Origin of the sequence: Microbacterium sp. ET2 (assembly GCF_030347395.1) — a bacterium.
Classification (GTDB): Bacteria; Actinomycetota; Actinomycetes; order Actinomycetales; family Microbacteriaceae; genus Microbacterium; species Microbacterium albipurpureum.
Genome location: NZ_CP128170.1, coordinates 1,470,741 through 1,528,411 on the forward strand (window position 1 = coordinate 1,470,741; position 57,671 = coordinate 1,528,411).

Annotated in this window: 47 protein-coding genes and 1 pseudogene (2 of these 48 cut by a window edge); 22 read left to right on the forward strand and 26 right to left on the reverse strand. The window is 66.2% G+C overall.

Annotation, left to right across the window (positions count from 1 at the left end; genetic code table 11):
• The 3 genes from QSU92_RS07175 to QSU92_RS07185 all read left to right on the forward strand — a co-directional run.
• On the forward strand, positions 1-179 hold the 3' portion of the coding sequence (locus QSU92_RS07175) for a TetR/AcrR family transcriptional regulator (protein ID WP_289265487.1). The gene continues 415 nt to the left of window position 1, outside the view; the window shows 179 of its 594 coding nt (coding positions 416-594); its start codon lies off the left edge, out of view; the stop codon is at positions 177-179.
• Positions 180-227: 48 nt separating this feature from the next.
• A complete protein-coding gene (gene pdxH / locus QSU92_RS07180) occupies positions 228-875 on the forward strand; it encodes a pyridoxamine 5'-phosphate oxidase (RefSeq protein ID WP_289265488.1) in 648 nt (215 codons plus the stop codon).
• A gap of 127 nt (positions 876-1,002) precedes the next feature.
• Positions 1,003-2,031, forward strand: a complete 1,029-nt coding sequence (locus QSU92_RS07185; RefSeq protein WP_289265491.1) for an LLM class flavin-dependent oxidoreductase — start codon at positions 1,003-1,005, stop codon at positions 2,029-2,031.
• A gap of 99 nt (positions 2,032-2,130) precedes the next feature.
• Here QSU92_RS07185 and QSU92_RS07190 read toward each other — a convergent pair whose 3' ends face one another.
• Complete coding sequence (locus QSU92_RS07190; protein WP_289265492.1) at positions 2,131-2,967, reverse strand: alpha/beta fold hydrolase; 837 nt, start codon at positions 2,965-2,967, stop codon at positions 2,131-2,133.
• A gap of 141 nt (positions 2,968-3,108) precedes the next feature.
• Here QSU92_RS07190 and QSU92_RS07195 point away from each other — a divergent pair, with 141 nt between their 5' ends.
• Positions 3,109-3,357, forward strand: coding sequence for a hypothetical protein (locus QSU92_RS07195; RefSeq protein WP_289265493.1), 249 nt, complete (start codon positions 3,109-3,111; stop codon positions 3,355-3,357).
• 6 nt (positions 3,358-3,363) lie between these two features.
• Here the strand turns inward: QSU92_RS07195 and QSU92_RS07200 are convergent, their stop codons facing one another.
• Both QSU92_RS07200 and QSU92_RS07205 read right to left on the reverse strand, forming a co-directional pair.
• Entirely contained in the window at positions 3,364-3,636 is a 273-nt protein-coding gene (locus QSU92_RS07200; RefSeq protein WP_289265494.1) for a hypothetical protein, read from the reverse strand.
• Between the two features lie 363 nt (positions 3,637-3,999).
• Positions 4,000-4,800, reverse strand: coding sequence for a CPBP family intramembrane glutamic endopeptidase (locus QSU92_RS07205; RefSeq protein ID WP_289265495.1), 801 nt, complete (start codon positions 4,798-4,800; stop codon positions 4,000-4,002).
• A 312-nt stretch (positions 4,801-5,112) separates the two neighbouring features.
• Between QSU92_RS07205 and QSU92_RS07210 the strand changes: the two are divergent.
• Positions 5,113-5,277: pseudogene (locus QSU92_RS07210) on the forward strand (L-lactate permease); the annotation flags it as partial.
• A 46-nt stretch (positions 5,278-5,323) separates the two neighbouring features.
• The gene (locus tag QSU92_RS07215; protein ID WP_289265980.1) at positions 5,324-5,635 is read left to right on the forward strand and encodes a hypothetical protein; all 312 of its coding nucleotides are present in this window, start codon (positions 5,324-5,326) and stop codon (positions 5,633-5,635) included.
• A 279-nt stretch (positions 5,636-5,914) separates the two neighbouring features.
• Here the strand turns inward: QSU92_RS07215 and QSU92_RS07220 are convergent, their stop codons facing one another.
• Genes QSU92_RS07220 through QSU92_RS07245 form a run of 6 tightly spaced genes read right to left on the reverse strand, consistent with a single transcriptional unit; the run spans position 5,915 to position 15,631 of the window.
• Positions 5,915-8,701: an alpha-L-rhamnosidase gene (locus QSU92_RS07220; RefSeq protein WP_289265496.1), complete on the reverse strand. Its 2,787-nt coding sequence runs from the start codon at positions 8,699-8,701 to the stop codon at positions 5,915-5,917.
• Positions 8,698-10,491: a glycoside hydrolase family 3 protein gene (locus QSU92_RS07225; protein ID WP_289265497.1), complete on the reverse strand. Its 1,794-nt coding sequence runs from the start codon at positions 10,489-10,491 to the stop codon at positions 8,698-8,700. Before QSU92_RS07225 ends, QSU92_RS07220 begins: the two co-directional genes overlap by 4 nt.
• The gene (locus QSU92_RS07230; protein ID WP_289265498.1) at positions 10,488-11,336 is read right to left on the reverse strand and encodes an ABC transporter ATP-binding protein; all 849 of its coding nucleotides are present in this window, start codon (positions 11,334-11,336) and stop codon (positions 10,488-10,490) included. Before QSU92_RS07230 ends, QSU92_RS07225 begins: the two co-directional genes overlap by 4 nt.
• Positions 11,333-13,126 (reverse strand): dipeptide/oligopeptide/nickel ABC transporter permease/ATP-binding protein, encoded by a 1,794-nt coding sequence (locus QSU92_RS07235; protein WP_289265499.1) that lies wholly within the window; start codon positions 13,124-13,126, stop codon positions 11,333-11,335. The genes QSU92_RS07230 and QSU92_RS07235 overlap by 4 nt, the downstream gene beginning before the upstream one ends.
• Positions 13,123-14,064, reverse strand: a complete 942-nt coding sequence (locus tag QSU92_RS07240; protein WP_289265500.1) for an ABC transporter permease — start codon at positions 14,062-14,064, stop codon at positions 13,123-13,125. Before QSU92_RS07240 ends, QSU92_RS07235 begins: the two co-directional genes overlap by 4 nt.
• 49 nt (positions 14,065-14,113) lie before the next feature.
• Positions 14,114-15,631: an ABC transporter substrate-binding protein gene (locus QSU92_RS07245; protein WP_289265501.1), complete on the reverse strand. Its 1,518-nt coding sequence runs from the start codon at positions 15,629-15,631 to the stop codon at positions 14,114-14,116.
• Positions 15,632-15,649: 18 nt separating this feature from the next.
• Between QSU92_RS07245 and QSU92_RS07250 the strand changes: the two genes are divergently transcribed.
• Entirely contained in the window at positions 15,650-16,363 is a 714-nt protein-coding gene (locus QSU92_RS07250) for a TetR/AcrR family transcriptional regulator (RefSeq protein ID WP_289265502.1), read from the forward strand.
• 70 nt (positions 16,364-16,433) lie between these two features.
• Here QSU92_RS07250 and QSU92_RS07255 read toward each other — a convergent pair whose 3' ends face one another.
• The 4 genes from QSU92_RS07255 to rhaI are packed head-to-tail and all read right to left on the reverse strand — an operon-like array spanning position 16,434 to position 22,233.
• Positions 16,434-17,549: an alpha-hydroxy acid oxidase gene (locus QSU92_RS07255; protein ID WP_289265503.1), complete on the reverse strand. Its 1,116-nt coding sequence runs from the start codon at positions 17,547-17,549 to the stop codon at positions 16,434-16,436.
• A 2-nt stretch (positions 17,550-17,551) separates the two neighbouring features.
• A complete protein-coding gene (locus tag QSU92_RS07260; RefSeq protein ID WP_289265506.1) occupies positions 17,552-18,985 on the reverse strand; it encodes a rhamnulokinase in 1,434 nt (477 codons plus the stop codon).
• Positions 18,982-21,018 (reverse strand): bifunctional aldolase/short-chain dehydrogenase, encoded by a 2,037-nt coding sequence (locus tag QSU92_RS07265; protein ID WP_289265508.1) that lies wholly within the window; start codon positions 21,016-21,018, stop codon positions 18,982-18,984. The genes QSU92_RS07260 and QSU92_RS07265 overlap by 4 nt, the downstream gene beginning before the upstream one ends.
• A 45-nt stretch (positions 21,019-21,063) precedes the next feature.
• A complete protein-coding gene (gene rhaI / locus QSU92_RS07270; protein WP_289265842.1) occupies positions 21,064-22,233 on the reverse strand; it encodes an L-rhamnose isomerase in 1,170 nt (389 codons plus the stop codon).
• Positions 22,234-22,316: 83 nt separating this feature from the next.
• On the opposite strand from rhaI, the gene QSU92_RS07275 reads away from it, so the two are divergent.
• Complete coding sequence (locus QSU92_RS07275; RefSeq protein WP_289265510.1) at positions 22,317-23,348, forward strand: LacI family DNA-binding transcriptional regulator; 1,032 nt, start codon at positions 22,317-22,319, stop codon at positions 23,346-23,348.
• A gap of 549 nt (positions 23,349-23,897) precedes the next feature.
• On the opposite strand, the gene QSU92_RS07280 is transcribed toward QSU92_RS07275, so the two are convergent.
• The 5 genes from QSU92_RS07280 to QSU92_RS07300 all read right to left on the reverse strand — a co-directional run bounded on the left by QSU92_RS07280 (position 23,898) and on the right by QSU92_RS07300 (position 28,932).
• Positions 23,898-25,070: an ADP-ribosylglycohydrolase family protein gene (locus tag QSU92_RS07280; RefSeq protein WP_289265511.1), complete on the reverse strand. Its 1,173-nt coding sequence runs from the start codon at positions 25,068-25,070 to the stop codon at positions 23,898-23,900.
• Between the two features lie 5 nt (positions 25,071-25,075).
• Positions 25,076-25,843 carry an HpcH/HpaI aldolase family protein gene (locus QSU92_RS07285; protein WP_289265512.1) on the reverse strand — a complete coding sequence of 256 codons (768 nt, stop codon included), beginning with the start codon at positions 25,841-25,843 and terminating at the stop codon, positions 25,076-25,078.
• 47 nt (positions 25,844-25,890) lie between these two features.
• Entirely contained in the window at positions 25,891-26,979 is a 1,089-nt protein-coding gene (locus QSU92_RS07290; RefSeq protein WP_333783455.1) for an Ldh family oxidoreductase, read from the reverse strand.
• A gap of 42 nt (positions 26,980-27,021) precedes the next feature.
• Positions 27,022-27,669, reverse strand: a complete 648-nt coding sequence (locus QSU92_RS07295; protein ID WP_289265513.1) for a GntR family transcriptional regulator — start codon at positions 27,667-27,669, stop codon at positions 27,022-27,024.
• Between the two features lie 105 nt (positions 27,670-27,774).
• A complete protein-coding gene (locus QSU92_RS07300; RefSeq protein WP_289265514.1) occupies positions 27,775-28,932 on the reverse strand; it encodes an ADP-ribosylglycohydrolase family protein in 1,158 nt (385 codons plus the stop codon).
• 101 nt (positions 28,933-29,033) lie between these two features.
• Here QSU92_RS07300 and QSU92_RS07305 point away from each other — a divergent pair, with 101 nt between their 5' ends.
• The 8 genes from QSU92_RS07305 (at position 29,034) to QSU92_RS07340 (ending at position 37,898) form a co-directional block, all read left to right on the forward strand.
• Positions 29,034-30,227, forward strand: a complete 1,194-nt coding sequence (locus QSU92_RS07305; RefSeq protein ID WP_289265515.1) for an ADP-ribosylglycohydrolase family protein — start codon at positions 29,034-29,036, stop codon at positions 30,225-30,227.
• A 53-nt stretch (positions 30,228-30,280) separates the two neighbouring features.
• Entirely contained in the window at positions 30,281-31,636 is a 1,356-nt protein-coding gene (locus tag QSU92_RS07310; protein WP_289265516.1) for an ABC transporter substrate-binding protein, read from the forward strand.
• Between the two features lie 27 nt (positions 31,637-31,663).
• Positions 31,664-32,593 carry a carbohydrate ABC transporter permease gene (locus tag QSU92_RS07315; RefSeq protein ID WP_289265517.1) on the forward strand — a complete coding sequence of 310 codons (930 nt, stop codon included), beginning with the start codon at positions 31,664-31,666 and terminating at the stop codon, positions 32,591-32,593.
• The gene (locus tag QSU92_RS07320; RefSeq protein ID WP_289265518.1) at positions 32,590-33,441 is read left to right on the forward strand and encodes a carbohydrate ABC transporter permease; all 852 of its coding nucleotides are present in this window, start codon (positions 32,590-32,592) and stop codon (positions 33,439-33,441) included. Before QSU92_RS07315 ends, QSU92_RS07320 begins: the two co-directional genes overlap by 4 nt.
• A 61-nt stretch (positions 33,442-33,502) precedes the next feature.
• Positions 33,503-34,444: an aldo/keto reductase gene (locus QSU92_RS07325; protein WP_289265519.1), complete on the forward strand. Its 942-nt coding sequence runs from the start codon at positions 33,503-33,505 to the stop codon at positions 34,442-34,444.
• 33 nt (positions 34,445-34,477) lie between these two features.
• Positions 34,478-35,692 carry an enolase C-terminal domain-like protein gene (locus tag QSU92_RS07330; RefSeq protein ID WP_289265520.1) on the forward strand — a complete coding sequence of 405 codons (1,215 nt, stop codon included), beginning with the start codon at positions 34,478-34,480 and terminating at the stop codon, positions 35,690-35,692.
• Positions 35,693-35,706: 14 nt separating this feature from the next.
• Positions 35,707-36,660, forward strand: coding sequence for a 2-hydroxyacid dehydrogenase (locus QSU92_RS07335; RefSeq protein WP_289265521.1), 954 nt, complete (start codon positions 35,707-35,709; stop codon positions 36,658-36,660).
• Positions 36,661-36,791: 131 nt separating this feature from the next.
• Positions 36,792-37,898 (forward strand): glycerate kinase, encoded by a 1,107-nt coding sequence (locus QSU92_RS07340; RefSeq protein WP_333783462.1) that lies wholly within the window; start codon positions 36,792-36,794, stop codon positions 37,896-37,898.
• A 1,101-nt stretch (positions 37,899-38,999) separates the two neighbouring features.
• Here the strand turns inward: QSU92_RS07340 and QSU92_RS07345 are convergent.
• Complete coding sequence (locus QSU92_RS07345; protein ID WP_289265523.1) at positions 39,000-40,751, reverse strand: glycoside hydrolase family 35 protein; 1,752 nt, start codon at positions 40,749-40,751, stop codon at positions 39,000-39,002.
• 260 nt (positions 40,752-41,011) lie between these two features.
• Here QSU92_RS07345 and QSU92_RS07350 point away from each other — a divergent pair, with 260 nt between their 5' ends.
• Positions 41,012-41,893: a helix-turn-helix domain-containing protein gene (locus tag QSU92_RS07350; protein ID WP_289265524.1), complete on the forward strand. Its 882-nt coding sequence runs from the start codon at positions 41,012-41,014 to the stop codon at positions 41,891-41,893.
• Here QSU92_RS07350 and QSU92_RS07355 read toward each other — a convergent pair.
• The 5 genes from QSU92_RS07355 to QSU92_RS07375 form a co-directional block, all read right to left on the reverse strand.
• Complete coding sequence (locus tag QSU92_RS07355; RefSeq protein WP_289265525.1) at positions 41,878-45,183, reverse strand: DUF5107 domain-containing protein; 3,306 nt, start codon at positions 45,181-45,183, stop codon at positions 41,878-41,880. The genes QSU92_RS07350 and QSU92_RS07355 overlap by 16 nt on opposite strands.
• Positions 45,183-46,454: a cellulase-like family protein gene (locus tag QSU92_RS07360; protein ID WP_289265526.1), complete on the reverse strand. Its 1,272-nt coding sequence runs from the start codon at positions 46,452-46,454 to the stop codon at positions 45,183-45,185. Before QSU92_RS07360 ends, QSU92_RS07355 begins: the two co-directional genes overlap by 1 nt.
• Before the next feature lie 72 nt (positions 46,455-46,526).
• Positions 46,527-47,447 (reverse strand): carbohydrate ABC transporter permease, encoded by a 921-nt coding sequence (locus QSU92_RS07365; protein ID WP_422880422.1) that lies wholly within the window; start codon positions 47,445-47,447, stop codon positions 46,527-46,529.
• Positions 47,444-48,337: a carbohydrate ABC transporter permease gene (locus tag QSU92_RS07370; protein WP_289265528.1), complete on the reverse strand. Its 894-nt coding sequence runs from the start codon at positions 48,335-48,337 to the stop codon at positions 47,444-47,446. The genes QSU92_RS07365 and QSU92_RS07370 overlap by 4 nt, the downstream gene beginning before the upstream one ends.
• Before the next feature lie 61 nt (positions 48,338-48,398).
• Positions 48,399-49,712 (reverse strand): ABC transporter substrate-binding protein, encoded by a 1,314-nt coding sequence (locus QSU92_RS07375; protein ID WP_289265529.1) that lies wholly within the window; start codon positions 49,710-49,712, stop codon positions 48,399-48,401.
• A gap of 318 nt (positions 49,713-50,030) precedes the next feature.
• Here QSU92_RS07375 and QSU92_RS07380 point away from each other — a divergent pair, with 318 nt between their 5' ends.
• From QSU92_RS07380 to QSU92_RS07390, 3 genes are all read left to right on the forward strand, one after another.
• The gene (locus QSU92_RS07380) at positions 50,031-52,517 is read left to right on the forward strand and encodes a glycoside hydrolase (RefSeq protein WP_289265530.1); all 2,487 of its coding nucleotides are present in this window, start codon (positions 50,031-50,033) and stop codon (positions 52,515-52,517) included.
• A 143-nt stretch (positions 52,518-52,660) separates the two neighbouring features.
• Positions 52,661-53,296, forward strand: a complete 636-nt coding sequence (locus QSU92_RS07385; RefSeq protein WP_289265531.1) for a hypothetical protein — start codon at positions 52,661-52,663, stop codon at positions 53,294-53,296.
• Positions 53,297-53,414: 118 nt separating this feature from the next.
• Positions 53,415-54,632: a hypothetical protein gene (locus QSU92_RS07390; protein WP_289265532.1), complete on the forward strand. Its 1,218-nt coding sequence runs from the start codon at positions 53,415-53,417 to the stop codon at positions 54,630-54,632.
• A 455-nt stretch (positions 54,633-55,087) separates the two neighbouring features.
• On the opposite strand, the gene QSU92_RS07395 is transcribed toward QSU92_RS07390, so the two are convergent.
• Entirely contained in the window at positions 55,088-55,243 is a 156-nt protein-coding gene (locus QSU92_RS07395; RefSeq protein ID WP_289265533.1) for a hypothetical protein, read from the reverse strand.
• A gap of 149 nt (positions 55,244-55,392) precedes the next feature.
• Complete coding sequence (locus QSU92_RS07400) at positions 55,393-56,424, reverse strand: exo-alpha-sialidase (protein WP_289265534.1); 1,032 nt, start codon at positions 56,422-56,424, stop codon at positions 55,393-55,395.
• 43 nt (positions 56,425-56,467) lie between these two features.
• Between QSU92_RS07400 and QSU92_RS07405 the strand changes: the two genes are divergently transcribed.
• Together QSU92_RS07405 and QSU92_RS07410 are read left to right on the forward strand one after the other, a co-directional pair.
• Positions 56,468-57,118, forward strand: a complete 651-nt coding sequence (locus QSU92_RS07405; protein WP_289265535.1) for a GntR family transcriptional regulator — start codon at positions 56,468-56,470, stop codon at positions 57,116-57,118.
• A 31-nt stretch (positions 57,119-57,149) separates the two neighbouring features.
• On the forward strand, positions 57,150-57,671 hold the 5' portion of the coding sequence (locus QSU92_RS07410; RefSeq protein ID WP_289265536.1) for a dihydrodipicolinate synthase family protein. The gene runs 339 nt beyond the window's last position; the window shows 522 of its 861 coding nt (coding positions 1-522); its start codon is at positions 57,150-57,152; its stop codon lies beyond the right edge, outside the window.

The window sequence follows — 57,671 nt, forward strand, 5'->3', positions numbered from 1 at the left end:
TGCGCCGCCCGTCATCGGATGTCGCGGTCCGCGTCACTGCCGGACTGATGCTCGACATCTTCCAGATGGCCGACCGCGAAGACCGCGGGTCGCGCAGCCGGGTCGAGATCGTCACAGCTGTGCTGGATGAGCTTCCCCGTATCGAGCTCATCGTTCCCCGCTCCGATCGGAATCGATGATCGGCGCGAGGCGCCTCACGCCTGGAGCGATCGCCTAGGGTCGGGATTGTGACCGACCCGCTCGCCCGACACACCGATTACGGCAATCGAAGCCTGGACGAATCGGATGTAGCGGACGACCCGATCGCGCAGTTCTCGGCCTGGCTGGAGGATGCCGCGGCACGAGGAGTCTACGAGCCGAACGCGATGGTGCTCAGCACCGTCGATGCCGACGGCACACCGTCCAGCCGGACCGTGCTGCTGCGGGCCGTAGACGCTCACGGTTTCGTGTTCTACACCGATCGATCGTCGAGGAAGGGGCAGGCGCTCGCGGCACATCCCCTCGCCACCCTCCTCTTCCCCTGGTACACGGTTCACCGGCAGGTGAACGTCACCGGCGAGGTGGCGCTCGTCGATGACGCGGAGTCGGACGCCTACTGGGCCTCCCGCCCGCGCGGGTCACGGATCTCGGGGACGGCGAGCGCGCAGTCGCAGCCGATCGGGTCGCGGGCCGAGCTCGACGCGCGCGTCGCCGAGGTCGAGGTAGCCTTCCCCGAGGGACGCGAGGTGCCCCGCCCCGCGCGATGGGGAGGCTACCGGCTGCGACCTCGCCGCATCGAGTTCTGGCAAGGCCGCACGTCGCGACTCCACGACCGGCTGGTGTTCACCCGCGGCGACCGGGGCACGGACTGGAGCGTCGAGCGCCTGCAGCCGTGACACCGGTGATCGCGAGCCAGGAAAGGCGACTTCCGATACCGCACGGTGCGTATGCAGACGTGACCGCCTCAACGCGAGAGGTGGAGGCTCGCTGAGAGGGCGCGCCTGTTTGCGGCAGGATGCGTGCATGGAGTTCTGGTTGCACGGCTTCCCGACGGTGGGTTTCACGAGGGACTGGGCGGTGCGCGCGGAGGCGGCCGGCTTCACGGGAGTCCTCTTGGCAGATAGCGAGACGCTGGTCGCCGACCCGTATGTCGAGCTTGCAGTCGCATCCGTGGCAACCGAGCGGATCGGTCTCGGAGTCGCTGTAACGAATCCTGTGACGAGGCACCCGGCGGTCACGGCCGCGGCGATCGCGAGCGTGCACCTGGAGTCCGGAGGGCGAGGAGTGTTGGGGTTCGCTCGCGGGGACTCCGCGCTGCGGCAGCTGAACCTCAAGCCGGCGACGATGCCCGTGTTCCGTCAGGCCCTCATCGACCTTCAGCGATACCTCGGCGACACACAGCCCGCCATCACCGCGGATGCGAGTGGTGCGCAGCCGTTGTCCTGGTTGCCTGCGGGTGTTCCGAAGGTGCCCGTCGACGTCGCCGCGACGGGACCGGAAGCCATCGCGGTGGGTGCGGTCCACGGCGACCGGTTGACGTTCAACCTCGGCGCGGACCTCGACAGGCTCCGCTGGGCGATCACCCACGCTCGAGACGCCCGCACACAGGCGGGGCTTGATCCCGCAGCGATCTCGCTCGGCGCCTATGTCGACGTCGCCTGCGCACCCACAGAAGATGCGATCACCCAGGTCCGTGGCAGCGCGTCGATCTTCGCCAACTTCCTCGCCGAAGGCATGCGCGCCGGTGTCCCGGTATCCCCTGAGGATGCCGCGGTGCTCAGCCTCGTCGGCGCCTCCTACAGCGAAGCGCAACACGGCCAAACAACCGCACCCCAGGCGCAGCTGCTCCCCGACGATTTCCTCCAACGGTTCGCCCTCTGCGGCCCATCCGACGCGCTCATCGACCGGGTACGTGCCCTGCAACACCTCGGCCTCGACCGCCTCGTCGTCGTCCCCGCGTCCCGAAACGTCGACCCCCACGCGACTGCTGCCAGCGTCGCGGCATTCGCACGCGACGTCATCCCCGCCATCCAGCCCCGATCGAAGAAATAGCGCCGAGACTAACGCCAACGCTCTTACTCAACCCATTGAACGGAAACGAAAATTCTGTGATCAGGGATTCTGGCGGCTGCGCCTACCCACCCAAGGGCGTCAGCGCTGGGCATCCTCCGCCGCGCCGACACCGCTCTCATCGAGCCAGTCCCGCAGGAGCGCACAGACGAGACCGGGCCGTTCGTGCGGGAGGGCATGGCCGGCGTCGCTGACCGTGACGACCGTGGCACGCGGATACTGGTCGCCGAGATGTTGCTGACGTTCCCAGCCGACCCAGTGATCGTGGCGGCCGGCCATGACGAGCACCGGGGCGTCGACGCGCACCATGTCGGGGTCGGCGGCGTGCGGACCTGCGGCGATCGCCTGCTCCAGCGTCTCTTCGTCGACCTCGCCCACGACGGGCACCACCGCGCGATGGAACCGCTCGAGGGTCTCGGCCGTGCGAACGACGAAGTACCCGTCGTACTCGCCTCGCTGGGCAGGATCGAGCTCTGCCGACACCTGGTCGTCCCGAACCACCTGCGGCGTAGGTGTGACCTGCTCACCAGGCATCGCGGGGCAGATCACCGCCACGCCGGCGACACGATCGGGGTGCCTGGCCGCCACCGCCCGCGCAAAGTGGCCGCCGAACGAATGCCCGAGCACGAGGAACTTGCCCGTCGGCGCATCGGAGTCGAAGACCGCGTCGAGAACACGGTCGATCAGGTCCAGCACGTCATCCGGTCGTCGCACCCCTGACGACGGGCGCGACTCGCCATGCCCGGGCAAGTCGATGTACACCCGGCGAACCGGCCGGCCGCCGATCATCGGTTCGAGAAACGCACGCACCTCGCCGCGCGCCGAGTAGGCGCCGTGAAAGGCGAGGAGAGGGGTGCCGGAACCGACGACGTCATATGCCAGCAGTGCCGCATCGGTCGCGCGCACCGTCATCGTCATGTCTTCATGATGGTCGAGGAGACGCGCCCGGTCCAGGGACCGGGATCAAGACACGCTCCGGACAGATGTCGAGGGCGAGCCCCGGGCGGGTGTAGAAACCAAAGGTCGTCCGCAGGAATGAAGTCCAACGAAGGGATCGCCATGGCCGGATCAACCCGAAAGTATTCTCCGCCCCGCTTCTGGGCAGAGGTCGTGGTGTCGATCATCGCGCTCGGCGTCACGCTGCTGACGCTCCTCACCCCGCAGTGGATCGAACGCGTCTTCGGCATCGACCCCGACCGGGGCAGCGGCGCGCTGGAGTGGATCATCGTCGGCGTGCTCATCGCCATCGCCGTGGTGATGCTCGCCCTCGCGTGGGGAGAGAGGCGGGTCCTCAGAACCGCGTCGTGATGAGGCTCACCGACTCTGCGCGTCGCGAGCCAACTGCCGGATCGTTCCGAGGTCGGTTGTGCCGAACTGCTGACGAAGGGTATCCAGCCCGTACAGCGCCGCACCGTTCGTGAAGCCGTTGCAGGTGTCGTTGTCATCGCCCTTGCGTTTGCCGACGGCCCCCGAGAACTTGGTCTCGTCAGGAGCACTCAACCAGTACGACGTCATGAGCCCCTCGCACTGGATGCCGGGAGCGGCATAGCCGAGCATCTGGCCCGGCAGCGACACCCCCTGCTGCATCCCGTTCATGATGAGCTCAGCGCGGTGACGAAGCCGGCGCCCCGGCACCCGGCCGTCACAGCGGCGGCGAGCGCGTATACGGCGGCAATACCAGCCCACGCCACGTGTCCTTCACGCACGTCCGTGCGCTCCATGGTGATCATCCCGGTTCTTCGAACCCCGCGCTCCCAACACCGAACGCGGCCGTTGCTCCGATTCGTCGGCGCCTCCTACAGCGAAGCGCAGCACGGCGAGACCACCTGCCATCCTCTCTCCTTCAGCCCGATGAATGAGGTTGGCCCTGTCGGGCCACGCAGGAGCCGCACGGAAGCCGACTGACAGCGACGAACCCGACGTCGACATCGACGGGCGGCCGGGGCATCTCTACGCCGACACGGGGCGGCGGGTACTCAGGCCGGTGTCAAGGCGTTCGTCTGCGCCGCGGACGACGAAGGGCACGCTGACCAGAGCCACGATGATGGCCAGGATTTCGAGGATGCCACTGAAACCCGCGAAAGATGCGGGAGTGCCCTGGCTGACGGCGAAGGTCGAGAAGTCCCAGAATCCGTGGAGAATCATGGCCCAGATCAGGCTGCCGGTGACCCTGCGGAGGACATAGAAGATCGTGCCGGCTCCGAAGGCGAGGACCACTTGCTGGATGGTCGGGCCGACGGGTTGGCCGGTGAGGACATTGATGAAGTGCATCGCACCGAAAAGGACTGACGTGATCAGCCACACCCAGACTTCAGACAGACGGCTTCGAAGCCCGGTGAGGAGGAGCCCTCGGGTGGTGAGTTCTTCAGTGAATCCCACGAGAAGCAGAACGATCGACGCGGCAAAGAATGCTCCGTCATAGGAGCCCCAGTCGGTGGCGACGAGGTTCATGACGAGGCCGACGACCATGATGGCGGGCGCGATGATGGGCCACTTGTGTCCTGCACGATGACGGTCGAAGAGTGCAGGTCGCCACCAACCAAGCAGCGTCGTTGTGATGGCGAGCAGGATGGCGGAGATGACCAGCGAAAGGCCAGCCCCGAAGAAGAGATTCGCTCCGCTGGCATCCAGCTCTGTGTATGGGATTCCACTGAGCGCTTGGACTGTGAAGACCACGGCGACGTAGCCGAGGAAGATGGCGACGCCGATCCATACCCGTGGCTGAACGCGAAAAGCCTTCTCTGTCTCCACGACAATCACCCCTCACATGCGCTGCCGGTAGCTAACAGAAGCGCATGCGCTGGCACGATGTCAATCATTTTCGACGGTGACTATTCAGCCCCTTAGCCGGCCGACCTGAGACGGCATCTCCCCCGGTGCGGGCCACCATCGGAGAATGGTTTCAGGCCCGCGGCGGGCGGTCGCGTTGCTCGCGTGCTGTCCGCTCTCGTGGCGGCTCGCCGCTCGCTGTTTGCTCTGCCTGGTGGCCTTGAAGCTCGAGGGCATCGTGGCTGCGGCGATTGCCGTGGCAATCGAGATAGTGGTCGCCGCGCTGATGTTGGCATGCCGGCGTCGACGATCGGCGGCTCAGCTCTCATCGGCGTCTTGACCGCGATATGGCCGATCGCTTACATCATCGTGATGGCCGTCTGGCTGTATCGACTCGCTGTAGCAAGGGGTCGCTTCGACGTCATCCGTGATTCGATCTCCCCCATCTCATCCGACCAGCGCATCCAGGTGCTGCTCATGCCGTTGCTGCTCGTCCTCATTCTCGATGGGCGCCGTGGGCTTGAAGAGACATGGCCTACCACCCTCGTGGTGTCCCTCGTCTTCAGGGAGCGCCCCCGTCATAACCGACGGCCGCAAGCACTGGCGCGTCCCTTACGACACCATCGACCTGTCCGGAAAGCTCACCCTCCGCTGCGCCGGCAAACTCCGCCACCTCGGCATCGGCTGCCCCCACGCACGCACCCCTATCGCCCTGCTCTCTGCCGGCGCCGACACGATGATCATCGACCAAAACACCGGCGAGATCCTCGCCGAGCACACCCTCGACCCCGACCGCGATTATTGGCCCCGGAAATGATGAACCCCCTCCGAAGCGGGGTTTCATTCGCCAATGCCCCGACACATCTGTCAACGATGTACCGACACATGACAATGGCGGTGACGGTGGGATTTGAACTCATTTCGTCGGGCATTTCGCGGGTGTGCGAGAAGTCCGGCACCAGTGTCTACGCGGACCTCGAGGTTTCGGCGATGTGCTGAGATGGCCAAGTCGCGACGCGTTCTTTCTCACCGCGATACCCGAGCCGCTGGCGGGTCGACTGCCCGCGGCGGGCTGCTTCTCGTGAGCTGCATCGACTCAGGATGCGGGACTGGACGACTCTTCCGTCAGGGACTCGAGCGCCGCACCGATCTTGCCGACCACTTCCTCGGGGACTCCGAAGAGTGCCGCGCCAAGCGGGGAGGTGAGAGTCCAGTCCGTTCGTCGACGCACCGCGTCGGCAAGGAGCCGATCATGCGCTTCCAGGACTGTCATCACCGCGTCGTACGATCGCGGATCGGCGACGACGTCGGACAGTGGGCCCCACAATGTCGCCGACGTCACGGGAAGCCTCGGCGACGCGGGCGTCGTCCACGTGTATTCACCCGGGCCCACCTCGACGGGTTCACGTCCGCGGATGTCGACCTCGGCGCGCGCGTGCGCCGGAACGACCAGCATCCATCGGACGGTCTCGCCGTCACGCTCCCATCCGCCCTCCACCCGCCCAGCGGGCGTATCCAGCCGCACGTGCGCGTCGTCGAGACCGTCGAGCGCGAGCGGAGCGAAGCGCACGCGGCGATATCCGTCGGCCGCAGGAGCGATCCCGACGACCCGGCGGTAGAGCCAATCGACCACGGCGCCGAGGGCGTAATGGTTGAAGGAGGTCATCTCGCCCGGATTGACAGACCCGTCCGGCAGCAGCGAGTCCCATCTCTCCCACACCGTCGTCGCCCCCATGGTCACCGGGTACAGCCACGACGGCACCCGCGTCTGCAGCAGGAGGCGCTCCGCTTCGCGGTGGTATCCGAAATCGACGAGCGCGTCCAGCACGACGGGCGTCCCGAGAAAACCCGTCGCGATGTGGAACGCGTTACCTCGTGTCACGTGCGCCAGCCGGGCCGCCAGACGTTCACGCATCTGTGGGTCTGTGACGACGTCGAACCGGAGGGCGAGCGCGTAGGCGGTGGCTGCATCAGAGACCATTCGGCCGTCGGGTGTGACGTACGCAGAGATGAACGCGGCCCGCGCGGCATCCGCATCCGAGATGGCCTGAGCCGCCACGTCCGCGCGTCCGGATCTCGACGCAGCCGCAGCGAGCAGATCGAGAGAGCGAATGCGGTAAGCGGTGGCCACGATCCCGGGAGCTGTCTTCGCAGCACCGGCCATATCGGCGGGTGCGGAGGGATCAAGCCAGTCGCCGAATTGCATCGACGACTCCCAGAGCTGGCCGCCGGCGGCTTCTGCCTCGACCTCGCTCCAGCGCGCCATACTGTCGATCGACTTCCGGAGTATGTCGTCGTCTGCATACCGCTCAGAGAGCACGGATGGCACCACCGTCGCGGCGTCCCCCCATCCAGCGGCAGGCCACGCAGCCCCGAACGCGTTGGGAACGATCGTCGGGACTATTCCCCCTGCGGCGTCCTGTTCTCGACGCACGTCCCCGAGCCAGTTCTCGAGGAAACCGTTGCAGTCGTAGAGCGTGGCCGCGGTCGGGGAGAAGACCTGGACGTCTCCGGTCCAGCCGAGTCGCTCATCGCGTTGCGGGCAGTCTGTGGGAAGGGCGAGGAAGTTGCCTCTCATCCCCCACACGACGTTCTCGTGAAGTCGCTGCACGAGGGGGTGAGAGGTGCGGAACCAGCCGGTTCGGCGCATGTCGCTGTGCAGCACGACCGCCTCGATCGCTGCCGGATCCACATCCCCCGGCCATCCGTCGACCTGCGCATAGCGGAAGCCGTGGAAGGTTCCGACAGGTTCGAGAACGTCTTCCCTCTGCCCTGAGAGGACGAACGTGTCGGTGGCCGCCGCACGGCGGAGGGGCCGGAGCGCCAGCTCGCCGTCCTCGAGAACTTCAGCATGCCTCACGACGATGGTCGTCCCAGAGGGGCCGGAGACTCGGATACGCAGCCGTCCGACGAGGTTCTGCCCGAAGTCCAGGACCGTGGCCCCCGACGGCGTCGTCAGAACGGCGGCGACCGGGACCAGTTCCGTGCGACGCACGGGCTCTGCGGTGCGGGCGACCGGGATGGGTTGCTCCTCCGCGACGACGGCCGCACTCCAGCCGGCAGCCATGTCGGGGTGCCAGTGCAGGACGCGCCGAGCATCGATGGTCTCGCCGTCGTAGATCCCCGACGCGACCGTCGGCCCGGCCGCGGCGGCACGCCAGTCGATGTCGGTGCTGACGGACTCCTCGGTGCCATCGGCATATCGCAGGTGAAGCTGCGCGGCGCCGAACGGCTGGTCGCCGTAGACACGCGCCGCACCGTCGGCGAAGCCGTACTGCTCGGTGTACCACGCTCCCGTCACCTCGAGCCCGAGGATGTGCGGCCCCGGCGCCAGCATGGCCGTGACGTCCGTGGTCTCGTGAAGGACTCGCGGGTAGCTCGTCCAGCCTGGCGAGAGAACGGAGTCGTCGACCTCCTGCCCGTCGATGCGAGCGACGACGGCCCCCAGGCCCGACCAGTAGAGGGTGGCAGCGGCGAGGGGACGATCGATGTCGATGCGGCGACATGTGACGAAGGGCTGTGCGGGGTCGGCGGGGTCGGGAAGTCCGACGTAACGCGCCGTCCACTCTCCCTTCGCGAGCGCTCCCTGCCGCAGGCGCAGCGGTGCCGAGGGAGCCGTCCATCCGCCGGAAGAATCGCGCAGCCGCACAGATACTGACACATCTGCCCGTGGTGCCAGATCATCGAAGGGCCAGTCGACGAAGGTGTTCCGGGGTCCTTCGACGACCACCGTTCGTCCGTTGTCGAGTGATATCTCGGCCGCGGCCTGCACCCAGTCCGTGTCGTCTGTCTCAGCTATCCAGCTCAATCGCGGACGGGCCACACCGACCCACGGTGCGTCACGACGATATTCGGCGCGGAGAGCGCCGACGATGGTGGTCACGCCTCCACCCTCCCATCGCGGTCCGATGCGATCGCCACCTGCCATCCCACCGGGAACAGCGGTGCGACAGTGTCGTTAGCGACATCCGGAGCGCTGACGCGCACGGCGTCCATCGAGAACGGCAGTTCGAACGGCAGTCGTCCCTCGGGATTGACGTCGCCCAGCAAAGCACGGAAGACGGCAGCATCGGACGCACCGAAATCCGCCACGATGGTGTGGGCGTGCTCGAGCAATGGGGTGAGCACGGCGGGCCGATTCATCTCGACCACCAGCACCACCGGCACCGCCGCCGCGAGCTCGGCGACCTGGGCAACGTGCTCGTCTGAGAACTCCAGCGACCCCTGATGCATCCCTGCTTCGAGGAAGTATTCGTCGCGGTGCTCGAAAGGCGCCCTGAGCCGGACGATCGCAATGTCCGCCTTCTCCGGGGGGGCGACCCGCCACCCTGGAGGTAACGCGTCGCTCGCAACGTTCACGAGGTGCGCAGCGAGGCTCCGCGCGAGCGGAAGCTCAGCAGGAGAATCATTCGACGCGTTGCGCAGCACCGTCATCGCACGGGATTGCGCCGTCTCGCCGAGCTCGACATGCGCGGGGTCTGGCAGATCGGCCCCGTGGGTGCTGTCGATCGCGGCCCGCTCGGCTCCGGGGACGATGCCGAGATCAAGCATCATACGGACGATGCGCACCGCCGACTCTCGAATGCGCTCGACGCTCAACAGACCGGACTCCAGGGCAGCCGTGATGAGTCGGGGGTTCCGCTCGCCCCCAAGCTGATCGACGCCCGCCTGGAAAAGTCGACCGACACGCTGCGTCTCGTCGAGATGTTCGACGCCCCATGCACGCGCTGGGAAGGGCTTGCCCGCGATCTCGATGTCGGTCACGAGACCGAAGTCGCTGAGCACGACACCGTCGAAGCCCAGCTGCTCGCGAAGCAGCTCCGTGATGATCCTCCGATTGAACGCGAAGCCCACCGGATCGACCGGCTCGCCGTCGAGGACGAGATTCACCGGCATCCCGTAGTACGGCATGATCGCAGCGGCCCCTGCAGCCACCGCTGCCCGGAACGGCGCGAGATGCTCCTCGAATCGTCCCCCCGGGTACACCTGCTCGCGTCCGTAGGGGAAGTGCGGGTCTTCGCCGTCGAGCTGCGGTCCACCGCCCGGAAAGTGCTTGACGGTGGCCGCCACGCCCGAAGGACCGAGAGAGGGACCCTGCAGCCCTTCGAGAAAGGCGAGCAGGAGCGGGATCGTGTGCTCGGAGTCGCTGCCGAAACTCTGTGCTTGTCGCGCCCACCGCGGTTCGGTCGCGAGATCGACCTGCGGGTGCAGCGCCATCCTGATGCCCATGGCGAGGTAGTCCCGACGCACGATGTCCGCGTACCGGCGCACCAGGTCGACGTCACCGAGTGCGCCGAGTCCGATGTTCTCGGGCCATTGCGAGACGCCCTTGGCGGCGTGGGCCGCCCCATCGGTCTGCATGAAGGCGTGTCGGGGGTCTGTGGAGAAGACCAGCGGCAGCGCGGATCCGGATTCTCGAGCAATCTCCTGCAGGTCGCCGATGATCCGCGCGGCTGCGGCGGGCTCAGGCAGGGGGCCAAGGCAGAAGAAGCGGATGCCATGATCGACGATCAGTTCCCGCATGCTGGGACCGCCGAATCCGGACGAGGCGTCGGGATCGGGGTTCAGCACGATCATCGGGTGAAGGAGCAGACCGATCTGCTGCGCGAGCGGCAGCGCATCGACGATGTCCTCTGCCTGGCGGACGGTGTGCGCGGTCTTCAGCGTAGTCACGCGGGGATCTCCTCGGGGGGGCTCGATTCGGCGCGGGACGCCTCGTACTGTTCACGGCGACGGGCCTGTTCAGCCGGATCGGCAACGGGAGCGGCGAGCAGGAGCTGCCGGGTGTAGGCGTTCACCGGTGACGACGTCACACCATCGGCTTCCCCTGTTTCGACGATCCGCCCTTGGCGCATGACAGCAACGCGGTGGCTCATCACACGGACCACCGAGAGATCGTGCGAGATGAAGAGGTAGGCCACGCCCGTCCGCTCCTGCACCTCCAGCAGAAGTTCGAGCACGCGCGCCTGGGTGGTGAGGTCCAGTGCCGATACGGGTTCGTCGCAGACAATCAGGCGCGGCTCGAGCACGAGCGCTCGTGCGATCGCGATGCGCTGGCGTTGACCCCCGGAGAATTCCCGCGGCAGGCGGTGCACCGCATCCGAAGGGAGGTGAACGAGATCGAGCGCTTCGGTGATTCGGGCCGCCGCGACAGCTCGCGACACATCGCGCACGCGCAGGGGCTCGGCTAGCGTCTCCCCGATCGTGAGCGAGGGACTCAGCGATGACAGCGGGTCCTGGAAGATCACCTGGATCTCACTGCCCAGGCTCCGACGCGCGGACCGCGACGCGTGCGAGATGTCACGTCCATCGAAGGTGATGGTCCCGGCGGTCACCGGTGCTAAGCCGAGTACGGCACGCCCGAGAGTGGACTTGCCCGAACCCGACTCGCCGACCAAACCCACGGTCTCCCCCTGACGAACGTCGAGAGAGACCCCGTGCAGGGCGGTGAACGCCGGCTTGCGCCATCCGCGCGCCCGATACGTGACGGTGAGATCGGCGACTGTCAGCAGACTCAACGGGTCGCCTCCTCACGAGGTGCCCACGGCGCCCGCGCCGGGGCGTGGTCAAGGACCGCCCCGAGGAGCGTGCGCGTGTAGGGATGCTGCGGTCTGGCGAAGACGTCGGCGACCGGACCGGATTCGATGACCGCACCCTCGCGCATCACTGACACGTTGTGCGCGAGGTCGGCAACCACTCCGAAGTTGTGGGTGACGATGAGCACAGCGAGGTTCAGCTCCCGCTGCAGCTCGCGGAGAAGCCCGAGGACCTCGGCCTGCACAGTCACGTCGAGCGCGGTGGTCGGTTCATCGGCGATGACCAGAGCCGGATGGCACGAGATCGCGCCGGCGATGAGGATGCGTTGAGCCATGCCTCCCGAGATCTCGTGAGGGTAGGAGCTCATGACGCGTTCCGGATCCGCGATACCGACGCGCATCAGCAGGTCACGCGCCCGCGCGACCGCGTCGACGCGGGACATCCCCAGCACGACCCGCATCGGTTCGATGAGCTGATGACCGATGGTGAATGCCGGATCAAGGTTCGAGAGGGGTTCCTGGGGCACATACGCGATACGTCGTCCTCGGAGACGTTCCAGCTTGCTGCCGCCGAGGTCGACGAGGTTGACGCCGTCGAAGGTGATCGATCCGGCGACGATCCGCCCTCCCTCGGGCAGCAGGCCGAGGGTTGCCCAGGCGGTCTGCGTCTTCCCGGAGCCTGACTCGCCGATGAGCGCATGGACCTCACCGGGTACCAGTTCAAGGTCGACGCCGTCGACCACCGTGGTCCATCCGCCGCCCTTCGGGTAGGCAACCGCGAGCCCCTGAATGCGCAACAGCGGCTCGACAGCCGTCGGCCGACGTGCGTGACGGATCGGGGCTGCGGGACGATCCGCCGGGGGGTCCCACGGCCGCCGCACGCGTCCCGCGCGGTCGCCGGCGAACTCCATCTCGTCTCGCAGAGCCGTGCCCAGCAGCGTCAAGGCGATGCAGGTGATTGCAATCGCCAGGCTCGGCCAGATCATGAGCAAGGGTGCCCGGAAGATGTTGTAGAAGCCTTCGCTGAGCATCCCGCCCCAGGTCGGCAACGACGGGTCGCCCAACCCCAGGAAGTCGAGGATCGCCTGGATGCCGACGCCGACACCGAAGATGCCGGCCACAAGGAGAATCGCAGGAGCCCGGACCGCGGTGAGCACGTGTCGGCCGATCACTCGGGCGTCGCTGAGCCCCGCTACTCTCGCCGCATCGATGTAGAGCTCTTCTCTCACGGCCCTGACGGCACCGGCGACCACGCGATAGAACGATGGGGAGATCAGCACTCCGAAGATCGCCATGACGAGCCAGATCGAGGGTCCGACGACGGCGCGGACGGCGAGCAGCACGACCAGCGCGGGAAGTGCCATGAGCAAGCCGGAGATCCAGGCGGCGACCGAATCGAACCATCCGCCGTAGTAGCCCGCGATGAGGCCGGTGGGGATGCCGATCACAGCCGCCACGGTGACAGTGACCAGGGCGCCGGCGAGGCTGATCGACGTTGCGGCAATCAGCCTCGAGAAGACGTCGCGCCCGGCGCTGTCACCGCCGAGGAGGTGGTCCGAGCTGGGCGGGGAGAGCACATTTCCGATGTCCGCGGCATTCGGGTCGAAAGGAATGAGGAAGGGACCGACGATCGCGATCACGGCCAGCACGGCGAGATACACCAGAGTGATCGCGCCGAGCGGGTTACCCAGAAGTCGACGCCAGAGGTGCTCACGTCGCGCAGGGGCTCCCTGCGGAATGGGAGCGGTGTAGGCCGGGTCGGCAGCGGTCATGTCAAGCGCACCTTGGGGTTAAGCCATCCCTGCAGCAGGTCGATGGCGAGATTGACGATGACGACGAGGATGGCCGTGACGATGACGACTCCCATCACGACGGGAACGTCCCCGCGCGACGTGGCGGCCACTGCCGCCTGCCCGAGACCGGGAAGCGAGAACACCTGCTCGACGATCACGGCTCCGCCGAAGACGACGACGAACTGGAGGCCGAGAACTCCGAGAGCCGGACCCGCGGCGTTGCGCAACGCGTGCACGTACACCACGCGAGTCACCGGGAGACCGCGTGAACGCAGCGTGCGGATGTAGTCCATCCGCAGAACGTCAATCATCGAGCCGCGCACCTGCTGGGCCACTGCCGCCGTTGCACCGATGGCAAGGGCGATGACCGGGAGGGTGATGGTCGAGAGCCAACCGGAAACGGACGTGGCGAGCGGGATGTACCCCGTCGCCGGGAACCAGCGCAGCACGAGGCCGAAGACCGTGGCAAGCGCGAGGGCGAAGAGGAAGCCGGGGACGGCTGCGGCGACAACGGAGGCGACCTGCACGGATCGGTCGGTCCAGCCGCGGCGTCCCGCTGCCAGTGCTCCGAGAACGATCGCCAGGATGCCGGACAGGACGATCGCTCCGATCGTGATCGACAGCGTCACCGGTACACGGGCCAGGAGTGTCTCGGCGACGGGCTCCCCGGTGAACCAGGAACGGCCGAGGTCGCCCGTGACCGCTCGGGAGACCCACTCGCCGAATTGCACCGCGAGCGGACGGTCGATGCCGAGCTCGGCGGCTTTTCGCGCGACGATCTCGTCGGACGCGGTCTGTCCGACGATGTTGCGTGCAGTGTCCTGTGCCCCGAGATAGAGCAGGAAGAAGGCGAGAACGCACAGTGTCGCAACGATGACGACGCCCGCCGCGACGCGTCGCAGGATGAATGGGATCATGGCCGATGGCGGGGGGCACGCTGTCGCCTGCCCCCCGCGCTCCACTTCCTTACTTGGGCTGGATATTCCAGAGGTACGGCGCGATGTTGTCGGACTGCATCACGACCTGCGTGTCGGCGTCGCTGAAGAACGCGCTCTGCACCCGGTAGGAGGGTGAGAACCACGCCTGTTCGACGATCCACTCGTTGACCTCTTGAGCGACAGCCTCGGCTTCAGCGCCCTGAGCGGTCTGCAGCTCGGCGGCGAGCGCCGAGAGCTCGGCATTCTCCACGTGGGAGGTGTTCCACGTCGAGTACGGCAGCATCGAGAGCTGCATGGTCTGCCATGCCGTCGGGTCGGACTGCAACTGGAACGGGAATGCCGCCCAGGTTCCCCCGAGCATCTTCGGGAAAAGGTCTTCGCCGGTCTGCTCCCACTCGACCGTGATTCCCGCTGCGGCGAGTTGCTCTGCATAGATGGCGAACTCGGCATCCGGCACGAACGAGTTACGCGGCATGATCAGCGTGAACCCGTCGGGATAGCCCGCTTCGGCGAGGAGCTCTTTCGCCTTTTCGATGTCGTAGGGATACCGTTCGTCGAGCTCGGGCACGTAGGCGTCACTGTTGACGGAGAAGACTTGCGTGGTCGGCGTGCCGTAGCCCCCGGCGAGCGCCTGTACGAGCGACTCGCGGTCGAGCGAGTGGTTGATCGCCTGACGCACCCTCACATCCCCCATCGCGGGATTGATCGTGCCGTCGCGATCGGTGAGAAGGAATCCCGCCCAGTTGAGTTCGACGAGGTTCGGGCTGTACCCGGCGGCTTCGGCATCCGGAATCTGCGTGGGTGTGTTCGAGGCCGACACGTCGACCTGGCCACCCTTGAGCGCATTGACCAGAGCGGTGGCGTCGTTGTAGACGTTGACCACGATCTCGTCGTAGTGGACGGACTCGGGGTCCCAATAGTCGTCACGCTTCTCGAAGACATACGACGAACCGACGACGGTCTGGGACTGGTCGAGTTCGTAGGGCCCGGATCCGACCGGATCAGTCTGAGCGTCTGCGGAGTCCCACATCGCGGGGCTGCCCTGCAGTCCGGCGTTCTGCGAGAGGTAGACCAGGAAGGCGGGGTCAGGCTGAGTCAGCGTGATGCGCAACGTCGCGTCATCCACTGCTTCGGCTGACTCCATCGCAGTCAGGAACGAGGCGTTGTCGCTGGTGCCGTCGCGGAAGCGGATCAGATTCTCGGCGGCAACCTCGGCGGTGAACGATTCGCCATCGGAGAAGGTCACGTCGTCGCGAAGCGTCATCGTCAGCTCCGTCAACGAGTCATTCCACGACCAGTCGGTAGCCAGGCCGGCCTCGATCTCCCCATCCGGACTCGTGCGAAGCAGGGTGTCGTAGACCGGCTGGAGAAACGCGACATCCCCCGCCCAGCGCGCCTCCCACGGCGCGAAAGACGCAAGCGGAGCAGCAGCGCCGTAGCGAAGGGTCTGAGTTTCTGTGGAACTGCCTTGTCCGCCGGCGCAGCCGGACATGACGAGCAGTCCGGTGACGGCGGCCGCTGTGAGCAGGTGCTTCCTGGTGTGCATCCTTGCACGTTCCTTTCGATGCTGAAGGGACGACCTGGTGTAGGCGTTTCGCCAAGGTATCAGCAAAACCGGATGCTTATCCGGTTTATAACCGGAATCGATACCGGGATGTCGTGCTACTTTCGCTGCGTGCCGGCCACCCCTACCCGTCGCCGCGGCGAATACGCCAAGACGGCCCTTCGACGCGAGCAGATCCTCGACGCTGCCGCCGAGGTCTTCGGGCGCTCAGGATTCACCTCGGCATCACTGGCCGACATCGCCGATGCCGCGGGAATCAGCATCGCCGGGCTCAACCATCACTTCGCAACGAAGACCCAGCTCCTCGAAGCAGTCTTCGATCGCAATCGCGCACGAGCGGCCGCACTCTTCACGAGCGACGATCCCGTCGAGAAGCTGCGCGCCGTCCTCAATCTTGCCGTGGCGAACGAAAACGATCCTCTGACAACCCAACTGTTCACCATGATGTCGGTCGAGGCATCGTCTGCTGACCACCCCGCCCACTCCTGGCTGCTCCGGCACTACGAAGAGACTCTGACGATGGTCACCGACACGTTCGCGGAACTCGAGCAGATCGGCCTGCTGCGAGCCGATATGACTCCGCAAGCCGCGGCTCGCGCGTACATGGCGCTGTCGGATGGTCTCCAGATACAAGCCTTGTACCAGCCCGGCGGGTTCTCGCAGCCAGACCTGATCCGCCGAGTCCTCAGCAGCTTCCTCTCGCAGCCTCTCTGAGAGAGGAAATAGCGTCCTTGGGGCCGCCGGGAGACAGCGTCGACCGCACAGGAATCCCTAGCCGGACGGCTCAGGGAGATGCGGCGGCACCGTCCGACACCGGAATCAGTCGGATGAGCTGGGTGACGTGCCGCGGCTCGAGCTCCGCCAGCGACGACACACCTAGCAGCGCCATCGTCCGCTCGATCTCGCTGCGGAGGATCGCGATGGTGCGGTCGACGCCCTGCCTGCCGCCGGCCATGAGTCCGTAGAGGTAGGCGCGGCCGATGAGGGTGAACTTGGCGCCGAGGGCGATGGATGCGACGATGTCGGCGCCGTTCATGATGCCGGTGTCGACCATGATCGTGGCGTCCTTGCCCACCTCGCGGACCACGTGCGGGAGGAGGTGGAACGGCACCGGGGCGCGGTCGAGCTGACGACCGCCGTGGTTGGACAGGATGATCCCGTCGACCCCCCGGTCGACCAGCCGCGTCGCGTCCGCAACGTTCTGCACGCCCTTCACCACCAGCTTGCCGGGCCACATCGAGCGGATGAGATCCAGGTCGTCGTAGCTGATGGTGGGGTCCATCGCGGCGTTGAGCAATTCCCCGACGGTACCGCCTGTGGTGCTGAGGGACGCGAACTCCAGCTTCGGGGTGGTGAGGAAGTCGATCCACCACCACGGCCGGGGAATGGCGTTGACAATGGTGCCGAGCGTCAGCTGCGGAGGGATGGAGAACCCGTTGCGCTTGTCACGGAGCCGCGCTCCCGCGATCGGGGTGTCCACGGTGAACTGCAGCGTGTCGAAACCGGCCCTCGCGGCACGTTCCACCAGACCGAACGAGATCTCACGCTGCCGCATCACGTACAACTGGAACCAGTTGCGCCCCGCGATCCCGAACGGCAGCGCCGATGGACCTCCGAGGATCTCGCATGACGTGTCGACGCGAGGGGCTGGGCGAAGAACGTCGGGGTGGAACTCGACGTCTTCGAACGCCCGCCGCGCGCGGTCGAGGGAGATCTCGCCCTCTGCGGCGCCGTCGGTGTAATCGAACGCCGCCTTCGGCGTGCGGCGCTTGGCGATCGCCCGCAGATCCGCGATCGTCAACGCCGATTCGAGTCGGCGCTTGCGTCCGTTGAGCTCGGGGCGCTTGAACTGCATGAGCTCCAGCAGCTCGGCGGGGCGGGGAAGCTGACGGGTGACCATGGTCACTCCTCCTCAGAGCGGGGATGGTGATGGCGAAGGTTCTGCGTGCGGGCAACGAGGTCTCGCAGAGCCTCGAGCGACCCGTCGACGAACCCGACGGCCCGGGCCTGGACGAGGATGTTCCCCAGCGCCGTTGCCTCGACAGGGCCGGCGACGACGGGCACACCCGCGCGGTCGGCGGTCCGCTGGCATAGGAGTTCGTTCATCGCCCCACCGCCGACGATGTGGATGACGCGGAGCGGGGTCCCCCGCAGTGCCGCGGCGTGGTGGGCTGTTCGGGCGAAGGCATCGGCGAGCGACTCGATGATGCTTCGGGTGTACTCCGCCTGAGTGCGCGGTGGGGCGACTCCGTGCTCCTCGCACCAGGCGTTGATCCGGGCGGTCATGTCGCCGGGACGGAGGAAGCGGGAGTCGTCTACGTCGAACAGCGGAACCGACGTCACAGGGACCTCCGCCGCCGATCCCAGGAGCTCGGGAAGGTCGATGCGGTCCCCCTCCTGTTCCCACCCGCGGATGGTCTCGGTGAGAATCCACAGGCCCATAACGTTGCGGAGCAGACGGATGCGTCCGTCGACGCCTCCCTCGTTGCTGAACCCTGCTTCGCGGGCCTCCGTCGTGAGGACGGGGGTCTCCGTTTCCACACCGACAAGCCCCCAGGTGCCGCACGAGATGAACGCGGCACCGTCCTGCGTCATCGGCACCGCGACGACCGCGGACGCGGTGTCGTGAGAACCGACCGCCGTCACCGCGACCGAAGGCGACAGTCCGGTGCCGCTCGCAACGCCGTCTGAGAGGGTGCCGACCAGATCACCGGGCGCGACGAGGTCGGGCAGGAGTGAGCGCCGGATCCCCACCCTGTCGAGGAGTTCGGTGTCCCAGCGTCCGGAACGGATATCGATCAGCCCGGTGGTCGATGCGTTCGTGCGCTCGGCCCAGATCGATCCGGTCAACCAGTACCCGAGCAGGTCGGGGATGAGGAGGAGCTTGTCCGCCAGATCGAGGAAGTCCCCCTCCTCCGATTCGAGCTGGTAGACGGTGTTGAAGGGCAGGTGTTGCAGTCCGTTCCGGGCGAAGAGCTCGGGGTGACGGATCCGGTTGTGCACACGAACCACGCCGCGCCATGTTCGCTCGTCGCGGTAGTGGACGGGGTTCCGTAACAGCGTCCCGCGCCGCAGCATCCCGTAGTCCACTGCCCAGGAATCCACGCCGACCGATCGCAGATCGGGTGCGACGCGGCCGGCGGCGCGGAGCCCCGCGAGCGACTCTCCCCACAGGTGGAGAATGTCCCAGTGCAGGGTGTCCCCCACGCGGACAGGGGTGTTCGGGAAGCGTGCGACTGTCTCCGTTTCCAGTGCGTCGGGCCCGACCCGACCGACGATGACGCGGCCGCTGGTTGCTCCGAGGTCGATGGCCGCGACCGCGCCGGTACCTGTCATCGGAGGAACGCGGCCGCGACACCGGAATCGACGGGGATGTGCAGACCCGTCGTGCGGCTGAGCTCGGGGCCGGTCAGGACGTAGACGGCGTCTGCGACGTTCTCGGGCACGACCTCGCGCTTGAGGATGGTGCGCTGGGCGTAGAACGTGCCGAGGTCCTTCTCCTCCACGCCGTAGGTGGCGGCGCGGTTGGCGCCCCAGCCGGAGGCGAAGATGCCCGAGCCGCGCACGACCCCGTCGGGGTTGATGCCGTTCACGCGTACCCCGTGCTCCCCGAGCTCGACCGCGAGCAAGCGGACCTGGTGGGCCTGGTCGGCTTTGGTCGCCGAGTAGGCGATGTTGTTCGGGCCCGCGAAGACGGAGTTCTTCGACGAGATGTAGACGACATCGCCGCCGAGCTGCTGCTCGATGAGGACCTTCGCCGCCGCCTTCGACACCAGGAACGACCCCTTGGCCATCACGTCGTGCTGCAGGTCCCAGTCCTTCTCGGTGGTCTCCAGCAGCGGCTTGGACAGCGACAGCCCGGCATTGTTGACGACGAGGTCGACACCGCCGAAGGCGAGCACCGCGGCATCCATCGCAGCCCGGACCGCGTCGGCGTCGGCGACGTTCGCGGCGACGCCGATGGCCACATCGGTGTCGCCGAGCTCCGCCGCGGCCGCCCGCGCCTTCTCGAGATCGAGATCAGCGACCACCACACATGCGCCTTCTGCGGCGAGGCGGGTCGCGATGGCCTTGCCGATGCCGGATGCTGCGCCGCTGACGAACGCGATGCGGCCCTGGTGGGTCTTGGGCTTCGGCATGCGCTGCAGCTTGGCCTCTTCCAATGCCCAGTACTCGATGCGGAACTTCTCGGCATCGCTGATCGGCGCGTAGGTCGACAGCGCCTCGGCGCCGCGCATGACGTTGATGGCGTTGACGTAGAACTCCCCCGCGACGCGCGCGGTCTGCTTGTTGGCACCGTACGAGAACATGCCCACGCCCGGCACGAGCACGATCAGCGGGTCGGCGCCGCGGATCGCCGGGCTGTCGGCGGTGGCGTGCGCGTCGTAATACGCCTGGTAGTCGGCGCGGTACTCCTCGTGCAGCTCACGCAGGCGGGCGACGGATGCCTCGACCTCCGCGTCGGCCGGCAGGTCGAGGATCAGCGGCTTCACCTTGGTGCGCAGGAAGTGGTCGGGGCAGCTGGTGCCGAGCGCGGCGAGCGCGGGCGCCTTCTCGGAGGCCAGGAAGTCCAGCACGACGTCGGAGTCGGTGAAGTGACCCACCATGGGCTTGTCCGTGGACGCGAGCCCGCGGATCGTGGGTGCGAGCGCGGCAGCCTTCGCCCGGCGCTCTGCCTCGGGGAGTGCATCGAATCCCTGCCGCACGCCGCCGAACGGCTCGTCCTTGCCGTTCTCGGCGATGTACTCGGCGGCAGTCCCTATGATCCACAGGGAGTTCTGCTCGGCTTCGTCCGAGGTGTCGCCCCACGCCGTGATGCCGTGCCCGCCGAGGACGCATCCGATCGCCTGTGGATTGCGCGCCTTCACGTCGGCGATGTCGAGGCCCAGCTGAAACCCGGGGCGGCGCCAGGGCACCCAGACGACCTTGTCTCCGAAGATCGTGCGGGTCAGCTCTTCGCCTTCCGCGGCGGTGGCGATGGCGATGCCCGAATCGGGGTGCAGGTGGTCGACGTGCGCGGCATCCACGAGCCCGTGCATGGCGGTGTCGATCGACGGCACGGCGCCGCCTTTGCCGTGCAGACAGTAGTCGAACGCCGCGACCATCTCGTCCTCCCGTTCGACGCCCGGGTAGACGTTCACGAGAGCACGCATCCGATCGAGTCGGAGCACGGCGAGCCCGGCCTCGGTGAGTGTGCCCAGGTCGCCACCGGAGCCCTTGACCCACAGCAGCTCGACAGGCTCACCCGTGACCGGATCGGTCTCGGCGCCCTTCGCGGAGGTGTTGCCGCCGGCGTAGTTCGTGTTCTTCGGGTCGGCGCCGAGGCGGTTGGAACGCGCGATGAGGTCGGCTGCTGCGGGATTCGTCATGAGGTCCTCGAAATCGTTGCGGTGATGTTGGAGCGACGGCGCGGGCTACGCGCCCCACCCGGCCTGAGCGCCGCCGACGCGGTCGGCCGCGATCCGCTCCTGGTAGCCCGATGCCGCATACGCAGCCATCGGGTCGGCAGGCAGACCGCGCGACTCACGCCATTCGGCGAGCGCCGGACGCACATCGGTGTAGAAAGCGTCCATGAAGACCGCCTGCGCACCGAGCACATCGTTCGCGGACTGGGCGGCGGCAAGGGCATCGCGATCGACGAGCAGCGCGCGGGCCGTCATCTCCTGAACATTCAACACCGACCGGATCTGACCGGGAATCTTGTCCTCGATGTTGTGGCACTGGTCGAGCATGAAGGCCACATCGGGATTGTTCAAGCCGCCACCGCGGACCACTTCGAAGAGGATGCGGAACAGCTGGAACGGATCAGCGGCGCCGACGATGAGGTCGTCGTCCGCGTAGAAGCGGGAGTTGAAGTCGAACGAGCCGAGTTTCCCGAGCCGCAGCAGCTGCATCACGATGAACTCGATGTTCGTCCCGGGCGCGTGATGGCCGGTGTCGAGGCACACCATCGCCCTGTCGCCGAGGGCCGCCACCTGGGCGTACGAGGTACCCCAGTCCGGGACATCCGTGTGGTAGAACGCCGGTTCGAAGAACTTGTACTCCAGCACCAGCCGCTGCTCGTTACCGAGGCGGGCGTAGACCTGCTGCAGCGAGTCGGCGAGGCGGTTCTGGCGGGCGCGCATGTCGTTCTGGCCGGGATAGTTCGATCCTTCGGCGAGCCAGATCTTCAGGTCGCGCGACCCGGTCGCGTGCATGATGTCGATGCACTCGAAGTGGTGGTCGATCGCCTTCTGCCGGATGCGGTCCTCCGCGTGCGTCAGCGCCCCGAACTTGTAGTCCTCGTCCTGGAACGTGTTCGAGTTGATCGTGCCGAGCTTCACGCCCAGGCCTTCCGCGTGGTCCCGGAGGGCGTTGTACGAGTCGACCTTGTCCCACGGAATGTGCAGCGCAACGCTCGGCGCCAGCGCAGTGAACTCGTTCACCTTCGCCGCATCCGCGATCTTCTCGAACGGATCGCGCGGCGTGCCGGGCGTCGTGAAGACGCGGAAGCGGGTGCCGGAGTTGCCGAACGCCCAAGAGGGGAGTTCGATGCCCTGCGCGGAGAGCTGCTGAAGAGCATCCGGCGTCAGTGTCTTGCTCATCATGAGACCTCCGTAATGAATCGTTTCAACGCTAGCGTGCTGTATCGTTTCACGCAACCAGACCGTGAACGAAGAAGGCGAAGATGTCCGTCAGCGTGAAGGACGTCGCGGCCCTGGCTCAGGTGTCGGTGGGCACCGTCTCGAACGTGCTGAACAGACCCGAGAGGGTGTCGGCTGCGACGGTGCAGCGGGTCCAGCGCGCGATCGACGAGCTCGGCTTCGTCCGCAACGATGCCGCTCGACAGCTGCGGGCCGGGCACAGCCGAAGTATCGGCCTCGCTGTGCTGGACGTCCGCAACCCGTTCTTCACCGACCTCGCACGCGGGGCGGAGCAGCAAGCCGCCGAGAAGGATCTCTCGGTTCTCCTCGGTAACAGCGACAACGATGTCTCACGCGAAGCGAGGTACCTCGATCTTTTCGAGGAGCAGCGTGTTCAGGGCGTTCTCATCACACCGGTCGGCGACATCACGGCCCGGCTCGCACGTCTGCGTTCGAGGGGAATTCCCGTCGTCCTCGTCGATCGCCCCAGTGACGGCGGCGAGTTGTCCTCCGTCGCCGTCGACGACGTCGGCGGCGGATGCCTTGCCGCCCGCCACCTGCTCGACACCGGACGGCGACGGATCGCCTTCGTCGGCGGCCCACCGTCCATCCGGCAGGTGAGCGACCGTCACGAGGGGGCCCGCCGTGCGGTGGCCGAAACCGCGGAGGCGACTCTGGAAGTGATCGAGACCGCGGGACTCACGGTCCTCGAGGGGCGCGCCGCGGGCGAGCAGCTGCGAGGCCGCCCGATCGGACAACGCCCTGACGCCGTGTTCGCAGCGAACGACCTGCTCGCCGTAGGCGTGCTGCAGGCACTGATGATCCTGGGATCCATCTCCGTGCCCGATGACGTCGCCATCATCGGCTACGACGACATCGACTTCGCGTCAGCGGCCGTTGTGCCGCTCTCGTCCATCCGTCAGCCGAGTGAAGCGATCGGGCGTCAAGCGGTGGATCTGCTGCTGCAGGAGATCGACGGTCGCGAAGCACCGAAGCAGGTGACGTTTCAACCGGAACTGATCGTGCGACGTTCCACACGAGACTCGAGCACACCCCGGTCAAGCAATACGACCTGATGCAGGAACAGATTGTCCTGGGCCTGCGTCTCATAGCCGGACGGATCACGAATGCACTCGGGGCACCAATGACCAGCGGTGAGAATCAGTCGTGGACTGCCTGCGAAAATGTGTCCCCACGCGCACCTCCATACCAGGGGACGCTTGGTGGCGCTTCGCCATCCGAAGCGACGACGCGTCACCTTGGGCCGCCAGCGCGTACGGTGGGGCAGGATCCCACCGCAGGTACGCGCTCGAATTCTTCCCGACCGGGCCTTTTCTCCGACCGAGCGACGGCGCTCCTGCCTCAGCGAGCAAGAATCGGGCAACTCGACCTTTCCCACGGAATGAGCACGAAGTGGATAACAAAAGGCCCGGTCAAATGAGAAAAGCGCCGCACAGGATGCGCGACGCTCTTGCTCAATCCCATTGAACGGAACCGGAAAACGGCCTCTGATCAGGGGTTTATGGCGGTGACGGTGGGATTTGAACTCACACCGCCTGGCGTTTCGCGGGTGTACAAGCCCGTGTTTCTGCGGATCGCTAGGTTTCGCCGATGTGCCCGGTGGGTCAGGTTGCAACGGATTTTTTCTCGGCGGTTCCAAAAGCAGTTGAAGGCTCGTGAGGGCCGAGGTCCTGAATCCGCTGTCGTGAATCTTGCACACTCGCGATCACTGCTTCATACAAGCCCCGAGCGCTCTCAAGGGGTGTGCGCTTGGAGACGGTGTAGTTGTCGGCTATGACCTGCTCAGTGACCGTGTCGAGCCATCGCGCGGGCACTTCCTCGATTCCTCGAAGACCGGCCGACCATCCGCCTGCGATGTAGGCGCGGCAGTCCGTATCGCGCCCCATATTGACGCTGTTCACGATCGCGGGCTCCACGTGTCCTCCGCACAAGGAGAAGATGGCCATCGCCGACGAGAGGATCTCGACAGCGTTCGACATCCAGTGACCTCGGTACCGCGCTTGGTAGAGGGGGCGCAGCTCCTTCCAGTCCGATGCCTGGCCGGCCCAGGCCAGGCCCTCCGCGACCTCGGCTCGAGGCACGCGCCCGAGATGGCTCAGAGCGACCCCGATGACGTCATCGACCGTGGCGTGTGGGCGCAGAGACTCGGCGGTGCCGGCGGCGATGGCGGCAGCCACGTCAAAGGAGTAGTTATCGCGCGGGCCACGAACGTCCTTGATCCGCGCGAGATCGTGCGCGTCACGCGCAGCCTGATCGGGATCGCACGCGTTGATGACACCGACGGCAATCATCATTTTGGATGTGCCGATCATGCCGGGGAACGTCGCGTACCGGCCGACCTCCCAGGGGAAGACCCCAGCTTTCAGGCTGTAATAGATCACCTGGTCCTGCGGACCGAGAAGGTATCCGAAGTTGTTGGGGTTGACATCGCGAATCCACACGCGCGCAAGATCGTCTACCGTGATGCGCCCCTTCTTCTCGATGATGGCGGTGACCGCAAGGCGGTAGCGCTCGTGGCCATCCTCGCTCTGTCCGGGAGGGCGATCGTGAAGGTGCCAGATGAAGGGGTAGCCCCACTCCTGCTCCATACGGGCATCGCCATTGGGCAGTCGCGTGCCCCACGTGCTGCTCTTCCCGTGCTGCGGAAGGAGCTCCGTCAGGAGGCCGTACTCGGCCTCGATCCGGTCCCAGCTCATCCCCTCAACGACATCACCCATCGAGTTGGCGATGGTCGTGGCCGCCTCGATTCCGTAAATCTTGTCGAAGAGTGTCGGCATGCTGATCAGTCCGCCGTTCCGCAGGCGAGCCGCAACTCGTGCTCGGCGCCCGCCTTGAGCACCGCGAGGTCGTTCATGATCGTCGTCAGCCCGAACCCCTGCGCAAGACGTCGTGCCGCCATGGCGCCGCCAGCGCAGTGCACGCCAGCGACGATGCCGTGCCGCTCGCACGCCAGGCGGATCCGCTCGATCGCCTCGACGTGCTCCGGCTCGGTGCGCTCGTAGGCAGGAGGAAGGCCCAGGCCCAGGGCCAGGTCTGCAGGGCCGACATAGACGGCGTCGAGACCCGGTGTCGCCGCGATCGCATCGACGTTGTCGAGCCCACGCGGAGTCTCGACCATGACGGCGACGAAGATCTGCTCGAGGTCAGGGGTGTCACGCGAGCCGATCGTCGTCGATGCCCGCACGGGCCCGAACGAGCGCACGCCGTGCGGGGGATAAAGTGTGGCGGCGACGGCGGCCGCCGCCTCCTCGGCGGTCTCGACGAGCGGCACGACAATGCCGAGGGCACCGATGTCGAGGATGCGGCCGATGACGGCCGCATCGTTCGAGGGCACGCGGGCCATCGGCACGGTGCCCTGTCCACCGATTGCGGTGAACATCGCGACGGCGTCGGAAAGGTCGGCGGTGCCGTGCTGCATGTCGACGCTGACGTAGTCATATCCGGCCGAGGCGACAGCCTCTGCGGCGACCGCGCTCGGGGAAGCGAGCCAGGCGCCTCGGATCGGCTGGCCGGCGGCGGCCGCCGCACGAAGGGGATTGACGTAACTCATAGATCTCTTGTTCTCGCTCTCAAAGGGCTCGTTTGGGGTTGGCATTCTCAGCGCAGCCGCGTCGGCACCCCGACGTCGGCGGCCAGCGCGTCGAGATCGTCAACGATCTCGTGCGGAAGGGATATACCGTCGCGATAGGCGGCTTCCCACGCGCGCTGCTCGATTTCACCCGGCAGGAGAACGCGGTCGACGTCGGCCGCGGTGGGAAGCGACGACACCCGCGCGGCGAAGGTCTCGACATGATCGGCGAAGGCGTCGCGGCCGACCCAACCCGCCGGGTCGATCGCGATGAACATGTGCGAAACACCCTGGGGCCTTGTCCAGTCCTCGTACATGTCACCGATGTCCGGGCCGCTCACGCCCGACACCAGCGTGCCGGCAAGAAGGTCGATCATCATCGCGATGCCGGAGCCCTTGGGGCCAGCGAAGGGAAGGACGGATCCCGCAAGCGCGGCCGCGGCATCCGTCGTCGGTCGTCCCTCGGCGTCGACAGCCCACCCGGGGGGCACCGCGCGGCCGAGCTTTTCGAGCAGGATGATCTTTCCGCGGGCCGTTGCGCTCGTGGCCATGTCGATCACGATGGGCGGCTCGTGCCGTCGTGGCACTGCGATGCTCAGCGGATTGGTGCCCACGGCGCGGGACCTGCCGCCGTGATAGGTCATCGTCGGGGGCGCCGTTGACATCCCGATCCCCACGAGGCCCGCCCCCGCCAGCTGCCGCGTGAAGAAGGCGAGGGTTCCGCAGTGGTTCGAGCCGGCGACACCGACGACCGACACCATGTCGCGAGGCGCGTCCTGTATGGCGATGTCGATCGCCGCCTGCGCCCCGACCTGGCCGATCGCGTTCGCGGCATCCACGTGTGCGCTGCCCGTCGTTCGACGCAGCACGCGCGGGCGCGCCTGTGCATCGAGCAAACCCGCGCGCAGTCGTTCTGAATAGATCCGGGTCCGTGCGACGCCGTGCGAGGCGATGCCCCGCGCTTCAGCATCGACGAGGGAGTCGGCCACCAGGTGCGCCGAAGCGTCATGTAGGCCCGCCCGCTCAAGGATCGCCTGGCACTGGACGGCCAGCCGCTCCGGTAACACGCGAGCCTCCGCGGCGAGGACGTCCGGAGTGGGTTTCGTCGGGGTACCCACGTCACGCGCTCCCGGTTGCCGGGCAGCCAAGCGAAGGCGGGCTCAGCCGGCGTTGCGCTCCCGCAACTCGCGCAGCATCAGCGCCTCGCCCGTACGGAGATGCTCGATGAGAGCCGTGCGCGCCCTGGCAAAATCGTGCACCGTGAGCGCCTCGACGATCTCCTGGTGTTCGTCGAGGGTCTGCTCCATCCGCTCTTCGTGGGAACCGGAGAGAATGTAGCGTCCGCGATTGATGTGCGCGTTGAGGATCGAGTAGAACTCGATCATGCGCTGGTTGCGGCTGGCCGCGACGATCGCTCGATGGAAGCTGTCGTCGTTCGCGAAGTACGACGCCATCTGCTCCTTCGGGATGGGGTGCGAGAACTCCTCGAAGTGCCCGACGATTCGCGTCAGCTGTTCCTGATCGGCAGTGCTCTGAAGGCTGTCGATGCCGGCCGGCTCTAGCATCATGCGCAGCTGAAACAACTCGTGCACATCCTGCTCGGTGAAGTCGGTCACGACCCAGCCCTGACGCCCCCTCGGCTCTACGAGTCCCTCGGACTGCAGTCGATGAAGCGCTTCGCGGACCGGAGTGCGACTCACGCCGAGCTGTTCGGCAACCTCGCGATCGCGGAGTATTGCCAGGGGTGGCAATGATCCCGAGATGATCGCCGTCCGGATTTCCTCGATCGCGCGCTCGCCGAGGTTCACTGCCGCGATCGGCACGAAGTGGCTCATTACGACACCCCCGGATATCTGGTTTGCTGGATTCAGTATTTATAGTACTGAGAGGTCCGACTCCGGCGCGCATCGTCGTCACCGCTCCTCGGGTGAGCCGAGCTGCGCGTCGATGTCCGCGATGCGCGCTCGTGTCTTGTCGACGGAGGCCATCAGCGCCTCGTACAGTCCCGTGGCCGACTCGAGGGGGGTGCGCCGGGACACCGTGTAGGGATCATCGACGACCTGCTCGGAGACGGTCGTGACCCAGCGCTCCGGGACGCCGTCGATACCCTGCAGCGCCGCTGCGAGCGAGCCTGCGACGTACGCGCGGCAGTCCGTGTCGCGTCCCATGTTGACCGCGTGGATGATTCCCTTCTCGACGTCTCCGCCGCACTGCAGGAAGACGGCGAGGCCACCCGAAAGGATCTCGACGGCGTTGGACATCCAGTGACCCTCGTATCGGTCTTGGAAGAGCGGTCGCAGATCCTTCCAGGATTCGACCTCACGGGCCCAGGTAAGGGCCTGCTCGACCTCCGCGCGGGGCACGCGCGTCAGCTGGGCCAGTGCCACATCGATGATCGAGTCCACTGTGGCGGTGGTCTTGAGCCCTTCCGCCGTCGCGGCGGCGATGGCGGCGGCGACTTCGAGCGAGTAATTGTCTCGCGGTCCGCGCACATCCTTGATGCGTCCGACGTCGTGAGCGTCGAGAGCAGCCTGACGCGGGTCGCCGGCGTTGATGATCCCGATCGCCACCATCATCTTCGAGGTGCCGATCATCCCGGGGAACGTCGCGTAGCGGCCGACATCCCACGGAAAAACGCCCGCCTTGAGCCCATAATAGATGACCTGGTCCTGCGGGCCCAGGAGATAGCCAAAGTTGGCGGGATCGATGTCGCTGATCCAGGTGCGGGCGAGGTCCTCAATACTGATGCGTCCGCGCTTGCGGATGATCGCCGAGACGGCGAGACGGTGACGCTCGTGGCCGTCCTCGCCCTGGCCCGGTGGGCGGTCATGCACGTGCCAGATGAAGGGGTACCCCCATTCCTGCTCCATGATCGCGTAGCCCTGGGAGCCGGCCTCGTATCCCATGACAGGGCGCGCGCCCCACTTTCCGGGCTGGGGGAGGAGCTCGGTGACCAGGCCGTAGGTCTGCTCGATCTCGTCCCAGCGCAGGCCTTCCATGACGTCGCCGAGGGAGTTCGCAACGGTCGCCGCGGCCTCGATGCCGTAAATCTTCTCGAACAGTGTGGGCATTCCCTGCCTCCTTCGCTCTCGGTATTTTGTACTCTAAGTACTGGCACACAATACTTGCAGAAGTCTTGACCGAAATCCAGAATTCGGAATACCATCACCGCATGGACGTGAGAAGTGGATGGGAAAAGGTGCCCACATCGTCGGGTGAGTTCGGAGCGAAGAACGCTGACGAGGAGGTGCGCCCGGAGCACCGCGGGGATGGCGACCTCTTCGACCGGATCCGCGCGGTCGAGGTCGCCGCGACGGTCGGGCATTCGATGGGCGATGTGACCGAGATCATGGACTGGCGCGAGATCGAGGAGACCTACGGACTGGTCACCGAGATGCTTCCCCAGCCCGGCAAGTGGAAGGACAAGGCGCCGAACCTGCCGGTCGTTCGGGGCTACCCGAACGTCTACACGGTGCACGACCGCCCGCCGGGGATGAGTGAGGACGGGCACGAGCGCCACCGGCTGAGCGCGACGGCCGTCATCGAGAAGGGCGGGCGGGTCACTGTCGAAGACGTCGCGAAGATATGGGTGCGCGACATCGATCCCACGAAGTTCGGGATCCTGCTCGGGGGACAGGACCAGATCATCTACTACTCGGCCAAAGCCGGCGTGCCCCCGTGGGAGGTCGGCAAGTTCGCCTACTTCCCCGGCGCCTGGGGCGTCACCGCCATGATGGCCCCCATCGGCATCGTCAACGCCGGCAACCCCCTGCAGGCGGGCATGGACGCTCGCGATGTCGGGCGCCTGAAGGACCAGAGCGGAGTCCCTGGCAACTATGCGCTGGAAGTGGCATCGGCCGTCGCGGCCGGCATCGCCGAGGGCCTCGGACGCGGAGCGTCGTACCGCACCGTGATTGACGCCGCCCTCAACGAGCTCTCACCGTTGCCGCGAGCCGAAGTCGAGCATATTCTCGACTGCGTACCCACCGGTGGAGACTGGCGCGATCTGCGACCGCTGCTGGACGAGGAGTATCGCGGCCGCACGATTCTGTGGCCGATCGAGACGCTCGGCACCGCGCTCGCGTGCGTCAACATCGCCGAAGGCGATCCCGTCGCGGCCCTCATCGCCGCGGTGAACCTCGGACGCGACACCGACGGGCGGGCGTGCGTCGCGGGCTCCCTCGCGGCCTCGATCACGGGAACCAGCGGACTGGACCCCGCCTGGGAGCCGCTCATCAGCGAGCAAGTCATCAACGACCCGTACACCGTCTCTCGCCGTACCCCGGGCGAAACGGCCGAAGGACTCTTCGCGGCCGTCCAGAACAACCTCGGCAACCTCCGCAGCCAATTGGAACGCGTGGGCTGACGACGCGGGGACCCGAACCCCGCACCGCACGTCTCGGCGTGCACCCTCACCGAATGAATCCTGATCGTCTCAAGGAGGAGAACGACATGCACGAACGCGCACACCCGAAGCGGGCGCGCCGCGCCATCATCGCCGTACTGTCCACCACCACCCTCATCGCAGCGCTCGCCGCCTGCTCCGGCAGTGATGAGAACCCCGACGACGGGAGTGATGCTGTCGATGAGCCGGTCGAATTGCGAATCGCGTGGTCGGGTTCGGAAGACAGGACGCAGCGCACGCAAGAGGCGTTGGATCTGTACACGGAACTGAATCCGAACGTCACCATCGAGGTCGAATACACGACATCGACGAACTTCTGGGACCGTCTGACGACGCAGGTAGCCGGCGGCAACGCACCCGACATCATCCAGATGTCAGGCCAAATCCTCGCTCAGTACGCGTCAAACCAGGTACTCCTGCCAATGGACGACATCATCGGCGACGCCATCTCGGTCGAGGGATGGGATGAAGGACTGCTCGAGGCGCAGACGATCGACGGCGTGCTCTATGGAGTTCCCCCGGGCGTCGACGGACACGCCATGATGTACGACGCGACCAAGCTCGAGGAACTCGGCATCGAGCCACCCGCCGACGACTGGACGTGGGAGGACTTCGCGGAGATCACCACGGCGATCTCGGCCGCGGCGGGCGACGGCTACTACGGCTCGGAGGACGGCGGACCGCAGTACGAGGTGCTCCAGACGTTCCTCGCACAGCGTGGCAAGCTGCTGTTCGACGAAGACGGCCAGCTCGGCTTCGACGAGCAGGATCTGACGGACATCTGGACGATGTTCACCGACCTGCGGCTCGCGGGGGCCACGGTGCCTCCGGACCTGCAGACCGCGCAGGGCGCCAACCCGGAGAACTCCGGTGTGGTGCAAGGCTACGCAGCCTTCGACTTCACGACGTCGAGCCAGTACACGAACTTCGTGGGGCTCAGCCCGAACAAGGTCGACATGGTCACCTACCCGTTCGCCGACGACGGGGAGCCGGGACAGATCTGGCGGTCGGGACTCGCGTGGAGCATTACGCGCACGAGCCCCGACGTCGACGAAGCCGCCAAGCTCATCGACTTCCTCGTGAACGACTCCGAAGCGGGCGCGATCCTGCAGACGACGCGCGGTGTGCCGGCGGCTCCCCAGATCCGCGAAGAGGTACGCGAGCAGGTCGACGAGGTCGAGGTGCGCTCGTTCGAGTACCTCGACACGATCCTCGAGTTTGGCGCAACAGCGACGCCGATCTTCCCTCCCGGTTTCGGTGACGTCCGAGACCTCTACCAGCGCCTCTACTACGAAGTGGCCTTCGAGCGTCTGACGATCGAACAGGCCGTGGAGCAGTTCTTCGCAGAAGCGCCTGGATATCTGGCCTGAGACACGGAGAGTCGGAGAGTTCGCGAGATGAGTACAAGAGTCGAGGTCGGCCGTGGGCGCGCGCGTTCCCGCCAGCTGATCGCCGAGAACCGAGCGGGGTACCTCTTCCTCCTGCCCTGGTTCATCGGACTGCTGGCGATCGTCGTCGGGCCCATGGTCGCCTCGCTCTACCTCTCCTTCACGGACTACAACCCGCTCACGACTCCCGAGTGGGTCGGCCTGGACAACTACATCAAGATGTTCACGGCCGACCCGCGCTACCTCAAGTCGGTCGGGGTGACGCTCACTTACGTGTTCGTCTCCGTGCCGCTCCAGCTGGCGTTCGCCCTCGGGCTCGCGCTCCTCCTTGATAGGGGCGTGCGGGGCCTCGCCATTTACCGGTCCGTCTACTACCTACCGTCGCTCCTTGGCGCCTCGGTCGCGATCGCCATCCTGTGGCGGCAGGTCTTCGGCGGCGACGGCATCTTCAACGACCTCCTGGCGATGTTCGGCATCCAGGGCATCAGCTGGATCTCCACGCCCTCCACGGCGGTATACACGCTGGTCGCGCTGAGCGTGTGGACGTTCGGAGCACCGATGGTGATCTTCCTCGCGGGGCTGCGGCAGATCCCCGAGGAGTTTTACGAGGCGGCATCCGTCGACGGCGCCGGCCGATTCCGCAAGCTCTTCTCGATCACGATCCCGCTCCTGACGCCCGTGATCTTTTTCAACCTGGTTCTCCAGATGATCGGCGCGTTTCAAGCGTTCACGCAGGCCTTCATCGTCAGCGACGGCACGGGAGGACCGGTCGACTCGACGCTGTTCTACACGCTTTACCTCTACCAGGAGGGCTTTGCCCGGTTCCGGATGGGATACGCATCCGCGATGGCCTGGGTCCTGCTGGCGGTGATCGCCCTCTTCACCGCGATCAACTTCATTGCCTCGCGCTACTGGGTGTTCTACGGAGACGAGCGATGAGCCGTACGACGAGAAGGGCGCGCGGCACAGCGCGCCGCCTGACGACGCATGTCTTTCTGATCGCCTTCGGGCTGCTGATGATCTACCCGCTCCTGTGGATGGTCTCGAGCTCCTTCAAGCCCAACGAGTACATTTTCAGCCAGCCGGGACTCTGGCCCGTGGAATTCACCCTCGATAACTACGTCGACGGGTGGACGGGGCTGAACGGCAACTTCGCGACGTTCTTTCTCAACTCCTTCGTCGTGGCGGGCCTCAGCATCGTTGGCAACCTGTTCGCGTGCTCTCTTGCCGCCTACGCGTTCGCCCGCTTGCGCTTTCGGTTCAAACCCATGTGGTTCGCCATCATGCTTGCCACGATCATGCTGCCCGCCCACGTCGTGCTGATTCCCCAGTACATCCTCTTTTCAAACCTCGGGTGGGTGAACACGTTCCTGCCGCTGGTGATCCCGAAGTTCCTCGCCACCGATGCGTTCTTCATCTTCCTTCTCGTGCAGTTCATCCGTGGCCTGCCGCGCGAGCTCGACGACGCCGCCAAGATCGACGGCAACGGCTTCTTCGGCATCTTCTGGCGCGTGATCCTGCCGCTGACAACCCCTGCACTGGCCACGACCGCGATCTTCACGTTCATCTGGACGTGGAACGACTTCTTGACGCCGCTCATCTACCTCACCGACCCCGACTCATACACCGTGCCCCTCGCGCTGCGCGCCTTTCAGGACGCCGAATCCGAATCGGCGTGGGGCTCCCTGTTCGCGATGTCGACGCTGTCGCTCATCCCGATCTTCGGCTTCTTCCTCGTGGCACAGAAGTACCTCGTGCGCGGCGTTGCCACCACAGGGCTGAAGTGACCCGCTCGACGACTCAGAAAAGAGACGCATCGTGAAAACCGTTCCCTTGGCCGACACTGGCATGACCACCAGCGAGATCGTGCTGGGCACGATGACCTTCGGAGCGCAGGTCGATGCAGCTACGGCGCGGCAGATGGTGGACGCCGCATGGGACGCCGGCGTCACGATGTTCGACACGTCGAACAACTACGCCGACGGCCGCAGCGAGCAGATCCTCGGCGAGTGTTTGCGGGGGCGACGCGAATCCGTGCTCGTGGCGACGAAGGGCGGGAGCCCCATCGGGCAGGCGGACGCCTCGCTTGCGGGTCTCGGGCGCAAGGCACTCACCGCCGCCGTGGAGGCGAGTCTCACCCGCCTCGAAATCGACCGCATCGATGTGTACTACCTGCATCGCCCGGACCCGAGCACTCCCTTCGAGGAGACCCTCGCGGCGCTTGCCGACCTCATGTCGGCCGGCAAGATCCGCGCTGTCGGGCAGTCGAACTTCGCGGCGTGGCAGATCACGCAGCTCAACGCGATCGCCCACGAGATCGGCGCCCCCGACGTGCGGGTATCGCAACCGATGTACAACCTGCTCGGCAGGCGGATCGAGGAGGAGTACGTCGCCTGCGCGGATTATCTGGGCCTGACGAGCATCGGCTACAACCCCCTCGCAGGGGGTCTCCTGACGGGAAAGCACCGCTTCGACGAGACGCCGACACCGGGCACGCGCTTCGATCGCGAGATCTACCGGGACAGGTACTGGAGCGAAGAGCTCTTCCGTGCCGTCTCGGAGCTCCAGGAGATCGCGCGCCAGAGCGATCTGTCGCTCATCGAGCTCGCCCTCCGCTGGGCCGTACAGCGGCCCGAGACCGACGCCGTCCTCCTCGGTGCCTCGAGCGTGGATCAGCTCACCGCCAATCTGGCGGCGGCATCCGGTCCCCCGCTCGGCGATGACGTCTTCGCGCGGTGCGACGAGGTGTGGACGACGCTGCGCGGCGCTGCGCCCGCGTACAACCGCTGACCCGCGCCCCGGCGCACGAACGAAGGACCACGCATGAAGATCACCGACATCCGCGCGACGACCGTCGCGATCCCCCTCGACGCGCCGCTGCGTCACGCCAACGGCGGCCACTGGGGCCGGTTCGTCCGCACGATCATCGAGGTCGACACGGACGAGGGCCTCACGGGTCTGGGCGAGATGCGCGGCGCCGGCGCAGCCACCGAGGACGCCTTCCTCGCACTGCGGCACTATCTGATCGGACACGACCCCTTCGATCTCGAACAGATGCGCTTCATGCTGCTCAACCCGACGGCGGCGCTATACGGCAACCGCACGCATCTGCACGCGGCGATGGAGTTCGCGTGCCTCGACCTCATGGGCAAGTACCTCGGGCTTCCCGTCTCGAAGCTCCTCGGTGGTCCCGTCCGCGATCGGATCGAGTTCGGGTCGTACCTCTTCTTCCGCTACGCCAACGAAGAGGGCAACGGCGAGATCGAGACCCCCGAGCAGCTGGCCGACTATGCCGGGCGGATGCGCGACGAGCACGGGTTCCACACCCACAAACTCAAGGGCGGCGTGTTCGCGCCGGGCCACGAGCTCGAATGCTACAACGCCGTCGGCGAGAGGTTTCCGCAGGACGGGCTGCGCTACGACCCGAACTCGGTGCTGAGCGTCGACGAGTCGATCCGCTTCGCCCGCGAGATCGACGACCTCAACAACGACTACTTGGAAGACCCGACGTGGGGGCTCAACGGCATGCGGCAGGTACGCGAGCGCACGAGCATCCCGATGGCGACCAACACTGTTGTGGTGAACTTCGAGCAGTTGGCCACCAATGTCCGCGACCCCGCGGTCGACGTCATCCTCCTCGACACCGTGTTCTGGGGTGGGATGCGGCCTTGCCTGAAGGCCGCCGGAGTGTGCGAGACGTTCCAGCTCTCCGTCGCGATGCACTCATCAGGCGAACTCGGCATCCAACTTGCCACGATGCTCCACCTCGGGGCGGTCATCCCCGCGCTGCCCTTCGCGATCGATTCTCACTACCACCACCTGCTGGACGACGTCATTGTCGGCGGCAAGATGCAGTACCGCGACGGGGCTCTCGACGTGCCGACTGGACCGGGCCTGGGCGTCGAGCTGGATCGCGAGAAGATGGAGCGCTACGCCGATCACTTCCGCAAGGTCGGCAACTACGTCTACGACCGCGACCCCAAGCGCCCAGGTTGGTTCCCGCTGATTCCCAATGAGCGTTGGGCACAGCCGTCGTGAGTGGCGTCGTCGCCGTGTCCCAGCGTGTTCCGGGCTGGGCTGTGGAAACGCTATCGGGCGCCGGCTTCGAGGTCCGCATGCGCGACAGCGACGCCCCGGCGTCGTCGGACGAGCTCGTCCGACTCGTGGAGGGTGCGCGGGGAATGGTCTCGTTCCTCACCGACCGCGTGGATTGCGCCGTGATCGAGGCGGGTGGCGCCCTCGAGGTCGTGTCGACCGTCGCGGCCGGCTATGACAACATCGACGTTGCGGCGGCGGTGGAGCGCGGAGTCGAGGTGTGCCACACGCCCGACGCGCTGACGGATGCCACTGCCGACCTGACTATGGCGCTTCTGCTGGCCGCGGCGCGGAGGCTTCCGGAGAACGATGGGTTTCTGCGCGAGGGCGGGCGCATCCTGTGGCGTCTGGAGCAGCCGCTCATGGGATTGGATGTGTCGGGAACGACGATCGGGATTGTGGGCGCCGGCAAGATCGGAACAGCTGTCGCGCGGCGCGCGCGGGCGTTCGGGATGAGGATCGTGTATACGGGCCGTTCGGGGTGGGACCGCCCAATCGAAGAGGAGCTGTCCGCGACGCGGTGCGAGCTGGACGAGCTCGTACGTACGGCGGATGTCGTCTCGCTGCACGTTCCGTTGACCGATGCCACGCGTGGCATGATCGACGCCCAGGTGCTGCAGGCGATGAAGCCGTCGGCGCTGCTGATCAACACGTCGAGAGGTGCGCTCGTGGACGAGGATGCGCTTGCCGACGCGCTGGAGTCAGGATGGATCAGCGGGGTGGGGCTCGACGTGTTTGCCGACGAGCCGGCGGTGAACGAGCGTCTCCTCGCGCTGCGGGAGCGGGTCGTGCTCACTCCTCACATGGGGAGCGCGACGGAGGGCACACGCCGGGCGATGCTCGCGACTGCCGTGGACAACGTGATCGCGGCTCTTCGAGGCTGCGCCAAGAACGTGGTCCCTCGACGATAGCCGGTGGGCGTTTTGACAAGGGAGCTTGTCTAGATGACATCATCGACCAGGCATGACATCGCGACTTGCCGTGTGAAATCTTGCGTCCATCGGAAGTGCCGGCGAGCCGAGCGGAGAGCGCCGTGACGACAGTGCTGTTCGCGCCTGACGGATTCAAAGGCTCGATCTCTGCCACGGCCGCAGCGCAGGCCCTCGCCGCGGGATGGCGTGAGTCGCGGCCAAATGATCGCCTCCTCTTCGCGCCAATGGCCGACGGAGGCGAGGGCACTCTCGATGCCTTCATCGCGGCGCACCCTAGCGCGCGCGAGATGGCCGTTGATGTGACCGGTCCGCACGGGCGTCCGGTCGCAGCGACGTGGTTACTGTTGCCAGCGTCCGACGGGATTCCTGGGGGCACGGGTGTGGTCGAGCTTGCTTCGACGTCGGGCATAGAACTGCTCGGCGATGAGCTGCGGCCCATGGACGCACACACGATAGGTTTCGGGCAGGCGATCGCTGCGGCGCTCGACGCAGGGGTATCCCGGCTCGTGCTCGCCATCGGATCGAGCTCATCCACAGACGGTGGCATCGGTATGCTCACAGCATTGGGGGCCCGCGCGATCGATGTCGACGGCCGTCCCCTCGCCCCCGGTCTGCGGGGGCTCATCGATCTCGCCGCCGTGGACATGGTGAGTATGCGGGCACTCCCGGTCGCGGGAGTGAGCGTTTTGACCGACGTCGACAGCCCCTTGACGGGGCCTGATGGAGCGGCGGCCGTTTTCGGGTCGCAGAAGGGCCTCGACACACTTGGGGTGACGCGAGCGGACACGGCACTTGCTCGACTCGCGTCGCTGGTGAACGCTGATCCAGAGTCCCCGGGTGCCGGCGCGGCTGGCGGAACAGGGCTCGCCTTGCTCGCATGGGGCGCCCAGCTGACAGTGGGCGCTGCGGAGATGTCTGCCCTTGTGGGCCTCCCCGAGAAAGCATCCCGGGCGTGCGTTGTCGTGACCGGGGAAGGGTCTTACGACGCTCAGTCAGTGAGAGGGAAAGTGCCTGCATACGTGGCCGATGTCGCGACCTCCGCAGGAGCCCGCGTCATGCTCGTTGCGGGGCGCATCAGCGCCGACGCCGACACCAGCGGATTCGTGGCCACTGCGTCCCTAACGAACATCGCCGGATCGTCGGCGGCGGCAATGAAGGATCCCGCCCGGTGGCTCCGCGAGGCGGGGCGCCGTCTCGCTGTCGATGTCGGCCCGTGATTGACGATCACCTCGGGGTATCAGCGCGCCGATCTTCGCGAACTTCCTCGCCGATGGCATGCCCGCCGGTGTCCCTGTGTCCCGACCCCGAACCGCCGCTGCCAGCATCACCGCATCCGCACGCGACGCCATCCCCGCCATCCAGCCGTAAGTCGTCCTGACAGTCCGGGGAAGTCGGCCAATCGTACATCTTGCCTGAGCTCGTCCATGATGACTGCCCTAGGCGTGGCCCCTCACGTCGGGTTACGGTGGGGCAGGATCCCACCGCAGGTCTGGGCTCGAATTCCTCTCAACCGGGACTTTTCTTCACTCGAGCGAAGGCCCTCGCGCCTCTGCGAGCAAGAATCGAGCAATGCGACCTTTCCCGAATCTTTCTCACGGCCCGAGCACAAACCTGGTGACAAAACGCCTGGTCAGACGAGAAAAGCGCCGCACAAGATGCGCGGCGCTTTTTGCTCAATCCCTTTGAACGGAACCTAAAACCTGGCTCTGACCAGGGATTTATGGCGGTGACGGTGGGATTTGAACTCATACCGCCCGGTATTTCGTAGCTGTTCGAGGGCACGCTGGGCTGTGATTCCGCAAGTTCTTGTGTTTCGGCGATGTGCTCGGAGAGCCGCGCCCCGACCGGATCTTTCTCACGGGTTTACCCGCCCACATGTAGAGGGGGTGGCATCATGCATGGGCGCTGACGCGGCGTCGCAGTGTGCGCCGCGATCTAGGTCCGAACTTTCCTCAAGGCCCGGAACGCGGCGTGCGCGATGATCATCAGAAGTCCGAGCGTGCCGACCGGAACCCCGACCATTGCCAAGATTCCCGCCCCGATGTTCGCGTCCGGCGCGGTTCGGTCCAAGAGAAGAACCACTCCAACGAGCATGGCGAAGCCGCAGCCAAGGAGAACCGTACCGATGTAGTGAGTCTTCACAATCGCCCCCAGAGTGTCAGATGCCGCTCCGAAGACCTTACGCGGGGAAAGATCCCCACGGTCGGGCATCGGCTCGACCGGTGGCCGCCTAGTGAAGGAGGCTTCAAGGGAAAACCTGTGTCCAGAGCGCCTTGTACGCTCCCGAAGGCAAAACCCGCTGTTTCGGCGATGAGCCCCTACTCCTCGGTGGGGCCGAGATCGGCGTTGGCGACGAATGACACCGAGGGCGCGATGATCTGATCCAGCTCGATGAGGACGAGTTCGTTCATGCCTGCTCGCGTGAGGGGCGCGGGCACAAAGAGGGTTCGCTGAGGCTTGCGTCGCACATACCTCCCTAGAACGAATCCATTGAGGACGGCGAAACCCGATCCGAGTGTGACCGTGTCGAGGTGCAGATCCGTCGGGGCCTCAAGCGCGAAGGAGCCGCGGAGCCCGGCCCGCCCTGTGGTCGGGCCGACGGGGGCGCGCGCGATCGTCTCGGCCAGACCCTGCAGATCGATAGGCTGCGCCTGCCACCCGGCCAGCGGCTCCCCCGAGATCACAACCCCGCCGGCGATGCCCTTCGTCTCACCGATGGAGGCGCCGTAGTTGATCCTGCCCTCGTTCTCGACGAGAACCGTGAGTGCGCGCCCCCAGGGAAGCGCTGCGGCGCGATCACCGTCCGCACGGGACAACTGCGCGACCCTCGTTCCATCCACTTCGAGCCACGCTCTGTCGCGGATCTCGCCGACGACGAGGGCGGCGGCAACCTCGCCGCCGTAGGCGCGCTCGGGTATCTCGCAGTCGTAGCGGACGAGGACCGCCTCCACGTCCAGGTCCTCGAACACAGGCGGCTCCGCATGGAGGTCACCGTTCGACCGCGGTTTCGGCAGCCAGTCACCTGTGCCTTCGAGTTCGACGCGCAACTCGGGAGAGGGCTTCGTTTCGGCCGGGTACTCCTCGGGCACCGACGCGTATCTGGCGATAACCTCCCGGAAGGCGCGGTACTTCGGCGTCGGATTCCCGGCTTCGTCCAGCGGTGCGTCGTAGTCGTACGAGGTGACGATCGGGCTGTAACTTCCCTTGTCGTTCGCACCATTCGTGACCCCGAAGTTCGTGCCACCGTGGAACATGTAGAGGTTCACCGATGCGCCCGCTGCCAGTAGCGTGTCGAGTTCGGCGGCGGAGGTCTCGGCGTCGGTGGTGTGGTGGATGCCGCCCCACCAGTCGAACCATCCGTTCCAGAACTCTGAGCACATGAGGGGCCCGGTCGGCTGGTATTCGCGGAGAGTCGCCAGACGCTCGGCGGCTCGAGAGCCAAATGATCCTGTGACGTGGAGTCCCGGGAGGCTGCCGTCGCGGAGCATGTCGGGCATCGGCTGGTCGACCGTGGTCAGCGGCACCGTGATCCCTGCATCGCGGGTCAGGTCGGTGAGCGCCTGCAGATACGCCTTGTCGGCGCCGTAGGCCCCGTACTCGTTCTCGATCTGCACCAGGATGACGTTGCCGCCGCGGTCGATCTGCCGCGGCACGACGATGTCGTACACGCGCTCGAGGTACCGCGACACCTCGGCGAGGTAGCCGGGTTCGGAGCTACGCAGGCGGATGCCGGGCATCGCGGTCAGCCACACGGGGAGGCCGCCGTTGTGCCACTCGGCGCAGATGTATGGGCCGGGCCGCACGATTGCATGCATCCCCTCCGCTGCGATCAGGTCGAGGAAGCGGCCTAGATCATTCGGGCCGGTGGTGTCCCACGCTCCCCGCACCGGCTCGTGGGCGTTCCAGGCGACGTAGGTCTCGATGGTGTTGAGGCCGAGCAGCCGTGCTTTGCGGATGCGGTCGGCCCAGTGGTCGGTGTGGACGCGGAAGTAGTGCAGCGCCCCGGCGATGATCCGGTGGGGGGAGCCATCGAGCAGGAAGTCGGATTCGCCGATGGTGAAGGTAGTCACAGTCAGTCCGTAGTCGTGGTAGTGGAGTTCGGGGAAGCGAGAGCGAACCGGATCACGGCCCGGGAGACCGTGGCGGTGCCGAACAGACGAAGCCCGGCCTCCGCCCCGGGGCACCGATGCGTATGCGAAGGAGGGCGGGTGATGACATGGCCGTATCCGGGGATAGAAGGGCGCCGAGAAGTCTTCCGCCGCGGTGGCGCGGACCGAAGCGGCGGTCTGATCGAAGGCCTACGTGACGTGAGCCGAGGAGAATGGTCTGCGTGAGTATCGGCGACGACCGCATCAGAGACGGGTTTCCCGGACAGCGGATGACCGTCTTGCCGCGGCCGCTCGTGCGGCGAGCGCTGTCGTCCTATGGCACCTCGGCGCTCGTGGTCACCGACGCAGGCTACTTCCCGCACGCCGACCGCCATGGCCGGGACCGCCCACAGGGTGCTGCCCAACTCATTCTCATCTTCTGCGCACGTGGCGCGGGATGGGTGGAAAGCGCCCGGACGCGGAGTGGCGTCCGCGCGGGTGAGTTCGTCATCATCCGACCCGAGGCCCGTCACGCCTATGGAGCGGATGACGCGGATCCTTGGACGGTCTGGTGGATGCACTTGGACGGTTATCTCGTGAACGACTGGCTCGTCATCTCCGACCTGACCGAGCCGGTGTCTGTCCGGTCGCTCGGAGACCTGACAGAGCCGCTGGGCCTCGTTCAGCAGATGATCCGGCGCATGCAGACGGACGTGACTCCCGCAAGTATGCTCGCCGCAGCAGGGGCGGCCTGGCATCTCCTGACGCTGCTTCTGGTCAGCCAGGTTCGCCCCGACTCCGCCACCGAGTCCGTCCAGTCGGCTGCCCGGTATCTGAGGGAGCACTTCGCAGACCCGGTCAGCGTCTCCGAGCTCGCCGCCATGGCGCGGCTGTCCACCTCGCACTTCTCGGCCATCTTCCGAGCCGAAGTGGGTCAATCCGTCCAGGCTTACCGCACCGACTTGCGGATGGCACGCGCCCGCGAGCTGCTTGACACGACGCCAATTCCCGTGTCCGAGATCGCTCGGATGGTGGGATACGACGACGCCTTCTATTTCGCCCGTCAGTTCAAGAAGACTCACGGCGTCGCACCCACCATCTACCGATCTCAGCGCAAAGGCTGAGGAGCGCTGTTGAGCATCGCGCGCAGCGGGAGGAGCGCGCGTTCGATCTCCCGCAGTTCAGCAAGCTTCTCCTGGTGCGGATCGCTGTCGAACAGCAGCATCGTGGGCAGACTCGTCGCGAAGAAGTCGATCCGGGTCGGCGTTGACTTCTCGACCTCGATCCACTCATCGATCTCCGCGATGATCTGTTGCGCTTGGTCTGGCCGCTCGAGCCTGAGCAACGCGGCGACCGCATCCGCGGAGTGCACGCTGAATGGCGTCACGGCCATATCCGCGAAGTCTGACAGTGATTCCGCGGCCAGCTCCCAATGCGCGCGTGCGTCCCCGTCGCGTCCCGCCGCCGCGGCGACATCCCCCCGGAGGAGTTCCAGGCGAGCGACATTGGCGAGCGGGTGTCGCTTTTCGCCGAGGTTGTCAGGGACGTCGACGGCCATCTCGGTGAACAGCGACGCCCGCTCCGGGTCGTCGGCATCGAGTGCGCGTCGCGCCAGCGCGACGCAGACGCGCTCCCACGCGGCCAGGACCTGACCCTCGCCTCCTTCCCAGGGCTGGAAGTGCCGCTGTTGAAGCACCGTGCATGCTTCGTCCTCTCTACCGACGTCGGCGAGGAGGCTCGCCCTGGTGACGATGAGGTCATCCCGTTCGGTGAGCGCATCGGGGAACGACTCCAGTGCGGCGAGTCGCTCGAGTGCGCTCACGCCAAGACGCGCGGAGAGCTGGTCCCGTTCGAACAGCAGCTTTGCGTCTCCGTAAGAGAGGCTGAGCGCTTCGACGTAGTGTTTCGCGGCCGCCACTGCGTCGCAGCGTCCGTTGAAGTGCGCGACGGCGAGATTGCGGTGGGCAACGGCCGCATCCTTCGGCGTGAGCCCCGCCTTGATCGCCTCCTCATAGAGGCGGATCGCAGCCTCGCCGTCTCGGACGTGGTACATCCAGTTGCCGAGCATGAGCGCGCTCACGGCTTTCGATCCGGCGCTCTCGAGTCCATCTCGAACCACGTCGACGTCGCGGAGACGCGAGGCGAGACAGGTGCCGACGGTGAGCGAACCCGCGCGGGAGCGCTCTGCATCGGCCTCGTCCCGCCGGCCCGCAGCCTCCAGGACAGCGGCCCGATGAAGCCCCACGAGAGGTCCGATATGTTCCTGACTCGGCCGGGCGTCGATGTCGAGCCGATCAGCGAGATCGAGCATCTCGATCGCCCGATCGTGCTCGCCGAGGTCAGCGTATTCGATGGCGACATCGAGAGCGATCGTGGCGTCTTCGGTGACATGTTCCTCGCCCGCAAGGTGTCTCGCCCAGGCGTCGAGGGGATCGATGCTCCGAGTGCCGTCGATGACCTCCCGCGCCTCCGCCGTCCGACCGCGGTGCTGGAGGACGACGCCGAGAATGTTGCGGGCTCGGAGGTGATCGCGGCGAGTGGACAGGGTCGACTCGAGAAGACGCTGGGCGGCCAACAGGTTCCCCTCGCGCAGGTGAAGGCGAGCGAGACAGACGCGGGCGGGCACGGCGAATGCGTCATCCCAGCTGGCACGCCCGAAACGCTCTTTCGCATGCGCCAGGCGACCCGTGCGCTCCGCAGCGAGACCCGCGACGTAGTGCGCCTCTCCGCTGACCGGCGTGGGGGTCCAGCGCGTACGACGGCGCACCGAGCTCTCCGCGTGCGTCAGCGCACGCTCGTAATCTGCCCGACCGAGCGCGTCCCATGCGAGCGCCAGGTGCGCGCGCGACTCACCGGGATCGCGCCGCAGAACCTCGTTCCAGTAGGGAATCGGCGACCGTGTCGCGTGGCGGTACTGGGTGAGGTATGCCGCAACGTAGACCAGTTCGTCCAGCGTGTGAATTTCGTCGGGATGAGGAGGCTCCGAAGCGGGATCGGGAGCGGTCGCGTCCGCGGCGGCCCTGCGCGAATTCAGTACGGAGGCGACGTCCACACGAAGAGCGAGAATCCCCTCGCGGAAGAGCTCGACCTTGGCGGTGTCGTCGGCAACGCGGAGCTCCTCCACCGAATGGGTACTGAGTCGGTGCTCGCTGAGGCTCCAATCCGAGCCGTCGCCCGAGGACTGACGGACGACAAGCTGTTCGATGTCCTCAGTCGCAATCATCGAGAGGACGAGGTTTCCGCCGCGGTCTCGGAGCGAGACGGCGAGCCGGTCGTCCGCGGCATGTGCCGGTCCAATCCCCGTAATCGGGTACCAGACCTGCCGGAAGCTCTTGGTCTCCCCCGGCGCCAGGAAGGCGAAGTCTGGTTGGTTGTCCGTGTAGACACCCGCCATGAGTTCTACGTAGGGACCGTCGGTGTCGGTGAGGTTCGCGTCCCAGGCGTGCCCGAAAGGCGCGTCGCCCCACGTCCACTGCTTCTTCCCGGGCGAGATCTCGCGCGGCGCCCAGTGGATGAACCCCGCGTCACGCCCGTGGTCGTAGCCGCCGAAAAATTCGTGGTCGGACTCCACCACCATGTAGGACGTCGGCACCGGGATGTTGCGGTACCAGTCGATCCGCCCTGCGTCGCCCCCCGACTCGACAGCCCGCGCGGCGTAGTCCACGCCGTAGTAGGGAGTCTTCGGCGCCGGATACGTGGCGGTTGCCCGCTTTGCGTGATCCGCGATCCATTGGACGTCCGGTGGGAAGAAGCTCTGGTAGTCATCGTTCACCGCGGCCGCGACATTCGCCCACCAGAGGAAGGTCTGCGGCCGGTCGTCACGGTTGTGCAGCCGGACGTCCACTTCGATTCGGGATGAGTCCGGTCGCAGACGGACGCCGTGCATCCCTTTCATCCGCGCGAAGGGGTCGTGGTCTGAGCACCAGACAACGACGGAGCCATCCGGTTCGATCTCCAGTTCCACATCGGTCGGAAGAAATGTGGCCGGACGGTGATGCTGCGGCCAGTTGAACTCCACACCTCCCGAGATCCAGGGACCGGCGAGACCCACGAGCGCGGGCTTGATGACGTTGTTCCGGTAGAAGATGTCGTAATCGACGGCCTTGTCGTATGCGACGTGGATACGCCCACCCAGCTCGGGCAGGACGACCAGCCTCAGCCAGTCGTTCTCAAGATGCACGGCGCGCCACGAGTGGGGACGCTTGTGGGAGTCGATGCGCTCATGGAAGGGGAGCGGATAGACGCGTCCGGACGATCCCTGGTACACGCGGTTTCGGAAGAATGACGGGTAGGACGACGGCGTTTCGGGCAGGTAGGAGTCGATGAGAATCGGCTCTTCCCAGATGGCTGCGGTTCCCGGCGACCGATCCGGCGCAGGAGGCAGATTGAAGGCAGACGGCGACGCGGCGGACATTACTCTCCCTTGATTCGCGCGTTGAGACGGGTCTGGAAGGCGACATTCGCCCAGCCAGGATGATGAGGGGCACTGTTCGAACCGACCAGGAGACCGTCGAACCCGAGAGCGATCGCGGCGTCGACGACACGCTCCGCGAAGTACTGCCCGACCGGTCCGTCCTCGAACTCGGCCTCCAGCGGCGTGTATCCGATCCACCCCTCGCCGATGACAGCCGGAACCCCGTGGTGATCCGCCCAGATCTTCGTAGCAAGCAGACGGTGCTTCGCGGCCTGGAGCATGGCCTCCTCATGCGCGCTGTAGTGCCGGTAGAGCCAGGCATCCCACCGCACGGGATCGACCCAGTCGTAGGCGTAGAACATGCTGGGGCTGATCCCCGTGGCTGCCAGCCTCCATGGCTCGATCGCGTGAGACCAGTCCCCGAACGCGGGTGCGTCGTCGCGGATCAAGGACAGCATCTCCTCAGAGGGGAAGACAGGAGCAGGTGCGCGCACCTGCGCCCACTGCTCTAGAGCGCCGAGGACGCCGTACACGTAGATATGCATGTGGGCGATCTGCGCGTTGTCCGGCACGGCCCCCATGTCAAGGTACGGCGTGATCCCGTAGGAGATCGTCGACAGCACATCGGGCTGTTGCTCTTGCAGCCAATCGAGCGCGGCAGTGATGTACGGGCGCTGCGTCCAGTAGGTGTTCTCCTGGGCAGATCCGACATCCTTCAGACGACTCAGGTCCACCTCGTTGTGCAGCTCGACGTAGGCGATGGTGTCTCGATGACCTTCGGCGATTAGTTCGTCGAGCATCCGGCACCAGGCTTTCGCCAGCGCCATATGGCGCTTTTCCGGGTCGATGGCGGTGATCATCTCGTGCCAGTCTGCGGTGGAAGCGAAAGCGGGACTTTGCTGGTATTCCCACGACGACAGGATGATGGTGAACCCGTGCCGCCGCGCACTGTCGAACAGCTCGGTCAATCGCGCTCGGAGGTCGAGCCCCTCGAGGCCGGACACGTCGTACCATCGGGTGCGGTCGCCGACCCCACCCCCCATGGGTACGATGTCCAGTCTCGTGGGGTCGAGGTCATGGTCACCGAAGAGCAGGAGCGGCGCCGCGCATATCCGGACACAGTTGTAGCCGCGCTCGGATGCCTCGACAAAGGCCCGGTCGAGGTCGGAGAACGGCTCGCCCGGCGCGGCCCGGGTGTACCAGGAGAAGTCCCACAGCGACATCGCGAGCTTTTGGCCCGGAACCCATCGGGACGGGGAGGTGTCAGACATGAATGTTCCTTTCGCGGGCACCACGAATGCCCCTTGGAGGACGGCGAGATGAGGAAGACAGGTACCGCGGTGTCAGCCCTTGACGCTGCCCTCGGTCAGACCTCCGCGCCAGTACTTCTGCAGCGCGGCGATCGCGATCATGATCGGCACAACGGAAAGAAGCGCGCCGGTGACGGTCAGTTGCGCAAGCTCGGGATTCCGATCGGCAACACTCTGCCAGCCGTAGAGGCCCAGTGTGATCGGGTAAAGCGAGGGATCCGACAGCATCACAAGTGGGAGGAAGAAGTTGTTCCAGATGCCGACGAACTGGAAGAGGAGGACAGTGACGGCCGCAGGAGTCATCACGCGGAGAACGATCGTGACGAAGATGCGTGCTTCGCCCGCACCGTCCAGCCGAGCCGCCTCCAGCAGAGAATCCGAAACTGCCGCGGTGGCATAAATCCGTCCTAGGTACACACCGAACGGACTGACCATCGACGGGATGAGCACCGCCGCGTAGGTGTTCACGATTCCGACTTCGCTCGCCATGAGAAAGAGGGGGAGCGCGAGCGCCGTCGGGGGGATCATCACGCCAGCCAGGATCACCCCGAATGCGAACTCCCGCCCTTTGAACTCGATCTTGGCGAAGGCGTAGCCGGCAGCGATGGCCGTGAGAGTGGCGACGACGGCACCAACCCCTGAGTACAGCAGGCTGTTCACGGCCCACCGCAGGAAGATGCCGCCATCCCGAGTCAGGACGAGCTGAATGTTCTCGAAGTACTGCGGGTTGAAGAACCAGAGGCCGCTCGATCCGAAGAGACCGGCCGTGTTCTTGGACGCAGCCACCACGAGCCAGTACACGGGGAACAGGAAGTACACCGCCGCGACGGCGAGCCCTGCGATGACGAGGATTCGTGACGTCGCCGAACGAGGCATAGCGGGACGATGCACGCGAGTGGCTGCGGTCGGTGATTCCGTGTTCGGGCGGCGGGTGGTCGTCTCCGTGATGCTCATGCGGACCTCCGGTTGACGATGCGCAGGAAGCCGAACGAGAGCAGGCCCGCCATGACGGCCAGAATCACCGCTTGCGCGGCGGCAAGGTTGTAGTTGTTGTTGGCGAAGGCTTCGTTGTATGCAGCGAGGTTGGGCGTGAAGGTGGACGAGATTGCGCCGGACAGCGGCCTTAACACGAGCGGCTCAGCGAAGAGTTGCAGGCTCCCGATGATGGTGAAGACGGTGATCAGCACCACCGCTGGCCGGATGAGGGGAAGCTTGATCCGCGTGACAACCTGCCACGCATTCGCGCCGTCGATGCGAGCTGCCTCGAACAGGTCCGTGTCGATGGACTTCAGTTGCGCGACCAGGACGAGCACGTTGTAGCCCGCGAACTGCCAGGTGACGATGTTCGCGATCGACCAGAGAACAGACCCGGCATCCAACGGCGTCAGCGTGACACCGAAGAGGCTGGCGACATCGATCAGAGGGCTCAGACCCGGGGTATAGAGGAAACCCCAGAGTATCGAGGCGATGACACCCGGGATGCCGTACGGCAGGAAGTAGGCGGTTCGGAAGAATCGCGTTCCTCGTGCCGACGCGGCGTCGAGGAGGAGCGCGAGTGTCGTCGCGAGTACGACCATCAGCGGCACCTGGATCGCCGCGAAGACCAGGACACGCACCAGACTCGCGACGAACGCTTCGTCAGTGAAGGCTGCGACGTAATTCTGCAGACCGACGAAGACCGGGGCGGCGTCAGCCTGCCCGAACGGCCCCGACCGCTCGATACCGATAACGCTCTGGTACACGGCATAAAGAATGGGAGCAACGATTGTCGCCAAGAATAGAACGGTGAAGGGGCCGAGAAACAGCGCGACCGACAGACGTCGACGTGTACGCGTCGTAGACATGGGTTTCCTTTCGAAGGACGGGCGGTCCCGCCGGAACGGGACCGCCCGGAGCCTGGTCAGGTCAGGAACCGGCCCGCACCTTGAGACCCTTCGCCTCGAGGTCCTTGATCGTCTGCTCCTGGGCGCCTCGAACCACATCCATCAATGTGCCTTCACCTGCGATCGCGGCGGAGAAGCCGTCATTGAGATAGGTGTAGGTGGCGGAGGTCGTCGGGATCCAGCCCCAGTCGTTGTTGATGGACTGGTCGGACTGGACGAAGACGTCCCGGTTGGCGTTCTGGCCGCCGAGGAACTCTTCGTCGACGTCGAGCGCGGACCCTTCCAGTCCGTCCTTCGTCGAAGGCCAGCCGTATCCACCAGCGATAAGGAGGTCGATGCTCTCGGGGTCGGTGTTGAGCCAGTACGAGAAGGCGTAGGCCTCCTCCGGGTGCTCCGTGCCCTCCAGGACCGCGGTTGCCGAGCCTCCCCAGTTCGCGGAAGCGAACTCCGTCGCGTCGCTCCACTGCGGCAACGGGGCGACGCGCCACAGCCCGGAGGTGTCCGGGGCGTTACCCGCCAGAACTGCTCCACCCCACTGCGCAGAGGGCCATCCAACGATGCGGCTCTCCTGCAGAGCGGCGTACCAGCCGTTGGCGAAGTCCGGCTCGGTGGCGACGACACCCTCGTCCAGAAGGCCCTGCCAGTACTCGGCGACCTTCATCGTCTCGGGCGAGTCAATGTTCACGGTCCAGGTGTCGCCGTCAAGGCCGAACCACTCCGCGCCCGCCTGCCAGGCCAGAGCGGTGAACCACGCGGAGTTCGCCGGCGGGAACGTGTTCAAGTAGCGATCGGGGTCACTGGCGTGCACGACCCGCGCTACATCGGCGTACTCTTCCCACGTGGTCGGGGGTTCGAGGCCGAGTTCCGCGAAGATGTCTTCGCGGTAGTACAGACCCATGGGTCCAGAGGCCTGGGGAACACCGTAGATGGCGTCGCCGAAGGTCGTTTGACTCACCTGCCAGTCGATGAATTCGTCCGCCTGCTCGGCCATTCCTAGGGGTGCGAGGTCGATTAAGCCGCCTTCGAGGACGAACCCGGGCATTTCCTGGTACTCGACCTGGCTAATGTCAGGGGCACCCGAGCCGGCCTGCAGGGCGGAGTAGATCTTTGCGTACGTGCCGTTGCTTCCTGCCGGAACTGCCTCAAGCGTGACCTGCACGTCGGGGTTCTCCTCGTTCCACAGGTCGACTGCCGCATCGATCCCGGGCACCCACGACCAGAAGGTCAGTTCGACCGGTCCGGCATCTTCGCCGGAGTCGGAGGGCGCCGAGCACCCGGTGACGGCCAGCGCCCCGGCAGCTACCGCTGCGACCAGAGTGAATCGTCTGCTGTTCATTAACTCTCCTCATTGAGTAGCCAGCCGACCGATACTCAACGGCTGACTCAGGGACGTCGTCGGAGTCGGGCGATCCTCGACGAGTTCAGGTTAGACAGCTGGATCGGCGTGGCAGACAGCACATCACGATGGACAATCTGGACGATTCGCTGGGAACAATCATTGCCACGATCGACCGGATCAGCGATTCATCCAGGATTAACGTTGCTCTCTCCTTCGAGCTGGTCTGAAACAAAGCAACTGTGGTCTGTGGGCTTTGGCCCCCTCGCCCGCCCTGCGCCGGCAGAGGTGAGAACGATGACACAAAGGAGTGGTCGAATGGGCCGACGGTCGAGAACTGTCGCAGCAACCGCAACACTGGCGATCGCGCTACCGATGGGAGTTGCCTTTGGGGCGGCTCCCGCATACGCGGCAGGTGAGGTCGAGATCGACCCGTCCGTCGAGGGGACCCCTTTCGGAGGGTGGGGAACGAGCCTGGCATGGTCGGCGAATTACACCGGCGACTGGTCGAACCGCGAGGAACTCGCGGATCTGCTCTTTGCCAACGATCTGAACAGCCCGAGTCTCGGGTTGAACATCGCACGCTACAACATTGGCGGCGGAGACGCGCCCGAGTTCGCGGGGACCCTGCGACCCGGCGCGGAGGTTCCGGGCTACCGATCCGGTCCAGACGAACAGTACAACTGGGAGGCGGACCCCCGGCAACGGTGGTGGCTCGACGCCGCAAAGGCGCGGGTTCCCGCCGACGACTTCATCGTCGATGCCATCGCCTACTCCGCGCCCTACTGGATGACGCAGTCGGGCCGCTCGATCGGCAACACCGATGGCAGTCAGGACAACCTCCTGTCCGGCTACGAAGACGAGTTCGCCAACTACCTCGCTGACGTCACGGAGCACTTCGCGGAGCAGGGAACGGAGTTTCGTGTGTTGAGCCCGCTCAACGAGCCGAGCACGAACTACTGGTCCACCGCGGGTCGTCAGGAAGGCATGCATGTCTCGCCTGGCGCGAACCAGGCTGCTCTTCTGGACGCGACGTACGAAGCACTCGCCGCTCGCGGTTTGTCGACAGGATTGAGCGCCGTCGACGAAACCAGCATCGACCTGTCGATCTCGGACCTCCGCGCGCTGCAGGCCGCCGGCTTCGACATGTCCAGGGTCGACCAGATCAATGCGCACACGTACTCCGGAGGCGATCGGGATGCGCTGCATCAGATGGCGGTCGGATCGGGCGAGAAGCGTCTGCAGATGTCCGAGGTGACGATCCCCGGAGGTTCATTCAATCCGCAGGCCATCAGTGCGTCCCTCTCCTTCGCCAGCGCGCTGACGACTGACCTAAAGCAGCTTCGTCCTGATGAGTGGGTCTACTGGCAAGCGCTCGAGTCCGAGGCCGAATCCATTGCAGGGGACGGCAACTGGGGTCTGGTCCACTACACCTCCGATGGGAGTGAGGAGTACTCGATCACGCGAAAGTTCCACGCATTCCGTCAGTACACGAACTTCATCCGTCCGGGGTCGACCTTCCTGTGGAACTCCGGCTCGAGCACGGTGAGCGCACTCAACGAGGACCGTGACGAGCTGACCATTGTGACGTTCAACAACGGGTCGTCACCGCAGGCGGCGTCATTCGACCTCGGTAAGTTCGCGGCGGTCGGAGCAGAGGCTCGGGTCTTCCGAACGTCCGCCACCGAGGACCGCGCAGAGGTCGCAGCCGCACCGGTGGCCGGCGACACGCTCGACGTCAGCCTGCCGGCCCGGTCGATCAGCACATTCGTCGTCCCGGTGGAGATGCCGGCGATTCCCGAGGTCGCGAACGGCACCTTCGAGCTGGGCGACCCCGGCCAGGAAATTCCCGGCTGGCTGACCCGCGGTGGGGACACGTACGGTTCGCAGATCACGGCGGATTACACACAGCGCGGCGGGATCTCCGGCGGCGAGCTGGAACTGGTTCACTACGGGACTGACCCCTACACCGTCACCACGTACCAGGACCTTCGGGTTGCTCCCGGCATGTACACGGTTCGCGCGGAGGCGCGCTCTAATGGCGGCACGGATGTCGCGCAGCTGGTCGCGTCGTCCGGTGAGAGCCGCGCTACCGCGCCCGTCCCCAACGACGAGGCATTCTCGGGTATCGCTGCAGAGAACGTCGAAGTCCTCGACGGCACGCTTCGGATCGAACTTGAAACGAGATCTCCGGGGAACCGATGGGTCGCGTTCGACAATGTGACCATCGAACGCCAGGTGTCCCCCGCTGCAACCCTCGCCGCGTCCGCTGTCGGCGATGCGACCGAGGGATCCACGGTGCAGATCGCCGCAACCGCGACCGACCGATATGGTCAGTCTCTCGGTGACGTTTCGGACTCCGTCGAGGTCACAAGCGACAACGCCACAGACCGGGTGGACGGGGCATCCGTCACACTTGGTGAGCCGGGCACGCGCACCCTAACCGTGACCCTCCCCGGCAGCGACGCGACGGCGGCCGTCGAGGTCGACGTGATCGCAGCTCCGGAGGAGTCGTCGCTCGATGTGACGGCCGAGGCGGCGACCCGCTGCGCCGCCGGCAAGGTGCAGGTTACCGTCAAGGTCACCAACAACGACGACGTCGCGGTCCAGGTCGCGGCGGTGTCGGAGTACGGCACCAAGACGTTCGCCTCCGTCGCCCCCGGCAAGTCGGCCACCCACGCCTACACCACCCGCGCCACGAACATCGCCGGCGGCGAGGTCGATGTGACCGCGAGTGCGACCGTCGACGGGCAGCCCGTCTCGACGCTCATGTCGGCACCCTACGACAGCCGCACCTGCGGCTAGCGACCCCCTCCGGGGTCGGGCGATCGCCCGGCCCCGGACCCTCGCATCGTTCGTCGACCCACCGGGTCGATTGAACTCGCGAGTTGTTCTCGGCAACATCTGCTCGGGCGGCGAAGCCGCCGCCCGAAGAACGGAGCAAGACGATGAAGTTCCCCCAGGGCCTTTCGGCCCGGATCGCCGTGGCAGCCGCCGGTGGCCTCCTGCTGGCCGGCGGCGCGAGCGCTGCGATCGCCGATGAGCTCGACACCGGCGACGTCGACGTCACGGTCGACATCGAATCGACGGATGACGGCGCGCTGACCCTGACCGTCGGCGGTACGTCGACGAGCCTCGCCGAGGTGGTCTCGGGCGACCCGACCATCCGGCAGTTCGACGGTCAGCTGCCCCAGGTGACCGTCAGCGACACCCGCGACCCCGACAGCATCCCGGACGGATCCTTCTGGTCGGTGTACGGCCAGGCGACCGACTTCGTCGGCCAGGACGGCCAGCCGGACATCCCGGCCGAGAATCTCGGCTGGACGCCCGAGGTGCTCGGCGACTACGAGTACATCACCGAGGGCGACCCGATCGGCACGGTTCTCGACGACGGCCCCGAGGCCAACGTCGGACTGGTCGAGGGCGAGCTGCTGTACTCGGCGTTCACCTCCGAGGACGCCGTCAACGAGGGCAACACCTCGTGGTCGGCGACCGCCGGTCTGACGCTCAAGACGGACGCGGATGTCGCTCCGGGCGCCTATGCCTCGGTGCTGACCATCTCGCTGTTCGAAGACATCGGCTGACCCGCAGCCGACGTCCTTTCGGATCTACCCATCGTAAGGGAGGGGGTCGAGGTCTGCCCATGGATCTCGACCCTCTCCGGTCATCCCCCACCCCCCGGATGAGTGAAGGAACACGTTCATGCGCCGACGAATGACGCCCGCCGGTCTGGTCGCGGCGATCGGACTGTTAGGCGCGTCGCTCCTGGGTATCGAGCCGGCGGCCGCAGCGGTGCCGGCAGCCCAGGCGCCGGCCGGCGCGTCGACGGCAGGCGCGGTGACGGGCGACGTGGTGACGACTGCGGCAGGGCTCGCCGGCCCCTCCGACACCGAAGACGAGATCACCTGGGCGGTCACGCCCGCCGACGAGAGCGGCCCCGATCAGCGCGGTGTGATCGAGCAGGAACTCGATCCGGGCCAGTCGCGCACCGATCGCTTCGCGGTCCGCAACTTCAGCGCCATCCCCGTCACCTTCGCATTGAGCGCCGCGGACGGGTACTACTCCGACAACGGCCGCTTCACGATGCTCCCCTCGAGTGAGCCGTCGACCCTGGCCGGCACCTGGATCAGCCTTCCCGACTCGGTCACCGTCGAACCCGGCGGCACGACCGTCGTAGAGTTCACGACCTCGGTTCCCGACGACGCCCTGCCCGGCGACCACGCGGCCGGGATCGCGGCCTCGGTGCTGTCCGCGGGCACCGACTCGTCGGGCACCGGTGTCGGCGTCGAAAGCCGCGTCGGATTCCGCATCACCACCCGTGTCACCGGAGAGCTCACCCCCGCCGCGACGGTGCAGGCAGTGGCCGGCTCCTACGACCTGTCGTGGAACCCGTTCCGCCCCGGCGAAGCCACGGTGTCGTTCGAGGTCACCAACTCCGGCAACACCGCCGTGCAGGCCCAGGGCACCCTGACGGCGGGAACGGCCGCGGCGGATTTCCCCGCCCCGGGTGAAGCCGTGCAGCAGCTCCTCCCCGGCGAGACGCGCACGATCACGCTGGCTCTCGCCGGCGTCTGGCCGACGGTCGTCGTGCCTCTGGCCGTCGACCTCGCGCCCTCCGCGCGCGACTTCGCCGGAGCCGACCTTCCGGTCGACCCCAGCGCCGCATCGGCGACGCTGTGGGCCCTACCCCTTCCGCAGCTCGTTCTCCTCACCGGACTCGTCCTCCTCCTCGCGGCGCTCCTCTGGCGCCGGCGCCGCTCCCGAGCCCGCCTTGCGGCGGCAGTCAACGCGGCCCGCGAGGAAGGCATTGCGGCCGCTCGTGGAGATGCCCGTGAAGTCGACGAACCTCCCTACGCCGGAGCCTCTGACGCCGCCAGCTCACCGCAGACCGCCAACTCTCACCCCCGGGAGATCAAGTGACCCGACGGAGACACAGGTGCCCGGCGTGAGGAACGTCGGTGACGAGGAAGGCATCAATGTCCTCGTTGATATCGCCCCCGCCGAAACACCGTTACCGACCCCCGCCCCCACAGTCGCGCCGACCGCGACCGTGACCCAGACTGCGGGTACGAGTGCCCCGCCCGGAGCAGGGGGGAGCGCCCCCGACGGGTTCGGTGCGACTGGGCTGGATCCGGCCGCGACGATCCTCCTTGGCGCCGCCCTGCTGATCTCAGGGCTCGCGGCGCTCTTGGCCGGCCCCATATTCCGACGGAGAGCACGGTGAATGTCGCGCGGGGTTCCGCTCCTTCGATTCCCGCCACATCGGAGGCACCCTGAGAGAGGGAAACAACCTGAGCATCAGTAAGCGCGTAACCGGTGCGCTACCCCGCTCGATGAGAGCCCTGCGCGCTCAGGCTAAATGAAGCTGAACAGGGTCACTCGGGCTGGCTGATTTCGATCCAGACCAGTTCTGACGCGACGGAACTACCACCTTGCGTAGCCGCGGCAGCGGGTTTCGCGCTCAGCAAAGTGAGCGCCAACACCGCAGCGCCCGTCAAGCCCCCAGCGCTGCGCACCAACACCAGGATCATGCGGGGCTCCTTCACACATCCGACATCGCCGGTCTGGGAGTCCGACACCGATCAGCGATCGCGCCCTTTCTGGCGATCACTTCACGCGCATCGCGCGCTCCGCCCTGTGCCGGTATCCCAGCCTGATGCGAGCTGGTGTGCCGCCGGCGCTACGCCTGCAGAAGCTGGCGGACAGCGTCGAGAGGAGCGTGTACGACCGCGATCGCGCGACGCTGCCAGGTATACGACACGTGAACTCGACCGGCGCCCACCGCAATGGACGGATAGGAGTACTCTCCCCGGCCGTCGAGCGATCCATCGAACATCTGCCCTGGTGCCGCGCGAGGGAGTCGGACATCGTCGAAGGAACGCAAGCCGTCCTCGAGAACGGCGAGATCGCGCCACGTCCTACCATCCTCCGAGACGAACAGGACCAGCGGGCACCTGGGCCCCCAGTTCTGCGTAGAGGTGTTGCCGACCGCGAGAAGATACGTGTCGTCGAGTGCACACACGTCCATCCCACTGTTGTTGTTCGGCAGATCGGTCGGAGTCGCCGTGGACCAGCCATCCGTGCCTCGTATCGACATGTAGACGTGACCCGCGTTGGAGCGCATGAATGCCCAGACTCCACCCCTCCACAGGACGACGGCGGGTTGAATCAGGTCCACGTCCGGCGGACCGGCGATCGGTTCCCGCTCCCACACGGGGGCACCGTGCAGGCGAACGTCCACCGCACTCGCCCATGGTCTACGGCTTTCATCGGATGCGCCCGCGAGGAGACCGGCACCGGTGCGGACCACGTGATTGCGCACCGGCCCTCGGGACCTGCCCGCCACATCGACGCAGGGAACCTCGATCCAGCCCGATTCGGTCTCGACGGCGCGAACGGTTCGCCAACTGGACGGCTCGGCGCCGCGCTGAAAGAAGATCTCAAGCCCCTCCTCGCCCCAGGAGACGACGGGGTTCCAGGAGGGCGTCGCGCCACCCGGCGCGACCGTCTGGATCGACATCGCATCGAGGTCGTGCCCGCGAGCCAGCCGGATCCTCGTATCCGGCGCCCCCTCTCGCGTGCCGTCGAACCAAGCAATCGCGATCATGCCGCCCGGCGATAGCGAGAGGGACGACGCGTGGACGCCGGGGTGCGGAGACACCGACCCCGTCAGCAGGTGCCGAACAATACGTTCTTCGAGGAGCTGAACCATGTGAACATATAACCGTTAACCGTTACCGCCGTGAAGGAGTGAGATGCCCGAGATCAGAAGCGCCGGCTCGCTGGGCGATCGCATGGCTGAAGATCTGCGCGGCCGGATCGTCCGGGGCGAAGTGCCGGACGGCGAACGCCTCGTCGAGGACGTACTCGCTGAGGAGTACGACGTCAGCCGGGGCCCTGTGCGCGACGCGCTTCGGCAGCTCGCAGCCGAGCAACTCGTCGAGATTCGACGCGGCAAGGCATACGCGCGGACCATCGGGCACTCCGAGATCGAGGATCTCTACGCATTGCGCACCGCGCTGGAGCCGGTCGCCATGACCCTGGCCGCCCGCAACGCTACGGCCCAAGACTGGGCGGAGGCGGAAGATCTCACCCTCCAGATGACGAGGTCCGCCGACGAGAGGTCATGGACCTCTTTCGCAGAAGCCGACCTCAGATTCCACGCACTCTTCTATCGGGCGAGCCGTAGCCCACGACTTGAAGCAGTCTGGAATCTCTATCAGCCGACATTCCGGGTGATGATCCAGCTCACCACCGCCCAGGACGACGACCTCCACCCGTCGGCCGCCTCGCACACCACCATGCTTCGTGACCTGCGGTCCGGCGATGTAGACCGCGTCCTCATTCAGCTGGAGGAGCACCTGGCCGGGTCGAAGAATCGGATGCTCGCCGCGATTCAGGGTTGACTATTTTCTGTTAACAGTAGATAGTCTACCTATGCCGTTACTCCAAAAGCAGGGCGTCGACGTCCTCGCCGCATTGCCGACCCTGTTCACACGGGCGCTCGAGGTCGACGAGGCCGCGATGCGTGCGCTCGTGGAGTCTGTAGCGCCCCACGTGACGGGGATCTTCGCGTGCGGCACGAACGCCGAGTTCCCAACCCTGACGTTCGCAGAGCGAGCGGCGCTGACGCGCCTCATCATCGGAGTGGTCGGGCCCGACCGCGTCATCGTCCATGTCGGCGACGTGACAACGTGGGGTGCCCGGCAGCTCGCCGCAGCCGCTGTCGAAAGCGGGGCCGTCCACCTCGCGGCGATCACGCCGATGATCTTCCCCGCAACCGACGACGACATCGTCGCTCACTTCCGCGCGCTCCGTGACCTGACTCCCGGCCGCCTCTTCGCCTACGACTTCCCCGAGATCGCGCAGAATTCCATCAGCCGCGACGCGGCGCTTCGACTCCGCGGCGTCGTGGACGGTATCAAGGTGTCGGGATCAGCCACGAAACACGTCCGGTCA

Excerpts from the sequence above, each read along its gene's own strand:
- QSU92_RS07355 (WP_289265525.1), bottom strand. The coding sequence starts at position 45,183 with ATGTCCGCCGCGTCGCCGTCTGCCTTCAATCTGCCTCCTGCGCCGGAT.
- QSU92_RS07310 (WP_289265516.1), top strand. The coding sequence starts at position 30,281 with ATGAATCCTGATCGTCTCAAGGAGGAGAACGACATGCACGAACGCGCA.
- QSU92_RS07245 (WP_289265501.1), bottom strand. The coding sequence starts at position 15,631 with ATGCACACCAGGAAGCACCTGCTCACAGCGGCCGCCGTCACCGGACTG.
- QSU92_RS07320 (WP_289265518.1), top strand. The coding sequence starts at position 32,590 with ATGAGCCGTACGACGAGAAGGGCGCGCGGCACAGCGCGCCGCCTGACG.
- QSU92_RS07375 (WP_289265529.1), bottom strand. The coding sequence starts at position 49,712 with ATGAACAGCAGACGATTCACTCTGGTCGCAGCGGTAGCTGCCGGGGCG.
- QSU92_RS07190 (WP_289265492.1), bottom strand. The coding sequence starts at position 2,967 with ATGACGATGACGGTGCGCGCGACCGATGCGGCACTGCTGGCATATGAC.
- QSU92_RS07360 (WP_289265526.1), bottom strand. The coding sequence starts at position 46,454 with ATGTCTGACACCTCCCCGTCCCGATGGGTTCCGGGCCAAAAGCTCGCG.
- QSU92_RS07265 (WP_289265508.1), bottom strand. The coding sequence starts at position 21,018 with ATGACGAATCCCGCAGCAGCCGACCTCATCGCGCGTTCCAACCGCCTC.
- QSU92_RS07365 (WP_422880422.1), bottom strand. The coding sequence starts at position 47,447 with ATGAGCATCACGGAGACGACCACCCGCCGCCCGAACACGGAATCACCG.
- QSU92_RS07305 (WP_289265515.1), top strand. The coding sequence starts at position 29,034 with ATGGACGTGAGAAGTGGATGGGAAAAGGTGCCCACATCGTCGGGTGAG.
- QSU92_RS07280 (WP_289265511.1), bottom strand. The coding sequence starts at position 25,070 with ATGCCGACACTCTTCGACAAGATTTACGGAATCGAGGCGGCCACGACC.
- QSU92_RS07195 (WP_289265493.1), top strand. The coding sequence starts at position 3,109 with ATGGCCGGATCAACCCGAAAGTATTCTCCGCCCCGCTTCTGGGCAGAG.
- QSU92_RS07385 (WP_289265531.1), top strand. The coding sequence starts at position 52,661 with ATGAAGTTCCCCCAGGGCCTTTCGGCCCGGATCGCCGTGGCAGCCGCC.
- QSU92_RS07275 (WP_289265510.1), top strand. The coding sequence starts at position 22,317 with ATGTCCGTCAGCGTGAAGGACGTCGCGGCCCTGGCTCAGGTGTCGGTG.
- QSU92_RS07255 (WP_289265503.1), bottom strand. The coding sequence starts at position 17,549 with ATGGTCACCCGTCAGCTTCCCCGCCCCGCCGAGCTGCTGGAGCTCATG.
- QSU92_RS07285 (WP_289265512.1), bottom strand. The coding sequence starts at position 25,843 with ATGAGTTACGTCAATCCCCTTCGTGCGGCGGCCGCCGCCGGCCAGCCG.
- QSU92_RS07380 (WP_289265530.1), top strand. The coding sequence starts at position 50,031 with ATGGGCCGACGGTCGAGAACTGTCGCAGCAACCGCAACACTGGCGATC.
- QSU92_RS07235 (WP_289265499.1), bottom strand. The coding sequence starts at position 13,126 with ATGACCGCTGCCGACCCGGCCTACACCGCTCCCATTCCGCAGGGAGCC.
- QSU92_RS07405 (WP_289265535.1), top strand. The coding sequence starts at position 56,468 with ATGCCCGAGATCAGAAGCGCCGGCTCGCTGGGCGATCGCATGGCTGAA.
- QSU92_RS07330 (WP_289265520.1), top strand. The coding sequence starts at position 34,478 with ATGAAGATCACCGACATCCGCGCGACGACCGTCGCGATCCCCCTCGAC.
- QSU92_RS07325 (WP_289265519.1), top strand. The coding sequence starts at position 33,503 with ATGACCACCAGCGAGATCGTGCTGGGCACGATGACCTTCGGAGCGCAG.
- QSU92_RS07215 (WP_289265980.1), top strand. The coding sequence starts at position 5,324 with ATGGGCGCCGTGGGCTTGAAGAGACATGGCCTACCACCCTCGTGGTGT.
- QSU92_RS07315 (WP_289265517.1), top strand. The coding sequence starts at position 31,664 with ATGAGTACAAGAGTCGAGGTCGGCCGTGGGCGCGCGCGTTCCCGCCAG.
- QSU92_RS07390 (WP_289265532.1), top strand. The coding sequence starts at position 53,415 with ATGCGCCGACGAATGACGCCCGCCGGTCTGGTCGCGGCGATCGGACTG.
- QSU92_RS07300 (WP_289265514.1), bottom strand. The coding sequence starts at position 28,932 with ATGCCCACACTGTTCGAGAAGATTTACGGCATCGAGGCCGCGGCGACC.
- QSU92_RS07185 (WP_289265491.1), top strand. The coding sequence starts at position 1,003 with ATGGAGTTCTGGTTGCACGGCTTCCCGACGGTGGGTTTCACGAGGGAC.
- QSU92_RS07250 (WP_289265502.1), top strand. The coding sequence starts at position 15,650 with ATGCTGAAGGGACGACCTGGTGTAGGCGTTTCGCCAAGGTATCAGCAA.
- QSU92_RS07260 (WP_289265506.1), bottom strand. The coding sequence starts at position 18,985 with ATGACAGGTACCGGCGCGGTCGCGGCCATCGACCTCGGAGCAACCAGC.
- QSU92_RS07400 (WP_289265534.1), bottom strand. The coding sequence starts at position 56,424 with ATGGTTCAGCTCCTCGAAGAACGTATTGTTCGGCACCTGCTGACGGGG.
- QSU92_RS07370 (WP_289265528.1), bottom strand. The coding sequence starts at position 48,337 with ATGTCTACGACGCGTACACGTCGACGTCTGTCGGTCGCGCTGTTTCTC.
- QSU92_RS07240 (WP_289265500.1), bottom strand. The coding sequence starts at position 14,064 with ATGATCCCATTCATCCTGCGACGCGTCGCGGCGGGCGTCGTCATCGTT.
- QSU92_RS07200 (WP_289265494.1), bottom strand. The coding sequence starts at position 3,636 with ATGCAGCAGGGGGTGTCGCTGCCGGGCCAGATGCTCGGCTATGCCGCT.
- QSU92_RS07395 (WP_289265533.1), bottom strand. The coding sequence starts at position 55,243 with ATGATCCTGGTGTTGGTGCGCAGCGCTGGGGGCTTGACGGGCGCTGCG.
- rhaI (WP_289265842.1), bottom strand. The coding sequence starts at position 22,233 with ATGAGCAAGACACTGACGCCGGATGCTCTTCAGCAGCTCTCCGCGCAG.